Source organism: Rhodoferax sp., assembly GCF_025354435.1.
Lineage (GTDB): Bacteria > Pseudomonadota > Gammaproteobacteria > Burkholderiales > Burkholderiaceae_C > Rhodoferax_B.
Map to the genome: position 1 here is coordinate 1 of NZ_JANXMU010000083.1, position 57,671 is coordinate 57,671.

51 protein-coding genes and 1 pseudogene (1 of these 52 running past the window's edge) are annotated in these 57,671 nt (G+C 62.6%); 27 read left to right on the forward strand and 25 right to left on the reverse strand.

The features are described 5' to 3' along the window. A partial coding sequence (locus tag Q0T48_RS20770) for a PAS domain S-box protein (RefSeq protein WP_295960617.1) occupies positions 1-1,661 on the reverse strand: 1,661 nt, incomplete at its 3' end. Positions 1,662-1,979: 318 nt separating this feature from the next. Here Q0T48_RS20770 and Q0T48_RS20775 point away from each other — a divergent pair. The 3 genes from Q0T48_RS20775 to Q0T48_RS20785 are packed head-to-tail and all read left to right on the forward strand — an operon-like array spanning position 1,980 to position 4,443. Continuing rightward, positions 1,980-2,924 carry a carbohydrate kinase gene (locus Q0T48_RS20775; RefSeq protein WP_295960813.1) on the forward strand — a complete coding sequence of 315 codons (945 nt, stop codon included), beginning with the start codon at positions 1,980-1,982 and terminating at the stop codon, positions 2,922-2,924. A 4-nt stretch (positions 2,925-2,928) separates the two neighbouring features. Then, positions 2,929-3,594 carry a transaldolase family protein gene (locus Q0T48_RS20780; protein ID WP_295960620.1) on the forward strand — a complete coding sequence of 222 codons (666 nt, stop codon included), beginning with the start codon at positions 2,929-2,931 and terminating at the stop codon, positions 3,592-3,594. A 27-nt stretch (positions 3,595-3,621) separates the two neighbouring features. Further along, a complete protein-coding gene (locus tag Q0T48_RS20785; protein ID WP_295960622.1) occupies positions 3,622-4,443 on the forward strand; it encodes a pyruvate, water dikinase regulatory protein in 822 nt (273 codons plus the stop codon). A gap of 38 nt (positions 4,444-4,481) precedes the next feature. On the opposite strand, the gene Q0T48_RS20790 is transcribed toward Q0T48_RS20785, so the two are convergent. The 3 genes from Q0T48_RS20790 to Q0T48_RS20800 form a co-directional block, all read right to left on the reverse strand. After that, entirely contained in the window at positions 4,482-4,772 is a 291-nt protein-coding gene (locus Q0T48_RS20790; protein ID WP_295960625.1) for a hypothetical protein, read from the reverse strand. Positions 4,773-5,110: 338 nt separating this feature from the next. After that, positions 5,111-5,662 (reverse strand): hypothetical protein, encoded by a 552-nt coding sequence (locus Q0T48_RS20795; protein WP_295960627.1) that lies wholly within the window; start codon positions 5,660-5,662, stop codon positions 5,111-5,113. Positions 5,663-5,837: 175 nt separating this feature from the next. Next, on the reverse strand, positions 5,838-6,635 hold the full coding sequence (locus tag Q0T48_RS20800; RefSeq protein ID WP_295960629.1) for a beta/gamma crystallin-related protein: 798 nt from the start codon (positions 6,633-6,635) through the stop codon (positions 5,838-5,840). Between the two features lie 336 nt (positions 6,636-6,971). On the opposite strand from Q0T48_RS20800, the gene Q0T48_RS20805 reads away from it, so the two are divergent. Then, positions 6,972-7,382, forward strand: a complete 411-nt coding sequence (locus tag Q0T48_RS20805) for a response regulator (RefSeq protein ID WP_295960632.1) — start codon at positions 6,972-6,974, stop codon at positions 7,380-7,382. A 20-nt stretch (positions 7,383-7,402) separates the two neighbouring features. Here the strand turns inward: Q0T48_RS20805 and Q0T48_RS20810 are convergent, their stop codons facing one another. Then, a complete protein-coding gene (locus tag Q0T48_RS20810; protein ID WP_295960634.1) occupies positions 7,403-8,035 on the reverse strand; it encodes a response regulator transcription factor in 633 nt (210 codons plus the stop codon). Positions 8,036-8,159: 124 nt separating this feature from the next. Here Q0T48_RS20810 and Q0T48_RS20815 point away from each other — a divergent pair, with 124 nt between their 5' ends. The 8 genes from Q0T48_RS20815 to Q0T48_RS20850 all read left to right on the forward strand — a co-directional run bounded on the left by Q0T48_RS20815 (position 8,160) and on the right by Q0T48_RS20850 (position 16,049). Further along, a complete protein-coding gene (locus Q0T48_RS20815) occupies positions 8,160-9,524 on the forward strand; it encodes a CHASE3 domain-containing protein (protein WP_295960637.1) in 1,365 nt (454 codons plus the stop codon). Between the two features lie 199 nt (positions 9,525-9,723). After that, positions 9,724-9,888, forward strand: a complete 165-nt coding sequence (locus Q0T48_RS20820; protein WP_295960640.1) for a DUF1328 domain-containing protein — start codon at positions 9,724-9,726, stop codon at positions 9,886-9,888. A gap of 42 nt (positions 9,889-9,930) precedes the next feature. Then, complete coding sequence (locus Q0T48_RS20825; RefSeq protein WP_295960644.1) at positions 9,931-10,311, forward strand: hypothetical protein; 381 nt, start codon at positions 9,931-9,933, stop codon at positions 10,309-10,311. 42 nt (positions 10,312-10,353) lie between these two features. Then, a complete protein-coding gene (locus Q0T48_RS20830; protein WP_295960647.1) occupies positions 10,354-10,731 on the forward strand; it encodes a hypothetical protein in 378 nt (125 codons plus the stop codon). Then, positions 10,728-11,237 carry a hypothetical protein gene (locus Q0T48_RS20835; protein WP_295960650.1) on the forward strand — a complete coding sequence of 170 codons (510 nt, stop codon included), beginning with the start codon at positions 10,728-10,730 and terminating at the stop codon, positions 11,235-11,237. Before Q0T48_RS20830 ends, Q0T48_RS20835 begins: the two co-directional genes overlap by 4 nt. Positions 11,238-11,255: 18 nt before the next feature. Beyond that, positions 11,256-12,989, forward strand: coding sequence for a circadian clock protein KaiC (gene kaiC / locus Q0T48_RS20840; RefSeq protein WP_295960653.1), 1,734 nt, complete (start codon positions 11,256-11,258; stop codon positions 12,987-12,989). Positions 12,990-12,996: 7 nt separating this feature from the next. Further along, complete coding sequence (locus tag Q0T48_RS20845; protein WP_295960657.1) at positions 12,997-13,278, forward strand: circadian clock KaiB family protein; 282 nt, start codon at positions 12,997-12,999, stop codon at positions 13,276-13,278. A 5-nt stretch (positions 13,279-13,283) separates the two neighbouring features. Beyond that, positions 13,284-16,049, forward strand: coding sequence for an EAL domain-containing protein (locus tag Q0T48_RS20850; RefSeq protein WP_295960659.1), 2,766 nt, complete (start codon positions 13,284-13,286; stop codon positions 16,047-16,049). A gap of 21 nt (positions 16,050-16,070) precedes the next feature. Here the strand turns inward: Q0T48_RS20850 and Q0T48_RS20855 are convergent, their stop codons facing one another. From Q0T48_RS20855 to Q0T48_RS20875, 5 genes are all read right to left on the reverse strand, one after another. Next, a complete protein-coding gene (locus Q0T48_RS20855; protein ID WP_295960662.1) occupies positions 16,071-16,898 on the reverse strand; it encodes a universal stress protein in 828 nt (275 codons plus the stop codon). Between the two features lie 25 nt (positions 16,899-16,923). Further along, positions 16,924-17,322 carry a DUF2177 family protein gene (locus Q0T48_RS20860; protein WP_295960664.1) on the reverse strand — a complete coding sequence of 133 codons (399 nt, stop codon included), beginning with the start codon at positions 17,320-17,322 and terminating at the stop codon, positions 16,924-16,926. After that, positions 17,319-18,698: a cardiolipin synthase gene (gene cls, locus Q0T48_RS20865; RefSeq protein ID WP_295960667.1), complete on the reverse strand. Its 1,380-nt coding sequence runs from the start codon at positions 18,696-18,698 to the stop codon at positions 17,319-17,321. The genes Q0T48_RS20860 and cls overlap by 4 nt, the downstream gene beginning before the upstream one ends. Positions 18,699-18,723: 25 nt before the next feature. Continuing rightward, a complete protein-coding gene (locus Q0T48_RS20870) occupies positions 18,724-18,882 on the reverse strand; it encodes a DUF3309 family protein (RefSeq protein WP_295960671.1) in 159 nt (52 codons plus the stop codon). A gap of 81 nt (positions 18,883-18,963) precedes the next feature. Continuing rightward, complete coding sequence (locus Q0T48_RS20875; RefSeq protein ID WP_295960674.1) at positions 18,964-19,182, reverse strand: hypothetical protein; 219 nt, start codon at positions 19,180-19,182, stop codon at positions 18,964-18,966. A gap of 110 nt (positions 19,183-19,292) precedes the next feature. Between Q0T48_RS20875 and Q0T48_RS20880 the strand changes: the two genes are divergently transcribed. After that, positions 19,293-20,030: a Crp/Fnr family transcriptional regulator gene (locus tag Q0T48_RS20880; RefSeq protein ID WP_295960676.1), complete on the forward strand. Its 738-nt coding sequence runs from the start codon at positions 19,293-19,295 to the stop codon at positions 20,028-20,030. A 59-nt stretch (positions 20,031-20,089) separates the two neighbouring features. Here Q0T48_RS20880 and Q0T48_RS20885 read toward each other — a convergent pair whose 3' ends face one another. The 3 genes from Q0T48_RS20885 to Q0T48_RS20895 all read right to left on the reverse strand — a co-directional run bounded on the left by Q0T48_RS20885 (position 20,090) and on the right by Q0T48_RS20895 (position 23,234). Beyond that, a complete protein-coding gene (locus tag Q0T48_RS20885) occupies positions 20,090-22,126 on the reverse strand; it encodes an AsmA family protein (protein ID WP_295960678.1) in 2,037 nt (678 codons plus the stop codon). 22 nt (positions 22,127-22,148) lie between these two features. Continuing rightward, complete coding sequence (locus Q0T48_RS20890) at positions 22,149-22,646, reverse strand: pyridoxamine 5'-phosphate oxidase family protein (protein WP_295960681.1); 498 nt, start codon at positions 22,644-22,646, stop codon at positions 22,149-22,151. A 108-nt stretch (positions 22,647-22,754) separates the two neighbouring features. Beyond that, complete coding sequence (locus Q0T48_RS20895) at positions 22,755-23,234, reverse strand: antitoxin Xre/MbcA/ParS toxin-binding domain-containing protein (protein WP_295960683.1); 480 nt, start codon at positions 23,232-23,234, stop codon at positions 22,755-22,757. 252 nt (positions 23,235-23,486) lie between these two features. Here Q0T48_RS20895 and Q0T48_RS20900 point away from each other — a divergent pair, with 252 nt between their 5' ends. From Q0T48_RS20900 to Q0T48_RS20935, 8 genes and pseudogenes are all read left to right on the forward strand, one after another. Then, positions 23,487-23,729 carry a hypothetical protein gene (locus Q0T48_RS20900; RefSeq protein ID WP_295960686.1) on the forward strand — a complete coding sequence of 81 codons (243 nt, stop codon included), beginning with the start codon at positions 23,487-23,489 and terminating at the stop codon, positions 23,727-23,729. 22 nt (positions 23,730-23,751) lie between these two features. Beyond that, entirely contained in the window at positions 23,752-25,950 is a 2,199-nt protein-coding gene (locus Q0T48_RS20905; RefSeq protein ID WP_295960689.1) for a catalase, read from the forward strand. Positions 25,951-26,030: 80 nt separating this feature from the next. Beyond that, complete coding sequence (locus tag Q0T48_RS20910; RefSeq protein ID WP_295960692.1) at positions 26,031-26,852, forward strand: alpha/beta hydrolase; 822 nt, start codon at positions 26,031-26,033, stop codon at positions 26,850-26,852. Positions 26,853-27,149: 297 nt separating this feature from the next. Further along, positions 27,150-27,590, forward strand: coding sequence for a hypothetical protein (locus Q0T48_RS20915; RefSeq protein ID WP_295960694.1), 441 nt, complete (start codon positions 27,150-27,152; stop codon positions 27,588-27,590). A gap of 33 nt (positions 27,591-27,623) precedes the next feature. Beyond that, positions 27,624-28,466 carry a GGDEF domain-containing protein gene (locus Q0T48_RS20920; RefSeq protein WP_295960696.1) on the forward strand — a complete coding sequence of 281 codons (843 nt, stop codon included), beginning with the start codon at positions 27,624-27,626 and terminating at the stop codon, positions 28,464-28,466. A gap of 354 nt (positions 28,467-28,820) precedes the next feature. Next, positions 28,821-31,205 (forward strand): annotated as a pseudogene (locus Q0T48_RS20925) (CheR family methyltransferase); the annotation flags it as partial. Positions 31,206-31,268: 63 nt separating this feature from the next. Then, entirely contained in the window at positions 31,269-31,733 is a 465-nt protein-coding gene (locus tag Q0T48_RS20930; RefSeq protein ID WP_295960814.1) for a PAS domain S-box protein, read from the forward strand. A gap of 47 nt (positions 31,734-31,780) precedes the next feature. Beyond that, a complete protein-coding gene (locus tag Q0T48_RS20935; protein WP_295960698.1) occupies positions 31,781-32,317 on the forward strand; it encodes a PAS domain S-box protein in 537 nt (178 codons plus the stop codon). A gap of 11 nt (positions 32,318-32,328) precedes the next feature. Here the strand turns inward: Q0T48_RS20935 and Q0T48_RS20940 are convergent, their stop codons facing one another. Then, entirely contained in the window at positions 32,329-33,054 is a 726-nt protein-coding gene (locus tag Q0T48_RS20940; protein WP_295960700.1) for a Crp/Fnr family transcriptional regulator, read from the reverse strand. Positions 33,055-33,330: 276 nt separating this feature from the next. On the opposite strand from Q0T48_RS20940, the gene Q0T48_RS20945 reads away from it, so the two are divergent. The 6 genes from Q0T48_RS20945 to Q0T48_RS20970 all read left to right on the forward strand — a co-directional run bounded on the left by Q0T48_RS20945 (position 33,331) and on the right by Q0T48_RS20970 (position 44,249). Next, complete coding sequence (locus Q0T48_RS20945; protein ID WP_295960702.1) at positions 33,331-33,597, forward strand: hypothetical protein; 267 nt, start codon at positions 33,331-33,333, stop codon at positions 33,595-33,597. Between the two features lie 2 nt (positions 33,598-33,599). After that, positions 33,600-41,936: a glucoamylase family protein gene (locus Q0T48_RS20950; RefSeq protein WP_295960705.1), complete on the forward strand. Its 8,337-nt coding sequence runs from the start codon at positions 33,600-33,602 to the stop codon at positions 41,934-41,936. A gap of 244 nt (positions 41,937-42,180) precedes the next feature. Next, positions 42,181-42,693, forward strand: a complete 513-nt coding sequence (locus Q0T48_RS20955; protein WP_295960817.1) for a ferritin-like domain-containing protein — start codon at positions 42,181-42,183, stop codon at positions 42,691-42,693. A 70-nt stretch (positions 42,694-42,763) separates the two neighbouring features. Continuing rightward, a complete protein-coding gene (locus Q0T48_RS20960; protein WP_295960710.1) occupies positions 42,764-43,084 on the forward strand; it encodes a BON domain-containing protein in 321 nt (106 codons plus the stop codon). A gap of 42 nt (positions 43,085-43,126) precedes the next feature. Beyond that, positions 43,127-43,345 carry a CsbD family protein gene (locus Q0T48_RS20965; RefSeq protein ID WP_295960714.1) on the forward strand — a complete coding sequence of 73 codons (219 nt, stop codon included), beginning with the start codon at positions 43,127-43,129 and terminating at the stop codon, positions 43,343-43,345. A gap of 133 nt (positions 43,346-43,478) precedes the next feature. Next, positions 43,479-44,249 carry an exodeoxyribonuclease III gene (locus Q0T48_RS20970; protein WP_295960717.1) on the forward strand — a complete coding sequence of 257 codons (771 nt, stop codon included), beginning with the start codon at positions 43,479-43,481 and terminating at the stop codon, positions 44,247-44,249. 67 nt (positions 44,250-44,316) lie between these two features. Here the strand turns inward: Q0T48_RS20970 and Q0T48_RS20975 are convergent, their stop codons facing one another. The 11 genes from Q0T48_RS20975 to Q0T48_RS21025 form a co-directional block, all read right to left on the reverse strand. Beyond that, on the reverse strand, positions 44,317-46,953 hold the full coding sequence (locus Q0T48_RS20975) for an EAL domain-containing protein (RefSeq protein WP_295960720.1): 2,637 nt from the start codon (positions 46,951-46,953) through the stop codon (positions 44,317-44,319). A gap of 502 nt (positions 46,954-47,455) precedes the next feature. Further along, the gene (ntrC, locus tag Q0T48_RS20980) at positions 47,456-48,988 is read right to left on the reverse strand and encodes a nitrogen regulation protein NR(I) (protein WP_295960724.1); all 1,533 of its coding nucleotides are present in this window, start codon (positions 48,986-48,988) and stop codon (positions 47,456-47,458) included. Positions 48,989-49,026: 38 nt separating this feature from the next. Further along, positions 49,027-50,100: a nitrogen regulation protein NR(II) gene (gene glnL / locus Q0T48_RS20985; protein ID WP_295960727.1), complete on the reverse strand. Its 1,074-nt coding sequence runs from the start codon at positions 50,098-50,100 to the stop codon at positions 49,027-49,029. Continuing rightward, a complete protein-coding gene (locus Q0T48_RS20990) occupies positions 50,100-50,597 on the reverse strand; it encodes a hypothetical protein (protein ID WP_295960729.1) in 498 nt (165 codons plus the stop codon). The genes glnL and Q0T48_RS20990 overlap by 1 nt, the downstream gene beginning before the upstream one ends. Positions 50,598-50,758: 161 nt before the next feature. Next, positions 50,759-52,174, reverse strand: coding sequence for a type I glutamate--ammonia ligase (gene glnA / locus Q0T48_RS20995; RefSeq protein ID WP_295960732.1), 1,416 nt, complete (start codon positions 52,172-52,174; stop codon positions 50,759-50,761). A 225-nt stretch (positions 52,175-52,399) separates the two neighbouring features. Then, entirely contained in the window at positions 52,400-53,239 is an 840-nt protein-coding gene (locus Q0T48_RS21000) for a molybdopterin-binding protein (RefSeq protein ID WP_295960736.1), read from the reverse strand. Next, entirely contained in the window at positions 53,205-54,113 is a 909-nt protein-coding gene (locus tag Q0T48_RS21005) for an EI24 domain-containing protein (RefSeq protein WP_295960739.1), read from the reverse strand. The genes Q0T48_RS21000 and Q0T48_RS21005 overlap by 35 nt, the downstream gene beginning before the upstream one ends. Positions 54,114-54,137: 24 nt before the next feature. Next, positions 54,138-55,103 (reverse strand): sterol desaturase family protein, encoded by a 966-nt coding sequence (locus Q0T48_RS21010; RefSeq protein ID WP_295960741.1) that lies wholly within the window; start codon positions 55,101-55,103, stop codon positions 54,138-54,140. A gap of 8 nt (positions 55,104-55,111) precedes the next feature. Next, positions 55,112-55,933 (reverse strand): polysaccharide deacetylase family protein, encoded by an 822-nt coding sequence (locus tag Q0T48_RS21015; RefSeq protein WP_295960744.1) that lies wholly within the window; start codon positions 55,931-55,933, stop codon positions 55,112-55,114. Next, positions 55,899-56,924, reverse strand: coding sequence for a YncE family protein (locus tag Q0T48_RS21020; protein ID WP_366888326.1), 1,026 nt, complete (start codon positions 56,922-56,924; stop codon positions 55,899-55,901). The genes Q0T48_RS21015 and Q0T48_RS21020 overlap by 35 nt, the downstream gene beginning before the upstream one ends. A gap of 74 nt (positions 56,925-56,998) precedes the next feature. Next, positions 56,999-57,671: the 3' portion of a 16S rRNA pseudouridine(516) synthase gene (locus Q0T48_RS21025; RefSeq protein ID WP_295960749.1), read on the reverse strand. It continues 86 nt past the right edge of the window; the window shows 673 of its 759 coding nt (coding positions 87-759); its start codon lies beyond the right edge, outside the window; it ends in the stop codon at positions 56,999-57,001.

Below are 57,671 nucleotides of genomic sequence, written 5' to 3' on the forward strand. Positions count from 1 at the left end.
GCGCGCTGGGCCTGGGCGGCGGTTTCATCCAGGCTGCTGACCAGCAGCTCTTGCTTGCCTTGTTCCGCAAAGGCCTTGGCGGCGCTGGCGAAGTTGCTCAGCGCGGCCAGCGGCTGGTTCAGCTCGTGGGCCAGGGTGGAGGCCATTTCGCCCAGGCTGGCCAGGCGCTGGGCGTGCTGCAGTTGCTCCTCGTGCTGGCGCTGGCGCAGGGCGCTGCGTTTTTGCTCGGTGATGTCCACCACCGTGCTCATCCATCCGCTGTGCTGGCCCTGGGCATCGATGAGCCGGGCGGTGTAGACCATGGTCAGCACGTCGTGCCCGTCGCGGTGGCGTACGCGGGATTCAAAGCCCGACAGCGCGGCCTGCCCGCTCATGGTGGCGTCGTTGTTGTGCCAGTGCTGCTCTACGTCGTCCGGGTGCCAGTAGGGGTACGGCGGCAGGCGGCCCAGCAGCTCGTCGGCGCGGTAGCCGGTCATGGCGCACAGGGCGGGGTTGACGTAGATGATGTGGCCGTCTAGGTCGCGGGCGCGCATGCCCACCACCAGCGAGTCTTCCATGGCTTTGCGAAAGGCGTGGGCTTCGTCCAGCTCGGCGGTGCGCTCGCGCACCCGCACCTCCAGCTCGCGGCGGGCATCGCGCTGCTCGGCAAAGCGGCGCTCGCGCAGTTGCCAGTACAGGGCCCCCAGCAGCAGCAGGCCCGCACCCAGCAAGCCCAGCATCCAGGTGCGTTCGCGGGCGCGGGTGACTGCTGCGTAGTCGGCCATCACGGTGAGGGTCCAGCCCAGCTCTGGAAGGGCTTCGTCCACCGCCAGAAACTGGCGCGGCTTGCCGTCGATGCGGGTCTGGACCAGGTAGCCGGGGGCATCGGCCGTGCGGTCCAGCGTCCAGGGCAGCCGCGGGAAGCTGTGGTGCGCGCCGTACTGCTGGTGGCTGAGCACCCAGTCCAGATCGTCGCCCGCCACGGCCCGGGTGGCCTGGTACAGCCAGGGCAGCACCGAGCCCAAAAACACAATGCCGCGCGTATCGGCGAGCAAAATCGGGTCGCGCACAAAGCCCCAGGCCTCCTGGATCTGCCGCAGGCTGACCTTGACGGTGACCACGCCCAGCACCACGCTGCCCTGGCGCACCGGGGCCGACAAAAACAGCCCCGGCTCGCCAGTGGTCTGGCCCACGCCGTAAAACTGGCCGTTGCGGCCCGCCAGCGCGTCGCTGAAGTACGGGCGGTTGGCATACGACTGACCGACAAAGCTCTGCGCCGTGTTCCAGTTGCTGGCCGCAAGGGTGCTGCCCTGCGGGTTGATGAGGTACAGCGCATCCGAGCCCGCGCGGCGGTTCACCTCTTCGATGTAGTGGTTGGCGCGCAGCTGCACGGCGGAGTCGTGCGGCTGCGCCAGCGCGGCCAGCACGTCGGGGTGCTGCGCCACCGTAAAAGGCAGGTAGCTGTACTTGGCCGCCGCGCCGCGCAGGGCCAAGGCATGGACTTCGATGGCGCGGTGGATGCTGTCGGCCTGGAAGCTGGCCTCGCGCCGCGCCGACCACTGCCCGGCCGCCGCGATCAGCAGCAAAGCCAGCGCCACTACGCCCACCCACAGCCAGCGGGTACGGCGGCGGGCCCATGGCAATGGGGTAATGGGGAGTGACAACACGGAAAGGGTAGACACAGTGGTATGTCAAAGATTGTGCCCGAGGGGCTGCGCTGGGTAAAAGTACCAGCTTGGCGCTTTTGCGTACCAGTCTGCGCCGTGGTGCACACGACCGGCCCAAGCACCCTGTACCGGGGCGAAATTAACTTGTCCGCCAGGGCTTGTAAGTCACTACATTTTTAATAGCTGTATGCGAAGGCTATATATGCGCTAGATGCCTTAAATATCCTTAACCTTCAGGTAACCACAGTGTTACCCCCTGCGCCCTGCCCACAGTAAGATAGTTGCGCACTTCTCACACACACAACAACACCGCAGAGACTCACCATGCCCGACATCCGCATTGCCATCGTTGGCGAATCCCTGATCGACTTCACCGCCACCAGCGGCCTCAACTTTGAAGGCCACGAAGGCGGCGCTCCCACCAACAGCGCCATCGCCACCGCCCGCCTGGGCCAGGCCATCGGCTTCATCAGCCAGCTCTCAACCGACCTGTTTGGCGAACGCCTGCTGAAGCACCTGGAAGGCAACGGCGTGGACACGCGCTGGGTGCTGCGCAGCGACGCCCCCAGCACCCTGGCCTTCGTAGAGCGCACGCCGTTGACCAACCGCTATGCCTTCTACACCCAGGGCACGGCCGACACGCAGTGGAACCCCGCCACCCTGCCCGCCCTGCCCGAGAGCTGCCGCTTTTTGCAGTTTGGCTCCATCGCCCTGCTGCACGAGCCTGCAGCCAGCCGTATCATCGACCTGGTGCAAGCCCAGCAAGGCCAGCGCATCGTCTTGTTTGACCCCAATGTGCGCCTGAGCCTGATCAAGGATCTGCCCGCCTTCCGCGCCAACATCTACCGCTGGTCGGCCTACAGCAACCTGATGAAGTTCAGCGACGAAGATGCCGCCGCGCTGGCCCCCGGCCTGAGCCTGGCCGAGGCGGCCGCCAGCTTCATGCACAGCGACAGCGGCCCGCGCGCCGTGGTCATCACCCGCGGTGGCGACGGTGCCACGCTGTTCCGCCGCGGCCATGCGCCGCTGGAAATCCAGGCCCCCAAGATCACCGTGGCCGACACCATCGGCGCGGGCGATACCTTTGACGCGGGCCTGACTGTCGGCCTGCTGGAGCAAGGCGTGGAGCAGGTCGCCCAGCTCGACAGCCTGCCCGATGCCAAATGGCTGGCCGTGCTGCGCTTTGCCGCCAAGGCCGCCGCCATCAACTGCACCCGCGAAGGTGCCAACCCGCCCTCTCGCGCCGAGCTGCAGGTGGCGCTGGACGCACAGGCATAACACCATGGCTGCTTTCCACCTCTACCTCGACAGTGCCGATCTGGCCGACCTGAAAACCTGCCTGCCGCACCCTGCCGTGCATGGCATCACCACCAACCCCACGCTGCTGCGCCGGGCCGGCATCACCCGCAGCACGCTGCCCCAGTTGCTGCATACCGCCATCAAACTAGGGGCCAAACAAGTGCAGGCCCAGGTACATGCCGCAGACACCGACGGCATCCTGGCCGATGCCAAAGAGCTAGTGCGTGAATTCAACCCCGGTCAACTGGTCGTGAAAATCCCCGCTACCCGCGACGGCCTGCGCGCCGGGGCCGAGCTGAGTGCCGGGGGCATCCCCGTCACCTACACCGCGGTGTACGCGCCCGAGCAGGCCCACTTTGCCGGGCAACTGGGTGCTGCCTACGCCGCGCCCTACCTGGGTCGGCTGGAAGATTCCGGGGTGGACGGCCTGGCCCTGATCGGCCAAATGCAAAGCCTGTTGGCAGGCACCAGCACCCGCCTGCTGGTGGCCAGCATCCGCTCGCGCGCCGCCTACCTGGCGCTGCTGCACCTGGGCGTGGGCTCCATCACCATTCCGCCCAAGTTGTTCACCGAACTGTTTGACCACACGGCCACCTTGGATGCCGAGCGTGGTTTTTTGGCGGATGCGGCAGCGCTGGACGGGCTGTAAACCGTTGACATCCTGCAAAATGGAGGTATGACCGACCGCACCGTATTCTTTATCTCCGATGGCACCGGCATCACTGCCGAAACTTTTGGCAACGCCATCCTGGCGCAGTTTTCCATGGCCCCGCGCCATGTGCGGCTGCCGTTTACCGACACGGTAGACAAGGCCCACCAGGCGGTACGGCAGATCAACCACACGGCCGAGCTGGAGGGCAAACGGCCCATCGTCTTCACCACGCTGGTGAACATGGACGTGCTCAAGGTGATCACCGAAAACTGCAAGGGCATGCTGCTGGACATGTTTGGCACCTTTGTGAACCCGCTGGAGGCCGAGCTGGGCATCAAGTCCAACCACCGGATTGGCCGCTTCAGCGACGTCAGCAAAAGCCAGGCCTACACCGACCGCATCGAGGCCATCAACTTCAGCCTGGAGCATGACGACGGCCAGACCCACCGCGACCTGGGCAAGGCTGATGTGATCCTGGTGGGTGTGAGCCGCAGCGGCAAAACCCCCACCGCGCTGTACCTGGCTATGCAGTACGGCCTGAAGGCGGCCAACTACCCGCTGATTCCCGAAGACTTTGAGCGCCGCCAGTTGCCCCCCGCGCTGCTGGAGCACCGCAAAAAGATCTTCGGCCTGTCGATCCAGCCCGAGCGCCTGAGCGAGATCCGCAACGAGCGCCGCCCCAACTCGAAATACGCTGCGCTGGAGAACTGCCGCATGGAGGTGAGCGAGGCCGAAGCCATGATGCGCCGCAGCGGCATCCGCTGGCTGTCCAGCACCACCAAGTCGATTGAAGAGATTGCCACCACCATCCTGCAGGAAATCAAGCCCGAACGGCTGGTGTACTAAAACGGTAGGGAACGGATGCCGCAACGGCATCCGGGGGGTCAGATAGGCAGTGTGAAGACCAGCGCCGCCGCCCGCTCGGTGGCGTTGTGACCTTGTAAAGCCAGGTCCCATTCAGGGCCTGTAGCACCGGTCTCGGGCGTGAGGCCCTGGGTCATGACCGTGACCTCTTCCACCATAGCGTCGAACTCGGCGGCCAGTACACGCGTCGGCAAAAACAGCCGCGCCACCATCGACCCGCCCGAGTCAATCACCACCAGATAGCGTACCGGCAACCGATGGGCGGTCGGGTCGGTGCCGCGCGGCGTTTCCATCCCAAATGTTTGGCTCATGGGTTTATCTTGCCACACATACCAGGGCAGAGATAGAGGAAATTGCGTAGCAAGTAGAGGTCGATTTACAGCGTTTGGGTGTGTAGTCGAATCTGTTGCGCTCACCTTCTGGCGCTTGTGGTCCAAGGTCAATATGCTACATTTTTAGTAGCTACTAGCGTATATTCCACCTACGCTAGAGGCCTAAAATATCTAAAATTTATAGGTATCACCCCTGGCGAACACCGCAGAACTGGCCTTGCCAGAGTGCGGGTATTGCCTCGTGCAAAAGGAGATGGCCAAAACATGCGTTATCGGCCCTTTGGGCCGATAACGGACACTGTGCAGCCTGAGAGCAGTTAAGACTTTCCGAACTGGGCCTTGGCAGCGGCGATGCAGCTATCTTTGGCGTTGCCGGCCAACGCATCACACTTCTGGGCGGCCACCTTGTAGTCGGCATCGCGCTTATCTTCGGCAGCATCTTTTTTGGCTTCACCAATTTTCTCGCTGGTACGGGCATCGGCCTTGGCCTTTACTTCGACGGCCTTGGCCTCCTTCACGCAGACCGACTTGTCGTTACCGGCCTTGTCGTCGCACTTTTCCTTGGCCACAGCGTAGGCGGTTTCGGCCTTTACTTCCAGGGCGCTGATATGGTCTGCGGGCTTGCCGGAATAGGCGTACTTGAGTTCGGCACTAGCTACTTTTCCTTTGGCCTTGGCTTCTTCGAGACAAACGTCTTTGCCGTTACCGGCCAGCGATGCACAAGCGGCCTTGTCGGTCTTGTAGTCGGCGCTGATACGGGTCTTGCCCACCTCGTAGTCGTCCTTGCTCAGATTGGCCGCGTGGGCAGCCGACAACACCAGCATGGATGCGACGAGGACAGAGGCTTTGAAGTTGAAAAATGTACGCATAAAAACTCCTTGTTAAACAGGTTGGTAGAGAAGTTTCAGTGTCCGTGGCAGCGGGCATCTGGCCCAGCAGACAGCGCCGCAGATTGGCGTAGCGGATGTCCTACACGGTGGTGTATCGGCAGTTTTCGCCCACAAAAAACGGCCCCGAAGGGCCGTGTTGGGAGCAGACACAGGTTTAAACGCGTGGCTCACCCTGGCGGTTCACGGTGACGGTTCGGCCCGGCTGCGAGGTCATCTGGATACGGTGCTCCTGGCCACGGAAGTTGTAGGTCACATCCCAGTATGCGGGACGTGCCGCTGGCTCATTGGCGCAACGCTGTACGTTTTGTGCAGGCCGGCCGCCGTTACGGCCCACCTGGGAACCCACAGCGGCACCAGCGACTGCACCACCGGCGGTAGCGATGTCCTGGCCACGTCCACCACCCACCTGGTGCCCCAGGATGCCGCCCAGCAAGGCACCTACTACGGCACCGCCAATATTGGCACCGCCTTGTTGCTGCACTTCTTCCTTCTCCATCCAGCAGCGCTGTTGGGGTGGGCCGACCACGGCGCGCACCGAGGTTACGTCGGCCTCGTACAGACGCTCGTTGTTGCGGCGGCGGTTGTCATACACCGGCTCGGGCGGTGGAGCGTAACGCCCATCGTCCACCCGTGCATTGCCGCCCACCACGCGCACCGACGACACCCGGTCGTTCAGCCCCATGGCGGCCAGTGAAGGGTAGCGGCCGGGGCGTAGCACCACGCAGCGGCCGCTGAATTGCGCGTCTTCACAGACTTCCTGCCGTTGGCCCAATACCACCACGGAGGATGCGCGGTCGTTGAAGCCAAAACGCTGAAAATTTTCTACCCGGTTTTGGCTGGTGAAAGAGCGGCCCTGAAAACCTTCGTTTTCGTAAAATGTGGCCTGTGCGGCTGCGTGCCCGGCAATGGCCAGGGCGGCAATAGCCAAGGTGGTTTTGAAAGGGGTGTGCATGCAAGTCTCCTGTAGATCCTGGGAATCCCGGCGCGAAACGACCCGGGGCTTAAAATTAAGTGTCCACAGCCAAGGCCGTACTGCCAAGCAGACGGTGCCGCACCCAAGGGTAGTGTTTGTCCTACATCGGCAAGCCAGCACCCGGGTTTTGTAAGAATTGTCTTACACGCTGTAGCGTGTGTGCCCGATGGCTAGCGCCCGATTTCAAAGGCATACTGATTCAGTGTTTTTGTATTTGTAGTTCTCCTCTGGTGTGGATTGCTTCCACACCACAGAATTTGGTAACGTAGGACCAGCGTCTCCAGCGCTGGAACCCAGGAAGTAGTGTCAGAGTCCATGCCCCAACTCAAGACGTACATCGTCGAAGACAGCCCCGTCATCCGCGAAAGTCTGATCGCCACATTGGAAGAACTCGTTCCGGTGAAAGTGATTGGCACCGCAGAAGACGAAAGCACCGCGGTGCAATGGCTGACTGCGCCGCAAAACCATGCCGACCTGGTGATCGTCGATATTTTCTTGAAAGCGGGTTCTGGTCTGGGTGTGCTGCGCTCTGCACATGCAGTGCATGCACGGCGCAACTTGGTGGTGCTGAGCAATTACGCCACGGCCGACATGCGCCGTAAATGCCTGGAACTAGGTGCCGACCGGGTGTTTGACAAATCCAACGAAATTGATGCGTTGATCACCTACTGTGGCCGATTGGCCGAGGGTGGCACCGGAGATACCGACACCGCCACACTGGCATGAACCATGGCGTAGGCCGCGGCCTACTGGATCAAGCCGTTTTTCAGCGCGTAGTAGGTCAGGTCGCTGTTGGATTCCAGCAGCATTTTTTCCATCACCCTGGTGCGGTAGGTGCTGACAGTTTTCACGCTCAGCGACATGCTGACGGCCATATGGCCAATGGTTTCGCCCTTGGCCAACCGCAAAAAGACCTGCAATTCACGCTCGGACAGCTGTTCGTGCAAGGGTTTGTCGCCCCCACCGGTCAGGCCGTCGGCCAGCCGCTCGGCGACCCCGGCGGTGATGTATTTACGGCCCCGGCACACGGTGCGGATGGCTTTGACGATTTCTTCGGGGTCACAGTCTTTGTTCAGGTAGCCGCTGGCCCCCTGGCGCAGCAAGGTGGTGGCGTAATGCTCTTCGGCAAAGCCACTGAGAATGAGCACCGGCAGGTCGGGCGCACGGGCTTTGATGGCCACCAGCGCGTCGACGCCGCTGTGGTCGGGCATGGAGATGTCCATCACCACCACATCGACCTCGCCCTTGCGCACGATGTCCAGCGCCTCGCGGCCATTGGTGGCTTCGGCCACCACAGAAAAGTCGATCTGGTCGGCAAAAAACTGGCGCAATCCAGCGCGGACCATAGCGTGGTCGTCAACAATAGCAATTCGAATCATGGTGTGTAGGGTAACTTCTTTAAGGCATTTGCACTGCCCGCTCGCGAGGCTAAATGCCCCGGCCGGGCTCTGCGCACGCCGTACTTGTCCTACATGATCACACATTTTTGACTGAGCCCAAAACATGAGATTTATCAAAGTCGTTAGAGGCAATCGGATCGCGTTTTCACTGGCAGGTGGTTTTGCCCTGGCGATTCTGCTGATCAGTGAAGGATCGTATCAACGGTCCGTCGCCCGGTTGGACGCGGTGCCCGCCATGTCCCAGGCGCGCAACAGCATCCAGAGCCTGGTCGATGGCGTGGTAAATGCGGAAACCAGCGAACGCGGCTACCTGGTCACGGGCCGCGCGGAATACCGTGCGCCTTATGACGAGGCGATCAAAAAAGTCAGTACATCGCTGGAATACCTCGTGCCGTATTACAGCAACAAACCCGAGGCGGCCGTGATTTTGTCCCGGTTGCAAACCGCCACTGAAACCAAGCTATCCGAACTGGCACTGACCATCCAACTGATCGACGAAGGCAAGCCGGAAGCTGCCAAAGAGATCATGATGAGCGATATCGGCAAAGAGCAGATGGAGATCGTGCGCAAGACCACCAACGAGCTGCAGGACTATGAGTTGCGCAATATCACGCAAAACCGCCAGGGTATTTATGCCTCTTTGATGCTCAGCCATATCGGGGTGGCCGGTTTGATGGTGTTGGGTTTGCTGGCGCTGTTTATGTACTTACGGCAAATTTTTCTGTTTACGCAGCAGCAAATCGAACTGCAACGCATGCTGCAGGCCGAACGTAACCAGCTAGAGGCCGAGGTACTAGAGCGCACGGCGCAACTGACCCAACTGGCCCAGCATTTGCAAACCGCCCGCGAAGACGAACGCAACCGCCTGGCGCGTAACCTGCACGACGATCTGGGCTCGCTGCTGACCTCCGCCAAACTAGATGCTGCCCGCATAAAGTCGCGCCTGATGGCTACTGCCCCAGAGGCTTTGGACCTGCTGGCGCACTTGGTGAGCACGCTCAACAGCGGTATTGCCCTGGGGCGACGCATTATTGAAGACCTGCGCCCATCCGCCCTGAGCAACCTGGGGCTGGTGTCCACACTGGAGATTTTGGCGCGCGAGTTTGCCGACAGCACCGAGGTGCAGGTGCACACCACGCTGGCCCCAGTGGAGCTCAACCCCGCCGCCGAGCTGATGGTCTACCGGCTGGTGCAAGAGGCCATCACCAACATCACCAAATATGCCAAGGCGAAACAGGTGTGGATTGAATTGGGAACCCACAATAACGAGGTGGAAGTGTCGGTACGGGACGACGGGGTGGGCTTCAACACCAGCACCAAGCCCCAATCTGCCTACGGACTGGTAGGCATGCGCTTTCGGGTGGAAGCCGAGGGCGGAGTGCTGTCGCTGGCCTCGGCACCAGGGCAAGGTACGTTGATCCGCGCCAAGCTGCCGGCCGCAGTGCTCAAGGACACAGCGGCCTTGTAAACCTCCCCAGGACGCAGGCGTACGCGTCCTGTCAGCGGTGTCCTACACAGGCTTCCGCATTCTCCCCACAGGGCTACGGCAACGCTGCCTATCGCCCACAACAGCAGGTCGGCAGACACTTGGGACATCGCAGCAACATTGGCTGCGATGTCCCAAGAACCCGGACGCGCCTAGGCCGCCCACACTGCAAAGAACTGCCATGTTGCACTACGCTGTTATCTTCTTCGTGATCGCATTGATCGCGGCCCTGTTTGGCTTTACTGGCATTGCCGCCAGTGCCGTGGGCATTGCCAAAATTCTGTTCATTGTGTTTGCTGTACTGGCTGTGGCCAGCTTTTTGTTCGGACTGATCAAAAAGGGATAGCCGACTACACAGTCAATTTTTAACCACCTCAAAGAAAAAACCATGTTTAATACCAAAACTGTAGAACCCACTAACAACCTGGCTGACCAAGCTGCCGACACCGCAACCGATGCCATCAAGACAACCCAGCGCGCCGCCAACAGCACGCTGGACAGCCTGAACAGCACCGTGCAAGACCTGCGTCGGCAAGCCGCACCGCTGTTGAACCGTGCCGCCGAAAGTGCCAATGCCTACCTGCAACAAGGCCTGGACGCGGTACATGATGGCTCCGACAAAGTGCGCACCCAGGCCCGCAACGCCTCGGCCCGTACCGTCAACTACATCAAGGACGAACCGGTCAAATCCATCCTGATCGCCGCTGCTGCCGGTGCAGTGCTAACGGCCCTGGTGCAAATCGCCAGCCGCTCGCGCGACGACCGCTAAGCCCTCTGCCCGCCACGCCGCACCACGGAAGTCCAGCGCATGATGCATCCCCTGCTCCGCCTGATAGCGACCCAGCCCCAATTGCTGGTAGACCACGTCGAGGCCTACGCCGATTTGCTGGCCGAAGAAATCGGCCATGTATCCAGCGCCTGGAAGCTGCGTACCTTGCTGTATGCGGTCGCCTTGTGCAGTGTGGTGGTGGCAACGGTGTTGGCAGGCGTGGCACTGATACTGTGGGCCGTGGTGCCGTTTTCTGAAATGCACGCGCCTTGGGCCTTGGTGGCTGCGCCCCTACTGCCAATTGCCGGGGCCATTTGGTGCCTGGCCGCTGCGCGCAGGGAAACCAACCAGGGCTTCAATAACCTGCGCAAACAGATCAAAGCCGATATGGGGATGCTGCGCGAAGTGAGCGCACCGTGAGCGCAGAACTGGCCGTACCGGCTATGAAAGCCACCGAGCGCCTGGAAAAATCACGCGCATTGCTGCACCAGGCCATGCGTGGCAATCCCAAAAAACAGCCATCGCCGGGTTCGCGTACACCGGCTCCGGAGTGGCTGGGCAACCTTAAATCCATTCCCATGGTGAGCGTGCTGGTCGAAGCCATCAGCAGCTGGTGGATGCAGCATCCGCTGCGCGTCGCCAGTCTGCTGGCAGCAGACACCAGCCGTGCCATGGTGCAACCCCTGGCGCGACGTAACCCGCTCGGTTTGGCTTTGGGTGCACTGGCCCTGGGTGCTTTGGTGGCGTGGACACGCCCGTGGCGCTGGGTACTGAAACCCGCCATGTTTGCCGGCTTATGGCCCCAGTTGCTGTCCAAAGGGATTGCCCATTTGCCGCTGGAATCGTGGTTGGCGGCCTTGGGTTCGGTAGCGTGGCCAAAGCCTGCTGCGCACAGCAGCACCACCGACAGCCCACCACTTACTTAGCCCATTGAGGTCGCTCCCATGAAACCCGCCCGCATATCCCCTGGGACCGCACCGACCAAAACGCCAACCGGTATTGTGGGTTTCGATGAAATTACGCGTGGTGGCTTACCCCGTGGGCGCACGACCCTGCTAGTAGGTGGCCCAGGCTCAGGGAAAACCATTTTTGCGTTGCAGTTTTTGGTGCATGGCGCACAGGAATGTAAAGAGCCGGGCATCTTTGTCGCCTTTGAAGAGGCTTCCGACCGGATTGTGGTCAATGCGGCCAGCTTTGGCTGGAACCTGGGCGCGTTGCGCCGCCGCAAGATTTTATTCATGGATGCGCAACCGCAGCCAGACTTACTACAAGCCGGAGACTTTGACCTGCGCGGCATGATGGCGGCTATCGAAGCCCAAGCCCGGGCCATAGGTGCCAAACGCATCGTCTTTGATGCGCTGGACATTGTGCTGGCGCTGCTACCCGACGCGGCCGCCAAACGGCGCGAAATCTACCGCCTGCACCAATGGTTGTTAGAGCGCGAATTCACCTGGTTGATCACGGCCAAGGCGGGTAGCGATGAAATCAGTTCAATAGGACTGCAGCCCTTTGGCGTAATGCGATTCATGGTGGACTGCACTGTCATCTTGAACCACAGTGTGGCGTTTGGCGTGTCACAGCGCAATTTGCGGGTCCAAAAATACCGGGGTACGGCTTTTGATGAAAACGAATCCCCTTTCCTGATCGGAAAACATGGGCTGGAGGTGGCCGTGGAGCGCACCACCGGTCGTGCCGATGCCACCGTCACCAACGAACGGGTATCCAGCGGCGTAGAGCGGCTGGACACCATGCTGGGTGGCGGCTACTACAGGTGTGCCAGTGTGCTGATCAGTGGTTTTCCGGGTACGGCCAAAACCACGCTGAGCGGCGCGTTTGCCGAGGCTGCCTGCAAGCGCGGCGAGCGCACCCTGTTCATCAGTTTTGACTCCGACGGCACGGAAATCATCCGCAACCTGGCATCGGTAGGCATCCGGCTGGAACGTTACGTCAAAAACAAATGTCTGCGCATGGTGTCAGCGCGCACCATGACAGGCAGCGCTGAAACCTACCTCGGTCACATCCGAGCGCTGGCCACAGAGCACCGCGCCCGTTGCCTGGTCATAGACCCGGTGTCCGCCCTGTCCAAACCCGGCAATGAACTCACAGCGCGCAGTGTGGTGGAACGCCTGATTGCATGGTCCAAAGCCCAGGGCATTACCGTGCTGTGCACGAGTTTGCTGGATGAAATGTCGGACCGGATGGAAGGCGGTGCGCCACTGCAAATCTCTACCCTGGCCGACACCTGGATCCACCTGAACCATCTGGTGCAGGCGGGCGAGCGCAACCGGGGCATGTCCATCATCAAGTCCCGGGGCACGGCGCACTCGAACCAGGTGCGCGAACTGATCCTGAGCGACGCGGGGGTTACCCTAGCGGACACCTACACCGCAGGCGGCGAGGTGCTGATGGGCACGCTGCGCTGGAAGAAAGAAAGCGCTGACCGCGTGGCCAACGAAGTCAGCGAAGTCGCACGCAAGCTCAAAGGCGTACGGCTGGATGCCGAAGAAGCCGAACTGGAAGTACGCACCAAATCGCTGCAGGTGGAACTGGTGGCCAAACAGGTCGAAAAAGCGTTGTCGGCCCGCACCACCGAAAGCCGCGAGGGCGAACTGTCGCGCGGCCGCACCCGCATGCGTGAACTGCGCGGTGCCGATGCAGCAGTGCCTGCAAACAGGTAAGCCCACCATGACACGACACACACTCTTCAGATTTCGCTTGTATGTAGCAGGTGATGCACAGAACTCCATGCAGGCATTGGCCAACCTCAATGCCCTGTGCCGCGCTCATTTGCCAGACCGGCATGAAATCGAAATAATCGATATCTTGCAAGAACCCAAACGTGGGCTGGCAGATGGCATCTTTATGACACCCACACTTGTCAAACTGACCCCGCAACCGATACGGCATATCGTTGGCAGCTTGAACCAAACACAGACCATCCTGATGGCATTGGGGCTGAATAGCTAACCGTTATGGACTTCAAAAAGCGCACACCCATCGTCGACAGCTACCAAGAAGTCCAGGGGCTCATCGAGGTATTGCACGACACCGAGCAGCGTTTGGAAGAACTGACGGGGGGTGAGGTGGATGCGGTCACCAACCATATAGGCCGCACCATCATGCTGCGCCGTGCACAAGACAATTTGCGCCACTATGAGGCCAGTAAGCAAAGTGCCATCCTCAATGCCCTACCGGCCCACATTGCCCTGCTCGATGCGCAGGGAATCATCATTTCGGTCAACGATGCCTGGCAGCGGTTTGCCAGTGCCAATGTGCTGCACAGCGAAAATTTCGGGATGGGTCTGGACTACCTCGCGGTATGTGACGCAGCCGTAGGCGACGCAGCATTTGAGGGCCCTACCGTGGCCGAAGGTATCCGCTCGGTGTTGAAGGGCAAGACACAAAATTTCTCCATCGAATACCCCTGCCATACGCCGACCGAAATGCGCTGGTTTGCACTGACAGTGACCCCGCTAGCCGATGGCACCTGCAATGGTGTGGTGGTGATGCACAAGGATATCACGGCCAAGAAGCTCGACGAGATGGCCTTACTGCGTTTCAGCGCAGCCATGAACGCGATTGCCGATGCCATCTATCTGGTGGACCGCACCAGCATGCGCTTCTTGTATGTGAATGACGCGGCCTGCAGCATGCGCCAGCTGTCGCGTGAGGCTTTGCTGGCAATCACCCCCTGGGACACACTGGCCGTTTCGCGCGCAGAACTAGAGCAAACCTACGACGCTATTGTCGCCAGCGGCGTAGATGCAAAACCCCTGGAAATGCGGCAAACCCGCGACGACGGCAGCAAAATCTGGCTGGAGTTGCGCCGCCATGCCCAGTACTCCGGCGAGCGCTGGACGATTGTCACCCTGGTGCGCGACATCACTGCCCGCAAAAAGTCCGAAGACCGCATCCTCCGCCTCAACCGTGTGTACGCCATGCTCAGTGGCATCAACGCGCTGCAGGTGCGTGTCCGTAACCGCAATGTGTTGCTAAAGTACGCCTGCCTGATCGCGGTCGAAGACGGTGGTTTCTTTGCCAGCTGGATGGGTCTGGTAGACCACAGCACCATGAAGATCGTGCCCGTGGCCTCCCACGGCCTGGACAGCGAATTCCTGGTCATCCTCAAAGACCGCATGGCATCCGAGATCTTCGAGCCTAAGAGAAGATCCTTGGTCACCGCCATACTGGGTGGCAAGTCTGCCGTGGTATCCAACGATCTGCAAAATGATCCCAAGGCCTTTTTTCACCAATTTCACCAGAGCCAAGGGATACGCTCGGCCGTCCTGCTGCCGCTCATGATCGAGGATGAAATCGTCGGTGTATTTACGCTGTACGCCCGTGAACTGGATTTTTTTGGCCCGGAAGAAATGGCTTTGCTGAAAGAGCTGTCGGGGGACATTGCCTTTGCCATTGACCACATCGACAAACAAGACCGGCTCAATTATTTGGCCTACTTCGATGCACTCACCGGGCTGGCCAACCGGCATCTGTTTCTGGAGCGGGTCACGCAGCACATGCGCAGCGCCAGCACCAACAACCAAAAGCTAGCCGTCTTCCTGGTCGACCTGGAAGGCTTTAAAAATATCAATGACAGCTTTGGCCAAGCGGTAGGCGATGCGCTGCTAAAGCAGGTTGCTGGTTGGCTTACACGCAACGTGGGCGATGCCAACCTGGTGGCGCACATCGGGGCCGACCACTTTGCCGTGGTGATGCCTGAAGTCACACAGGTAGACGATGTCGCGCGGGCTCTGGAGAAGGCAAAAAACGAGTTTCTTGAGCACGCCTTCAACCTGAGTGGAGCTCTGTTTCGCATCGCCGCCAAAGTCGGTGTCGCGGTATTCCCGGACGACGGGGCCAGTGCCGACATCTTGCTAAAGTATGCCGAGGCAGCGCTGAAAAAAGCCAAGGTCCGGGGTGATCGCTACCTGTTTTACACCCAGAAAATGACCGAATCGGTGCTGGGCAAACTAACCCTGGAAAACCAGCTGCGCCAGGCCTTGGACAAAGAAGAGTTCGTGCTGTACTACCAGCCCAAAATCCAGCTGGGCAGCGGCAAGCTCACGGGCGTAGAGGCGCTGATCCGCTGGAACGACCCCCGTACCGGCCTCGTCCCGCCCGGGCAGTTCATTCCCATACTGGAAGAAACCGGCCTGATCTACGAGGTGGGGCGCTGGGCGCTGGACAAAGCCATTGCCGACCATCTGCGCTGGCGCAATGCAGGCCTACCGGCGGTGCGCATCGCCGTCAACGTGTCGCCACTGCAGCTGCGCCACCGGGGCTTTATTGCCGAGATACGGCGGGCGGTCGGCCATGACGGGCAGGCGGCGGCAGGGCTGGAGCTGGAAATCACCGAAAGCCTGTTGATGGAAGACATCAACCTGAGCATCGACAGCCTGCAAACCATCCGGGCCATGGGGGTCAGCATTGCCATTGATGATTTTGGCACCGGTTTTTCGTCGCTGAGCTACCTGTCCCGGCTGCCGGTGGACACCCTCAAGATTGACCGCTCTTTCGTGGTCGAAATGACCGCAGGGCGGCAAGGGCTGGCACTGGTATCCACCATCATCGACCTGGCGCACGCCATGCAGCTCAAGGTGGTGGCCGAAGGCGTGGAAACCGAAGAGCAATCGCGCCTGCTGCAAGCGCTGAACTGCGACGAACTGCAAGGTTTTTTGTTCAGCAAGCCGATCCCCGTGGACCTGTTCGAAACACGATTCCTCTCTTTGCCGCGGTAAGCGTACCGGTACCAACCCGGTTCAGTGCGACACCAGCAGGTAGCGGTCGGCATGCTGCAGCAGCTTGCGGGTCACGCCGCCCAGCGCCCATTCGCGCAGACGGCTGTGGCCATAGGCACCAGCCACAATGACCCCTGCGCCCTGCTCCTCGGCAATCGCATCCAGGCCTTTTGCATCGTCACCGGTAGACAGAACCACCAACGGTTGGGCCGCCACACCATGCCGCTGCAGCCACGCCACCACATCGTTCAGGCGTTTATGTGCGTTGGCAAACTCGGCATCGACCACCATTTCGGCCACCACCACGTGCGCGGCCTTTTGCAGCAAGGGCATGGCATCGACCACAGCGCGGCGGGCTTCGCGCGAATCGGTCCAGCCCACCACCACGCGGTCTAACGTGTTGTCTTCCAGCACCGGCGGTACTACAAAGATGGGCCGACCCGACTGCATGATGAGATCGCCCACATGCACCCCGCGCGAGGGGTCCAGGCTGTCCTTGGTACCACGGGCGGTGATGAGCAAGTCCACACTGCGGGCTTCATGCACCACAAAGTCGGCCATAGGCGCAAACATCACCATCGAGCGCCATTCCAGTCCTGTAGCGCGCGCTTGCAGTGCATTGCGGAACTCGGCCTCTGCAGCATCTACCTCGGCCTGCATCTGCTTCTTTTCCTGCTCGATCAGTTCGCCAGACACATAGGCCTCGCCGTACACCATCTGCATCGGTCGGCACACAGCGACACCGACTACGTGGGCGCGGAACCTCTCCGCCAGTTCTCCGGTGGCCTGCAGCACGGCTGTATTCGCGCGCCCCGCCTCCAGTTGCACCATCAACGTTGTGTAGGCCATGTTTAGCTCCTTGTGAAACCCGGTCTCAGAACCTGTCCATCGCCAGCTTGCCCGCGGTGGCGGCTACGGCACTCACGGCACTTCCCCACGCCATGTCTACCAACGACAGCCAAAGCGGCCAGTTCTTTAACGTGGCCAGGTTAGACAAATCATAGGTCGCATATGCCACAAAGCCAAATAGCCCCGCCATCAAAGCGGTGCCGTGCCAACCCGCCACCTCGGCCCGCGGTGCCACGGTAAACACCACCAGCCCCACGGCATACACACCGTAAAACGCCAGCGCCGCCAGGGCCTGGGGCCGCACGGCCATCAAATGCCCAATGCCATCCTGGTACAGCGATTTGGCGATAAAACCCAGCCACAGCACGTCCATCGCCACCATCACCACCGCCACGACCAAACCTGCGACAAAGTATTTATTCATAGCCAATATTCCCAGGCGCGGGCAAACCATTCTTTTAGCCGCAAGTCGATGGCGCGGCGCTGCCAGTCGGCCAGCAGCACCGGGTCGGACTCGGCCAGATCCTTTTCGAACATGGCCTGCACCTGGCTGCCGAAGTCGGCCCCCAGCACCACCGCGTTCAGCTCCTGGTTGTGCAAAAAACTACGCCAGTCCAGGTTGGTCGAGCCCACCGTGGCCCACACGCCGTCGATCAGCGCGGTTTTGGAATGCAGGATGACCCCGCGCCGCTGGTAGATCTTGACCCCCGCCTGCAGCAGCTGCTCGTAGTAGCGCCGCCCGGCGTGGAACACCAGCCACGAGTCGGTCTGGCTGGGCAGGATCAGCGTCACATCCACCCCGCGCGCGGCGGCGGCCTTTAGCGCCGCCAGCAGCTGCGGGTCGGGGGCAAAGTAGGCGTTGGTGAGGCGTACGCTGGTCTCGGCACTGCCTATGGCCGACAGCAGCGTCACATAGATATGGCTGTAGGGCTCATCGGGCGAGCTGCCAATGGCACGCACCACCTGCTGGCCCACCCGCTCGGGCGGTGGAAAGTAATTTTTAGCCGCCAACGGCGGGCCTTTTTGCGCCTCCCAGGTGGCGATGAACAGTTTTTGGAATTCGGCCACCACCGGCCCTTGCAGCTGCAAGTCGGTGTCGCGCCAGGCGAGCCTCTCATCGGTGGGGACGGCTTTGCTGGGCTTGCGCGAACCGCCCGAGTACACGCTGCTGATGTTGATGCCGCCCAGGAACGCGGTGCGGCCGTCCACCACCAGCAGTTTGCGGTGGTCGCGCTGGTTCAGCTCCCACGACTTGCGGGCCAGCAGCGGATTGACGGGGTTGAATTCCAGCACCTGGATGCCACTGTCGGTCAACTGCTGAAAAAACGCCGCCGGGGTGCCCAGCGTGCCCACGCTGTCGCGGATCAGATTCACCTGCACGCCCTGCCGCTGCTTGGCCACCAGCGCCTGGGCAAACTGCTGGCCCACCTCGTCGTCTTCCAGGATGTAGGTTTCCATGTTGATGTGGTCTTGCGCCGCCGCAATGGCCGCAAACATGGCCCGGTAGGTGGCGGGGCCGTCTTGCAGCAGCCGCACCTGGTTACCCGCCGTCAGCAGGCTGCCCACAATCGCCTCTTCCAGCGCCAGGTGGCGTTCAAAAATATCGGTGGGCGTGCTGCCTTGGCTCTGCAAGCGCGCCAGAATCGCCTTGCTTTGCTCCGCCGACAGCGCGCCGTGCGAACCCGCCAGGCGCACCGGCGTACCGCGTGGCTGGGCTATATCGGGGGTGATGGTGGGCAGGCTGCTACAGCCCGCCAAAGCCAGCACCATGGCTGCCACCGCACCACGCAAAAAGCCCATGCTCGGTACTCCGGTTGTATGAATGCTAGATCCTACCCATCAACAGCAGCACGATGACGATGACCACCACCAGCCCAAGGCCGCCGGTAGGGCCATAGCCCCAGTTACTGCTGTGCGACCAGGTCGGCAGCACGCCGATCAGCATCAAAATTAAAACGATCAGGATGATGGTGGTAATGCTCATGGAAATCCCCTTGGTTTGGATGGACAGCAGCAAATGCTGCATGCCGTCAATCTAGGGCTTGGCCCAGCGGTTTACCGTGCGCTAGCGCACATAACCCAGCACTGAGGGATGCAACTCGCGCAATTGCTCCAACGTGTCCAAACACTCTTGCAACATGGGAGACAAAGCATGGCCATTGGCATCGCGCACCACGGTGTCACGCAGACGCGTCATCACCGCCTCAAACAGAAGGTCCCAATCTTCAAGCGCCACCCGATAAGCCTCACCGGGCAGGGGATTCGGTGGATAAGATACGTGCATAAAAGCGTCGAATAAATGTAACGCTGCACTGTATGGGCGTTAGTTCCTAGACAAAGTGTCAAAAGACATGTTGATTTTACCTCCAGAACTCCCTCCCACGAAGGCCCCCCATGGATGAAGTTCGGTGCAGCGCTTGCCCCCTGCGGCCGCTGCCTTTGTTTATTGCGCAAACCGGCGAAGAGCTGGCCTTGGTGCAGTCGCTCAAGCGCCGCGAGGTCCATTTGCGCGCGGGCGAAACCCTGATCCACGAGGGCCAGACCGATGCCCCGCTGTACACCCTGCGTTCCGGCTGGGCCTTTCGCTACAAAACCCTGAGCGATGGGCGGCGGCAAATTTTGACGTTTCTGCTGGCGGGCGACTTCATTGGCGTGCAGCAAAAAATGGGCGATGCCTCGGCCCACGGCGTGCAGACCCTCACCGAAGCGCAGCTGTGTGTGTTCCAGCGCGATGCCCTGTGGGAGCTGCACCGCCAGTCGCCCAGCATGGGCTTCAACATCACCTGGCTGACCGCGCACGAGGAGTCTATGGTGGACGACACCCTGCTGTCGGTCGGGCGGCGCAGCGCCGAGGAGCGCATCGCCATGCTGCTGATCATCTTATTCAAGCGCGCCGCGGCCCTGCAGCCCGATGGTGGCAAGTCTGGCGTGCCGTTTCCGCTGACCCAGCAGCACATTGCCGATGGCCTGGGCCTGTCGCTGGTGCACACCAACAAAACCCTGCGCAAGCTGGAACGCCGGGGCCTGCACTGCATGCAAGACGGGCGTTTGGTGATGCGGGATGTGAAAGCCCTGGCGCGCCTGGCCGACCTCTACGGCGACGGCAAGCCCGCTTTGCGTCCGCTGATTTAGCTATTTATTTAATAGCTACTAGCGCATACTTCATATGCGCTAGATGCCTAAAACACTATTTATTTCTTGCCTGCTGAGCGCTGCGTCAGTGCAGCACACCCAGCCGCGCCGCGCTTGGCCGCGTCGGCATCGCCCAGATCCACCCACGGAATCACCGCCGCCAGCGGGTTCACCAGGGCCAGCAGCAGCGAAGCCGCGGCCTTTTTGGCCAACGGGGCTTTCTCCAGCGACACCTCGGGCTTGCTGAAGGTGCCCTGTACCTTGATCGGCGTGCGCACACTCAGCGGGCTGAAGTCTTTGGGCGCCACCACGGCGCGCAGGTCCAGGGCCTCGGTGGCCAGCGACAACGAACCGTCTATCCACACCGCCGAATCGGCGGTGTCCACCACCATCACCTTGGGGCGGAAGTTACCGTCTTTGGCCACCAGGTCGGCCACCGCGCACTGCACCGGCAGGGCATCGTCGCCCTTGACCAGCATGCCCAGGCCCTCGGCAATGTCCAGCCCGGCCAGCTCTACGCCCAGGTGCGACACGGTGCCGTTACGCAAGGTGGTGCGTGCCGTGCCTTGCAGGCTAGCCAAAATCTCGGCCGTCGACCGGCCCTGCCCCGCCAGCTTGGCCTCGCCAAACAGCTGGCCCGACACATAAGGCGGCGCCCCATCGGCGCGGGTGATTTTGAGCCAACGCTCCAGCCGCACCGCATCCCAGCGCAGGTCGGCTGTCCACAGCGCCGTCTCGGCCCGGCCGTCCAGCGCCAGATCGCCGCGCAACTGGCCCTGGGCCGTACGGGCGACCAGGTCGCGCAGGCTCAGCACCCCGCCCACCAGTTGCAGGTGCACCGACAAGGGCTGCAAGGGTTCCAGGTAGCTGGTGTTCAGGTTGACCTCAGCGATATTCACCAGCACGTTGGCATCCATGGCGCGCAGGGCGGCCAGGTCGAACGGACGGTCTGGCAGCACCCGGCCCTTGGCCTTGGCGTGGTTGGCCACGGGTACCGCCGCATCGGCCGTTTCGGTCGAAGTGGTACCCACCACTGGCCCCAGGTCGGCCAGCAGCAGGCGGCTACCGCCCAGCTTGCCCGACAGCACGGGCACTTTGCCCGCCGACTCGTAGCTGAACGCGCCATTCAGGCGGCTGGCACCCACGGTGGCATCGTTGACCACCACCTTCCAGCTACTGCCGGTTTTGGCCAGCGTGCCATCGGTTCTGAACGCCGCCGTGGTCGGCAGCGTCACCCCTAGCGGGTCGCCCACTGCGGCCAGCGACGGACCTTTGAGGCTGAAACGGCCACTAAAATTTTGTGGCTGCAGCGCATCGGGGGCCGTGCCTTTGAAATCCAGGTGCGCGCGGCCCACGGTGGCGTTAATGGCCACCGCCACCGGCAACACCGAAGGGTTGCTGCCCTCTGACGGCAACACGGCCGACGAGGCCAGCAGGATCTTCAGCGGCAGCTTGCGGTAGTGGCCGTTGGCTTCAATCTTGACCACGCTGGCAGGCCGTCCATCGGCCGACACGGTGCCCGGCACCAGCGACAAAGTGGCATCCATATTGGCCGACAGTGGTGCGTCCACATAGTGCACCAGGCCATCGGTGACCTGCAGCGTGCCAAATTGCGGCAGGCGGGTGGGTGTGTCGGGCTGGGTGGCGGGCGCAGGGCTGGCACCAAACTGCCAAGAGGCCCGGCCATCGGCCATACGCTCAATGTTGCCATCTAGCGTGCGGGCTACCAGGCTCTGGATGCGCACAGGCTCGCCCTGGTAAGCGCGCCACAGGTCGGTATAGCGCAGCTCCAGCGCCACATCTTCGGCCCGCAGCATGTGGGGCGTGGTGCTCCAGGCCGGCGCGGCAATCTCCAGCAGCTTGGTTTCCAGGCGGATGCCACCGACAAAGCGCACCGTAAAGCCGGTAGCGGGCTGGCCGTCGTCGGCAAAGCGCACTTTGCGGTCCAGCTTGTCAGAAAGAAAGTTTTGCAGCGGGGCCGCCAGAAACGGCCAACCCAGCCATTCACCTACAGCCACCCCACCTGCGGCGCACAGCAGCACCGCCACCAGCCCCACGCGCCATTTGCGGCCGCTTCGTATCACAGTTGTATTCATAGGGGCATGGTAACGGGCCAGGCTAAGACAAATCGGTCAGCGTTTCATGCGTACCCAGCGCCACCGGGCGGCCCACCACGGCCGATGCGGCCATGGCCACCATCCGCACCATGCGACCGTGCGGCACGTCCCAGTACTCGGCTTCGTGCGGCACAATTTTCAACAGCCCCAGGTGGGTGGACTCCACGCCGTCGGGAAACCAGGGCCGGGCCATGGGGGTCCACAGCCGTTCCAGTTCTTCGCGGTCGTCATGGATCTCGCCACGGCCGGAAATCGACACATAGGTCGCCCGCTCGGTATCGCTAAAACTGAGGTTGACCACCTGCAGATGCTCCATTTTTTCAGAGCGCAGATCGGTGAAGAACCACAGCGCGCCCTGGGCATCCATCTCCAGCGGCACCATGGGCTGGCTGACCAGCGCACCGTGGTGGTCAAAGGTGGTCAGCATGGCCACATGGATGGACTCAATCAAGCCGCAGATATGGCTGAGTTCGGGTTTGGTTTGGGGTTTGATGTGCATAGGTCTCTCCTGATGGGCAACGCATCCATCTTCGCGGCCAGGCCGCCCCCACGCCATCGGTCACAACCGGCTCTGCGTGTGGGTGCTCTCCTACACCTGCCGCTGCCGCTAGCCCTGGGCCACAAACCGGTCTGCCCGCGCCGCATTCAGCACATCGGCCGCGTCCGACACCAGCACATCGGCCGGGCGCTCGCCTTCCAGCCAGGGGTTGGGCTGGGCAAACCAGGCAGCCAGCGCCCAGGGGGGGTACACCGGATTCAGCTCGGCCAGCACCAGGGCCAGTTGCGGCAGCGGCACCATGTCCACCAGGTCAAACTGGAACACCGGCATCCAGCTTTGCGCATGCCAGTCCAGGCACAGCACCTCCCGCCCCGCCATCCAGCGCGCCACCGTCGCCAGGTCCGGCCCGCCGCGCCGCATGAACAGCTCCAGCGTCTCCTGCGTCCGCGCCAACCCGCCACTGGGCCGGTAAGCATCCAGCAAGGCGATGAACTGCATGTCCACCCCCAGCGCCACCGGCGCACGGCAGTCGCGGGACGCGAAATAGGGTGCAAACGGCATAGGCGAAGGCATGGCGAAGGGCTGCATGGGATCTCCATGGGGGTGGGTGAAAACAGCCCCCACGGTAAAAGCGCCCACCGGCCCGGTCTGTGCGTTGGCACACGTAAGCAAATAAATCTGCAGTGCAGACAAAATTCCTAAATCAATAGCGCCTGGCGTAGGTGGAATATGCGCTAGATGCCAATTTTCTTTCTAAAACACCTATGTGCTCTACCGCACGGACAGACTGCACGCTGCGGCCTAAGGTGGCGGCATTGCAACCCCAGCGAGGCAGCCACCATGCCCAAACGAACCACTACCGCCGTGCGCTCGGTCAACACCGCTACCCCGGCCCGGCGCAAGCCCAACATCCTCAGCTCCGCCACGCCCAAACTGCCGCATGAGCACGACCAGTCGGTCGGTATGACGGACGGAGCCCCCAGCAAAAAAGTGCAGCAGGCCTACCGCGATGTAACCCAGGGCCAGCAGGACACCGACCGCGGCCCCGAGGCCCACCGCGCCTACCAAAAGCTGAAGAAGTAAGCCCCCCGAACAAGGATTTCCCATGGCAAAAAAATCTGACACCACTGCCAAAAAGCAACTCGCCCAAGACAAAGTTAACTTCACCGCCGAAGGCGCGCCGCCACCCGGCAAGGTGGCCACGACGGCACCCGTGGCACACGCCCAGCCCCTGACCACCAACCAAGGCCTGGCCTTCCCCGACAACCACAACTCCCTGAAAGCCGGTGGCCGAGGCCCCACGCTGCTGGAAGACTTCATCCTGCGCGAGAAGATCACCCACTTCGACCACGAGCGCATCCCCGAGCGCGCGGTCCATGCCCGAGGCGCGGGCGCGCACGGCTTCTTCGAGGTGTATGAGGACATGGCCGAGCTGACCAAGGCGGGCTTTTTGTCCACCCCCGGTATGCAGACCCCGGTGTTCGCCCGCTTCTCCACCGTGGCCGGGTCGCGCGGCTCGGCGGATACGGCGCGCGATGCACGCGGCTTTGCCGTCAAGTTCTACACGGCCGAAGGCAACTACGACCTGGTGGGCAACAACATCCCGGTGTTCTTCATCCAGGACGCGATCAAGTTCCCCGACCTCATCCACGCCGTCAAACCCGAACCGCACAACGAGATCCCCCAGGCCGCCAGCGCGCACGACACCTTCTGGGATTTTGTGACGCTGATGCCCGAGTCCACCCACATGCTGATGTGGGTCATGTCCGACCGCGCCATTCCGCGCAGCCTGCGCATGATGGAGGGCTTTGGCGTGCACACCTTCAAATTGGTGAATGCGGCAGGCGTAGCCAGCTTTGTGAAGTTCCACTGGAAGCCCACACTGGGCGTGCACGCCCTGGCCTGGGACGAGGCGCAAAAGCTGGCCGGCAAGGATGCCGACTTCCACCGCCGCGACCTGTGGGAAGCCATCGAGGCCGGGCACTTCCCCGAATGGGAACTGGGCGTGCAGGTGGTGCCCGAAGAAGACGAGTTCCGTTTCAGCTTCGACCTGCTGGACCCCACCAAGCTGCTGCCCGAAGAGCTGGTGCCGGTGCGCCGCATTGGCCGCATGGTGCTGAACCGCAACCCCGACAACTACTTCGCCGAAACCGAACAGGTCGCCTTCCATCCCGGCCACCTGGTGCCGGGCATCGACTTCTCGAACGACCCGCTGCTGCAGGGGCGGCTGTTTTCGTACACCGACACCCAGCTCTCGCGCCTGGGCGGGGCCAACTTCCACGCGCTGCCGATCAACCAGCCCAAGTGCCCGATGCACAACTTCCAGCGCGACGGCATGCACCGCCAGCAGGTCAACACCGGGCGGGCGGCCTACGAGCCGAATACCCTGGCCGCGGGGGTGGAGTTCCGTGCCGATGGCAAGCAAGGGCCCGGCCAGGGCTTCACCAGCGTGCCCGAGCTGCTGGAATCGCCCAAGCTGCGCCAGCGCAGCCCCAGCTTTGACGACCACTTCTCGCAGGCCCGCATGTTCTGGATCAGCCAGAGCCCGGCCGAGCAAGACCACCTGGTGGCCGCCTTCCAGTTCGAGCTGTCCAAACTGGGCACGCCCGCCATCCGCCAGCGCATGGTGGACAACCTGGCCCATGTGGATGCCGAGCTGGCCGCCCGCGTGGCCGCGCCACTGGGCATTGGTGCACCCGATGCGCAGGCCGCCACCCAGTGGCCCGGCTTTCGGCACGCGCCGCACCCGGTGGACGTGGTGGCCTCGCCTGCCCTCAGCATGCTGCCCACCGGCCCCGGCAGCGTGGCCACCCGCCAGGTCGCCATTCTGGTGTGCAACGGCGTGGATGCCACTGCGGTGGCCGCCGTGCAGCAAGCCCTGGCGGCCGCCGGTGCCAGCAGCAAAATCATCTCCGCCGCGCTGGGCACGGTGGAGGTGGCCGATGGTGACCACCTGGCGGTGGACTGCACGCTGGTGACCACACCGTCTGTGGTGTTCGATGCCGTCTACCTGCCCTGCCTGGGTGTGCACGCCGCCGCGCTGATGGCCAATGGCGACGCGGTGCACTTTGTGCTGGAGGCCTACAAACACTGCAAGCCCATCGCCGCCTCGGGCTCCGGGGCCGGGCTGCTGGCCAGCCTGGGCATCACCATGCCGACCGACCCCGGCGTGGCCCAGCCGCAACCCGGCGTGGTACTTGCTACGGCAGGCGTGTTGCCGCCCGGCTTTGCGCCCGCGTTCCTGCAGGCCATCGCCCAGCACCGCCACTGGGACCGCCATGGGCTGGCGACGGTTCCGGCCTGAAATTCCTATATTGATAGCTACCAGCAAAGGCGGAATATGCGCTAGAAGCCGATTTGATACTTAATTTTTAGGAAGTAAGCATGCCCACCATCACCACCCAGGACAACACCCCGCTGTACGTCAAAGACTGGGGCACGGGCCGCCCGGTCATCCTGCTGCACGGTTGGCCGCTGTCGGCCGACAGCTGGGACGACCAGGCCATGGCGATGGCCGAGGCGGGCTACCGCGCCATTGCCTACGACCGGCGCGGCTTTGGCCGGTCAGGCCAGCCCTGGAGCGGCTACGACTACGACACCCTGGCCGACGACCTGGCCGCAGTGGTTGACTACGCCGGCGCAGCCAACACCACCCTGGTCGGCTTCTCGATGGGCGGCGGTGAGGTGGCGCGCTACATGTCGCGCCACGGCGGCAAGGGCGTGGTGCAGGCGGCCCTGGTCTCGTCCGTGCTGCCGTTTCGACTGCAAACGGCCGACAACCCCGAAGGTGCGCCACAGGCCGGGTTTACGTCCATCGCCGAGGCGCTGCGCGAAGACCGGGCCGCCTTTTTTACCGACTTCTTCAACGATTTCTTTGGCGTGGGCCTGCTGAGCCAGCCGGTCAGCAACGAGCTGCTGGCCTGGGCCGGCAACACCGCCCTGCAGGCCAGCCTGCGCGCCACGCTGGAATGCCTGAAGTCTTTCAGCAGCACCGACTTTCGCCCCGACCTGGCCGCCTTCAAGGTACCCACGCTGGTCATCCACGGCACCGAAGACCGCACCGTACCCATCGAAAGCTCCGCCCGGCCCACGGCGCAAGAGGTGGGTATGTCCACCCTGCTGGAGTACGAAGGTGCACCGCACGGCCTGTTTGCCACCCACAAAGAGCGCCTGACGCACGATCTGCTGGCGTTTTTGGGCAAATAGGCCCACCACTACCGCGTAACGGCCAGTACCAAAAATACAAGCCAAATCGGCCTCTAGCGCATATACCGCCTACGCTAGTCGCTATCAAAACTGAGTTTTTCGTAGAAACCGCTGCGGGATGCACAGATATTGCTTTCGCCCTATGTGGTCCACCGCACATACAAACTGCACCGCCATCGGCAAACTCAGACAAGGGCTGCACTTACCGTGGCTTTGTCCCCTCCCCCGCAGCACGCTGCATGCGCACGGCAGGGCCTGCGTTTTTCACCTTGCGCTATTGCAGCGCTGGAGATGTTTATGCCCTTTTCAGCCCACTCCACCGTGAGCGAGTCGATCCAGGGAACACTGGTACAGCACGCAGGGCAAGCACCCGATGCCGACGCGGTGGTGGACGCGGTCACGCGCACCTGGCAGTTCATGGCGGCCCAGCTGGAGCCGGTGATAGGCGCACGCGGCACCAGCGTGCTGCTGGACCGAGCGCTGCATTTGACCGCCAAAAACTTCCCCTGGCTGGCGCAAACCGATCCACCGGACAGCGCAGGCGACCCGCTAGCCCGCCTGCAGGTCCGTTTTGCCCGCCGTGATGCGCAAGAGGCGGCCCAGGCAGGCTGTGCCTTGCTGGTGACCTTTACCGAGCAACTGGCCAGCCTGATTGGCGAGCCTTTGACCGAACGCCTGCTGGCTTCGGTATGGGTGGATTCCGCTTCGCCCTACGAGACGCACACGCCCCATGGCTAAGCCGGCGGCGGCTTGCACACTGCGGGGCACTGTATGACCCCCCCCGCACCGTTTCTGGAACAAAAGCATGCCGCCACCGGGCCAGACCAGCCCCCCACTTTGGAACAACAGGCCCACGCCCTGGGCCAGCGCGAAGCCGCCGTCGACACCCGTGAAGCCCTGGTGGAGCAGCGCGAAAAGGCCGTGCTGTTGCAAGAAGATGCGGCCCGCGCCAAAGAAGCCCAAGAGCTGCAGAACGCAGCCCAGCTGCGCGAGGCCAACGAGCGCCTGGTGGTGGCCACCGTGCAGGCGCAAACCATGAAGGAAGCGGCTGAAAATTCGGCCGCACAAATGTCCTACATGGCCCAGCACGACATCCTGACCGGCCTGCCCAACCGCGCTTTGCTCACCGACCGGCTGGCCCAGGCTATGGCCCTGGCACAGCGCCACGACCAAAAAATCGTGTTGCTCTACCTGGACCTAGACAACTTCAAGCACATCAACGACTCGCTGGGCCACTCCGTGGGCGACGAACTACTGCAGGCGGTGGCCCGGCGCTTGAGCGGCAGCGTGCGCCAGTCGGATACGGTTTGCCGCCAGGGTGGCGACGAATTTGTGCTGCTGCTGACCGAGGTGGACACCGTGCAACATGCCACCCACACCGCCGCCATGCTGATCGAAACCACCGCCCAGCCCTACCAGGTGGGCAGCCACACGCTGCAGGTGTCGGCCAGCATCGGCCTGAGCATCTACCCAGACGACGGCAACGACGTGGAAACCCTGCTGCACAACGCCGATACCGCCATGTACCACGCCAAGAAAAGCGGGCGCAACAACTTCCAACTGTTCTCGCCCGACATGGATATGCACGCTATGGTCCAACGGTCCAAGGGATAAAACTGCTCGCGCAAGGCCACCACCCGTGGCCGCGCGATTAGGTTCGACTTGGAATAGTGCAAATTCAAGTATCAAATCGGCCTCTAGCGCATATAGAACCTACGCAAGTAGCTATATTTTTAGGAGTTTTGTACTTTCTATTACACAGCGACTACACTTTAAGCCGCTGAAGTGCCCGCATGACCCTTCTTCGTAACCGGAGAACCCCATGGCACCCCAGGCAAAAAGCCCCCAGCCCCCGCGGCTACCACGCCAACGGTGGTGGATATCCCTCTTATCGAGCCCAGTTTCCCCATCGTCGGCATTGGTGCATCGGCCGGTGGACTGGCGGCGTTTGAAGCCTTCTTTTTGGGCATGCCCGCCGATACCGACCCCGGCATGGCCTTTGTGCTGGTGCAGCACCTGGCCCCCGACCACAGCAGCTTGCTGACTGCGCTGGTGCAGCGCCACACCCGCATGCCGGTGCTGGAGGTGCAAGACGGCATGGTGGTGCAGATCAACTGCGTCTACATCATCCCGCCGAACTGCGATATGGCGTTTTTGAACGGAGCGCTGTACCTGCAGGAACCCACCGCGCCGCGCGGCCACCGGCTGCCCATCGACCATCTGTTCCGCTCCCTGGCGCAAGACCTGCGCGAGCGGGCCATTGGCATCGTGCTGTCGGGCACCGGCAGCGACGGCACGCTGGGCGTGCGCGCCATCAAGGGCGAAGGCGGCATGGTGATGGTGCAACACCCCGGTTCGGCCGAATTTGACGGCATGCCGCGCAGCACCCTGGCCACTGGCCTGGTCGACTTTGAACTGCCCCCGGCCGAAATGCCCGCGCAGCTGGTGGCCTACGCCGCCCATGCCTTTGGCCACCCGCCCCGTACCACCATCGGCGCGCCGCAGGCAGAAAACGCCCTGAAACAAATCTTCCTGCTGCTGCGCAGCCACACGGGCCACGACTTTTCGCGGTACAAGCCCAACACCATCCACCGGCGTATCGAGCGGCGCATGGCGGTGCACCAGATCGACGCGCTGGACGGCTATGTCAAGTACCTGCAGCAAGCCCCCACCGAGGTGGACGCACTGTTCCACGACCTGCTGATCGGCGTAACCAACTTCTTCCGCGACCCCGAAGCCTTTGCGCTGCTGGAGGCCGAGGTGATTCCCAAGCTGTTCGCCAACAAACCTGCTGGGGCAGTGGTGCGCGCCTGGTCGGCGGGCTGCTCCACCGGCGAAGAGTCCTATTCGCTGGCCATCCTGCTGTAAGAGCGGCTGGATGTACTCAAGCTCAGCTACAAGGTGCAGGTGTTTGCCACCGACATCGACAGCCGCGCCATCGCCACCGCCCGCGCCGGGCTGTACCCGGCCAGCATTGCCGACGACATCACGCCCGAGCGGCTGGCCCGCTTTTTTACCGCCGAGCCCGGTGGCAGCGCCTACCGGGTGCACAAAAGCATCCGCGACATGATGGTGTTCTCGGAGCACGACCTGGTCAAAGACCCGTCGTTTTCCAAGCTCGACCTGGTGAGCTGCCGCAACCTGCTGATCTACATGGGCGCGGAGCTGCAGAAAAAGGTGATCTCGCTGTTCCACTACGCACTGCTGCCCGGCGGCATGCTGTTTTTGGGCAGCTCGGAAACCGTGGGCGAGCTGTCTGACGTGTTTGCCGTGGTAGACCGCAAATCCAAGGCCTACCAGCGCAAGGAAGACTTCCAGGGCGCGCAGCGTGCCGCGCTGGGCCGGTTTTTGCCGCCGCTGACGATGAAACACGTGGCGCTGCCGCCGATTGCCGACAAGGTGCAGCCACAGAAGCTGTCGTTGCGCAGCCTGACCGAGCAAACCCTGCTGCACCACATGGCCCCGGCGGGTGCGCTGGTCAACGGCCAGGGCGATATCTTGTACCTGCATGGCCGCACCGGCATGTTTCTGGAGCCTGCGGCGGGCGAGGCCGGTATCAACAACATTGTGAAGATGGCCCGCGAAGGCCTGCGCCGCGAGCTGACCATTGCCCTGCACAAGGCGGCGGTGACCCACCAGCGGGTGCAGGCGCTGAATCTGCGGGTCAAAACCAACGGCCATTTCAGCTTGGTGAACCTGGCGGTCTGCCCCGCCGCCACCGGCACGGCATCGGCGCTGGAATCACCGCTGTACCTGGTGGTGCTGGAGTTGGCCAAGGTGCAAGATATACCCGCCGATGCGCGGCCCGCGCTGGCCGCCAGCGGCGACACCCAGGCCCACATCGCCGAGCTGACCGAAGAACTGCAGGCCAAAGAAGAGTACCTGCACGCGGCCAACGAGGAACTGGAAACCTCCAACGAAGAACTCAAGTCGTCGAACGAAGAAATGCAATCGGTGAACGGAGAGCTGCAGTCCACCAACGAAGAGCTGGAAACCTCGAAGGAGGAGCTGCAGTCCATCAACGAAGAGCTGGCCACCGTCAATACCGAGCTGCAAACCAAGGTGGCCGACCTGTCCCGCGCCAACAACGACATGAACAACCTGCTGGCGAACACCGGCATTGGCACCATTTTTGTAGACCACGGCCTGCGCATCCTGCGCTTTACCCCGGCGGCTACGCTGATCATCAACCTGATTTTGAGCGACGTGGGCCGCCCGGTGGGCCATATCGCATCCAACCTGCTGGGCTACGACCGGCTGGTAGCCGATGTGCAGGCAGTTCTGCGAGACCTGCAGCCAATCGAGGCCGATGTCGAAACGCTGGAGCACCGCCACTACACCATGCGCATCCTGCCCTACCGCACGCTGGACAACGTGATCGAGGGCGTGGTGCTCACCTTTGTGGAGATCACCGAGATGGTGCGCACCCGCGTTGCCCTGCGCAAGGCCAACGAACTACTGCGCCTGGCGGTGGTGGTGCGCGATGCCTTCGATGCCATCACCGTGCAAGATCTGGACGGCCGCATCCTGGCCTGGAACCCCGGTGCCGAACGCATGTACGGCTGGACCGAGGCCGAGGCCCTGCAAATGAACGTGCGCAAGCGCCTGCCGCCCGGTGCACCGGTCTTGCCGGGGCTATCGGCCCACACGCTAGAGCCCAGCGCCACCCAACGGCTGGCCAAAGACGGCACACTGATCGATATTATCTACCGAGCTACTGGACGCGCACGGACTGGTCTACGCTATAGCCACCACCGAACGTATCCAAACCCTTCCACACCATACCCCTGTCAAGGCTCGCCATGGATAAACACAATAGCAGCACCGCGCAAGCCCTGCGCCAACAGGCCGAAGCCATCATGCGCGACAAGGCATCGCTGACCACCCGCCCTGCCGACACATTGACGCTGGCCAGCATGTAGCGCGCGATGCACGAACTGCAAGTGCACCAGATCGAGCTGGAAATGCAAAACGATGAATTGCACCGCACCCAGGCACTGCTGGAAACCGCCCGGGCCCGCTACTTTGACCTGTACGACCTGGCCCCGGTGGGCTATTGCACGGTGGACGAAAGCGGGCTGGTCGTAGAGGCCAATCTGGCCGCCGCAGCGCTCTTGGGCATGGCGCGCAGTGCGCTGATTGGGCAGCGCATCAGTCGCTTCATTGGCAGAGACCACCAGGATACGTATTACCGCCTGCGCAGCCAATTGCTGGACACCCGTGCGCCGCAAAACTGCGAACTGGAAATAGCACCGCACGACGGCGCCGCGTGCTGGGTGCAGATGACCACCAGTGCCGCCAAAGACGAATCTGGCGCGCCGCATCAGCACCTGGTGCTGGCCGACATCAGCGAATCCAAGGTCATGGCCGCGGCTATGCAGGCCAGCGAAGCCCACTACCGGGCGCTGGTAGACGGCTCGCCCGATGCCACCAGCGAACGCAAGCGGCAAGACGCAGTCAAGTAAACCCGAACAGCCTAGGCGGCCATCGTCATCAACGAACGCGCGCGGGCCTTGCTGGACGCATCGAACTCGCAGGCACCCTGCTCCAGCCGATGGCGGTTCAGCACCTCGATGTGGCCGCGCCGGTAGGCAATCACGCCCGCCAGTTGCAGCTTGCGGGCGGCCGCAGTGACCCCTTCGCGGCGCACCCCCAGCAGGTTGGCGGCCAGCTCTTGGGTCATGGCCATTTTGTTGCTGGGCAACCGGTCCAGCCCCTGCAATAGACGGCGGCAAAACTGCTGGTCGATGGAGTGGTGGCGGATGTAGGCCGCCGTTTGCGTCACCTGGGCGATCAATGCCTGGGTGTAGCGCAGCAGCATGCGCATCACCGGGCCACCCGACTCGGCCTCGGCATTCACGCGGTGCGCGCTCAGCCGGTAGCCTTGCCCAGCGCTTTGCACCACCGCTTCGTGTGGGCTCACATCACCGCCCATGAATAGCGACAGGCCGACCACGCCGTCCAGCCCTACCACCGCCACTTCTGACGACGCGCCGTCCTCGGCCAGGTACATCAGCGAGACGATGGCAGTGGTGGGAAACACTACATAGCCGGGCGTGCTACCCGAGCGGCACAGCACCTTGCCCAGGGGCAAGTCCACCCATTCCAGGTAAGGCTCCCAGCGCTTCCAGTCAGCGTCTGACAAGGAAGCCAGCAACTGGTTCTGGCGCGGATGGGAAACGGTTTGTAGAGCGGTGGGCATGGAAATCCTCGGGCAAAAAAATGGTATGTCCCATCATTGCCGTCTGTACGGGCAGCGGCTATCGGCGGTGGTCGGTAATGCGCGTCAGCATCGTCCTACAAGCCGCAAAACGTGTAGCTGCCGTCCTACCCACAGCGGCGCACTGTCCGACAGACAGCAGACACCCCCCTTCCTACCATGAAGTCACCGGATGGCCATGGCACTCAGCCCTGGTCAAACTGGACCCCGAGTTGTTCCGTGTTCAACCTTTCCCGCACCGAGCGGATGGAGATTTTCATGCGTGCTTTTGCTACCGCTTCCATTGCATCCCCCCAGTACACCGGCCCCAACTGGAGCACCTCTTCGTACGGTGATGCCACCGCCAGCCAACCCATGGAACTGGCCGCCCTGGGCGAGCACCTGAGCCTGTGCCAAGGCAGCAACAAGCGCTGGTCTACCCTGCGCTACCTGGGTGGCACGCTGCACCGGTTTGCCGCATCGCGCATCGTTACCACCCTGGCCGTAGCCGCTTTGCTGATCGGTGCCACTTTGCTGGTCCTCTGACGATGGCGACCGAGCTGCTGCGCCTGGTGCCCAGTGCACCCCCCGCCCTGTGCCAGATGTTGGACGGGGTGCGTGGCCCGGTGCAGCCGCCGATACGGTCCGAAATTTTTGGCCTGCAGCGCTTTGCGCAACACGGCCGCAGCCTGGGAGAGACGCACCGGGCCGAACGGCCCAGCCTGCGGGCTGCCAGCTTTTTTCCGCGCCTGCGGGAAAACATCCACACACTGGATGAGGCCCACCGCTACATCGGTGTACAGGCCGCCACCGGCTACGACGTGAGCCCGGCAGCCGAGTGGCTGCTGGACAACTTCCATCTGATCGAAGCCCAGCTGGAAGAAATCCACGCCGGGCTGCCCCGCAGCTACTTCCGCGCCCTGCCGGTGCTACAAGACGAACCGCTGGCCGGGCTGCCACGGGTCTACGGTGTGGCCTGGGCCTTTGTGGCGCACACCGACGGCGCGTTTGACGAGGCGCTGCTGGTGCAGTTCCTCAGCGCTTACCAGGAAACCCGCGAGCTGAACCTTGCCGAGATGTGGGCCCTGCCCACCACCTTGCGCGTGGTGCTGGTGGAAAACCTGCGCCGCCTGGCCGAACGCGTAGCCACCAACAAGGCAGCCCGCGAAGTGGCCAACCTGTGCTGCGACCACCTGGACACCACCACCATTGCCGACCTGGACGAACTGCTGGCGCTGCTGAACGCGCGCGGCGTAGGGCGGATGTTCCTGACCCAGATGGGGCTGCGCCTGCAGGACAGCCATACGAATGCAGATGCCCGTTTCAACGACTGGCTGCAGGCCGCCCTGCCCGACTTTGCCGCGGCCCAAACCCAGCACAACGTAGACCAGGCCGCCGACAACCTGAGCGTGAGCAACGCCGTAAAGTCGCTGCGCGCGATTGGCGATGCCGACTGGCCCGACATCGTGGCACGCACCAGCCTGCTGATGCAGCGCATGCTGGCCTCGCCCATTTTTGAAGCCGAACACCCCCACACCCGCGATGCCACCCTGCACGGTATCGAGCGCCTAGCCAAACGCAGTGGCCACAGCGAAGCTTCGGTCACCCAAACCCTGCTGGGGTTGATGCAAACGCCCACCGCGGACAACGCCACCGGTGTACCGAGTTACTGGCTGGAAGGCGCGGGCCGCCCGGTGCTGGTCAAATCCTTGGGTCTGCAGGAAAACGCCGCCGTGCTGTGGCGTTCCATCACCCGCCGCGCCGCCCTGCCGGCCTACCTGGGCGCTTTGGGCGTGGGCAGCGTAGGCCTGGTGGCTTGGATGCTGCACCACCACGCTGGCGGGCTGGGCTTGCTGCTGTTGACCGCCGCGTTGATGTTGTTCCCGGCATCGGAAGCCATCGTGGCCATCATCAACCGCCTGATCAGTGAATCGGTGCGGCCGCAGCACCTGCCGCGCCTGGGCCTGCTGGACGGCATACCGCCCGCGCACCGGGTGCTGGTGGTGATACCGGCCATGCTGGACAGCGCGGCATCGGCCCGCGCGCTGGTGCACCGGCTGCATCTGCACTACATTGCCAACCCCGAGCCCTGCGCCCAGTTCGGCCTGCTGTCCGATTGGGTGGACGCCGATACCGAACGCACCCCTGCCGATGCCGACCTGCTGTCTGCCGCCACCCAGGCCATCAGCGCACTCAACCAACGTTACCCCAGCCTGAACGGTGCCGCCCCGCGCTTTATCCTGCTGCACCGCGAGCGCACCTTCAGCACCACCGAACAGCGCTGGATCGGCTGGGAGCGCAAGCGCGGCAAGCTGGAGCAGTTGGTAGAAGCCCTGGCGACCGATTCCAGCGCCGCCTTCATGTACCTGGGCAACACCTCGCGCATTGCATCGCACACGCCCTACATCGTGACCCTGGACAGTGACACCCAGTTGCCACCCGGCCGCCTGCGCGAACTGGTGGGCGTGGCCGCGCACCCGCACAACCAGCCCCAGCTGGATGCCAGCGGGCGCAGCGTGGTGCAGGGCTACGGCATCTTGCAGCCGCGCGTAGCCACACCGCTGCCCGCGCGCAAAGACTTCACGCTCTACCACTGGCTGTTTGCCGGACAGTGCGGCATTGACCCCTATAGCGCCGCCACTTCCGAGGTCTACCAGGACGTGTTTGGCGAAGGCAGCTTCACCGGCAAAGGCTTGCTGCATGTGCAAGCCCTGCACGCCGTGCTGTCGGGCCGACTCCCTGAAGGCCAGGTACTCAGCCACGACCTGCTGGAGGGTTCGCTGGCGCGCTGCGCTGCGGTAACCGACATCAGCGTGATCGAAGACGCCCCCTTCCACGCCGACGTGGCTGCGTCCCGGGTGCACCGCTGGACGCGTGGTGACTGGCAACTGCTGGCGATTTTGCTGAACTCCGGGCGCTACCCGCTGCGGGGCATTAACGTCTGGAAGATGTTTGACAACCTGCGCCGCTCCCTGGTGGCCCCGGCTTCGCTGCTCTTGCTGCTGCTGGCGCTGTGCACCCCGGCACTGTCGCCCTGGGCGGCGCTGGCCCTGGTGGCCGCGGCTTTTTCTGCCGGGCCGCTGATGGGTGCAGTGGCGGGTTTTTCGCCCAGCCGCGACGACCTGGCCAAGCGCCACTTCTACCGCCAGGCCGGGTCTGACCTAGCCCGCACACTGTGGGGCGGGCTGTGGCACGTGGCCCAGTTGCTGATGCACGCGCTGCTGGCGGTGGACGCGATTGCCCGGGCGCTGTACCGCATGTTCGTCAGCCACCGGCATCTGCTGCAATGGACTACAGCCGCCGCGGCACAGGCCCAGGCGCGGACCCATTTGCCAGCGCTGGTGCGCGCGCACTGGAGCCTGCCGGTGGTAGCCCTGCTGCTGCTGGCCGGGCTACTGGCCGTGGGCACGGCACATCCGGCATTGGCCACCGTGCTGTGCCTGCTGTGGGCCGCGTCGCCGGTGTGGATCTGGTGGACCAGCCGCCCCCGCGCAAGCAGCGAAGATGCCCGCCTACCCACCGCCGACCTGGCGCGGCTGCACGGCATTGCCCGCGACACCTGGCGCTGGTTTGAGCGCTGCATTGGCCCTGAAGATAACTACCTGCCGCCCGACAACCTGCAAACCCTGCCAGTGGACATGCTGGCGCACCGCACCTCTCCTACCAACATCGGCCTGTACCTGCTGAGCGTGGCCTGTGCCCGCCAGTTTGGCTGGATCGGCACGCAAGACCTGCTGGAGCGGCTGGAGACCACCCTGGCCACGCTGGGCCGCATGCAACGCCACCGGGGCCACTTCTACAACTGGTATGACACGCAAACCTGCGCGCCGCTGCTGCCGCTGTATGTGTCCACCGTGGACAGTGGCAACCTCAGCGGGCACCTGCTGGCCGTGGCCCAAGCCTGCCGGGAAATGGCAGTGATGCCTTACGACACCCAGGCCGCCCACCGTGCACTGCTGGCATCCCGCAACCGCATCGCCCCACTGCTGGCCAACCGTAACCGCCTGGCACCAGCCCAGCGCGAGCAACTGCGCTGGATGCTGGCCGACCACCGTGCCACCCGCCAAAGTGCCGAGAAAGACCTGGAAAACCATCCCCAGGCCGATGCGGAACGCTTGTTGGCCCTGGCGCACAGCATGGAAGACATGGCCTGGGCGGCCGACTACCGCTTCCTGTACCACCGCAAGCGGCACCTGCTGCACATTGGCTACCGGGTGGCCGAGCAGCAACTGGATGCGGGCTTTTACGACCTGCTGGCTTCCGAGTCGCGCCTGACCAGCCTGCTGGCCATTGCCAAGGGCGACGTGCCGGTGCGCCACTGGGCATCGCTAGGGCGGCCGTTTTACGCCATCGGGGCCGACGCGGGCCTGCGCTCGTGGTCGGGGTCGATGTTCGAGTACCTGATGCCAACCCTGGTGCTGGTCGAGCCCCCCGGCAGCGTTCTGCAAGAGGCCTGCCACGCTGCGCTGCAAGAGCAAATAGCCTATGCCCAGGCACGCAAGGTGCCGTGGGGCATTTCAGAATCTGCCTATGCCGGGCAAGACCACACCTTGGCCTACCAGTACGCGCCACAGGGTGTACCCCGGCTGGCGCTGCGCCGAACGCCGATCGACGAGCTGGTCATCGCCCCCTATGCTACCGGGCTTGCAGTGCAGGTAGCGCCTGCATTAGCAGCTGCGAATTTTGTAGCACTGGAGAATTTGGGTGCGCACGGGCGCTACGGCTTTATTGAGGCACTGGACTTCACCCCGGCACGCCAAACCGATGGCGAAGCCTTCACCCCCGTCAGCACCTTCATGGCCCACCACCAGGGCATGACCCTGGTAGCCCTGGCCAATGTCCTGCTGGACGGCCCGGCCCAGCGCTGGGGCATGGCCAACCCCTCGATTGAGGCAGTAACCTCGCTGCTGCACGAACGTGCACCGCGCGAGGTCTCGCTGCTGAACGCCCCCCCGGCCGGGCCACCGACCCAGTTGATGCAGCAGCGCGCCCCTGGCCTGCTGCGCGAAGTAGTGCCCGGCGGCACCGCGCTGGAGCCCACGCACCTGCTGTCCAACGGGCGCTACCACGTGGTGCTGCGGGCCAATGGCGCGGGCTGGAGCCGCCACGGCAGCACCGGCATCACCCGCTGGCGCGACGACGCATTGCGCGATGCCTATGGCAGCTTCTTTTACCTGCGCTGGAGCGCGGAGCAGCCGCTGGTGTCAATCACCCAGCACCCGGCCCCCGACCCGGCTGCCGAATACCACAGCACCTACCATGCCGACCGGGTCTGTTTCGATGCCGAATGGCCCGGCGTGCAAGCCCACACCACGGTGTGGGTCAGCCCCGAGGACGACATCGAGTTCCGCCAGGTAGAGCTACGCAACCTGGGCGACCAGCCATTGGAGATCGAACTGGTGTCAGCCTTTGAAGTCACGCTTTCCGATGCGCGGGCCGACGAAGCCCACCCAGCCTTCACCAACCTGTTTGTACGCGCGCAGTGGCAAGCGGAAGACCAGGCGCTGGTGTTCGAGCGCACCCCGCGCCTGCCTACCGAGCAGGCCCTGCAGGCAGCGCATTTCATGGTCGATACCGACCCGCAGGTACGGGGCGTAAGCATCCAGACCGACCGGCAACACTGGCTGGGCCGCAACCGCGATGCCAGCCAGCCACAGGCCCTGTTTGCGGCTCCGCCCGCATCGGGTGCGCTCGATACCGGGCTTGACCCGGTCTGCGCCATGGCCTTCAAGCTGCGCATTGCCGCGCATGGCAAGGCCCGCCTGACCTTTGCCACGGCAGCCAGCGACAACGCCGACACCCTGCAGGCCGTGATCGACAAGTACCGGCAGCACAGCAATGTGAAGCGCTCGTCGCTGATGTCGGCCACGCTGACCGGCATCCGCCTGCGCACCTGGGGTTTGGCCCCCGACAACCTGGTGGCTATCCAGACCCTGACCAGCGCCCTGGCGCTGAGCCTGTCGCGCCCGAATGTGCGCACTGCACCCGACGGCATGGCCCCGGTGAGCGACCGGCGGCTGCTGTGGCGCTTTGGCATCTCGGGCGACCGGCCCATCTTGCTGGTATCTGCCAGCGCCATGGAAGGCCTGGGCCTGCTGCGTGCCCTGGCCCAGTCGCTGAAGCTGTGGTCCTGGGGCGGCCTGGGGTGTGACCTGGTGGTGGTGAACGCCGAGCCCGCCTCCTACCTGATGGCGCTGCACCGTGAGATCGGCATCCTGCGTGACCGCCATGCGGCCGACCGGGGCGGCGAATCCGCGCCCACCACCATGTACCTGTTGCGGGCCGATGAGCTGAGCGCCGACGAGTTCAGCACCCTGCACGCCCAAGCCCGTGTGCGCCTGCTGGCCGATGGCCGTCCGCTGCTGCACCACGTGCAGGCCTGGACCGCTCTGCACGAGGAGGCACTGGAAAACCGGCAAACCGTTTCGACCCTGGCCGTACCTCTGGTGCCCTTGCGCTATGCAGCCGTACCGGCTCCTGCCGGGGTGTTTACCGCCGAGGGCGAGTTCCGCTTCGATATCAGCCCCACGCTGCGCACCGTGCGGCCGTGGACCAATGTGCTGGCGAACCCGGGCTTTGGCGCGCACATTACCGAAGCCGGTGGTGGCTACAGCTGGGGCATGAACAGCCGCCTGAACCAGCTCACCACCTGGTCCAACGATCCGGTGGGCGACACACCCTCGGAATGGTTTTTGCTGCAAGACCGCAAGACGCTGGAGGTGTGGAGCATTGCCCCCAATGCCTGGAGCGACCCGCAGGCGGTCTACCACGTGGCGCACGGCCAGGGCAGCACCACCATCCGCCACCGCCGCGGCGACATCGACGTAGCCGCCACCTGGTGCGTAGCCCCCGACACGGCTGTGAAGCACGTGCGGCTACACATCATCAACCGGGGCCACCGCAGCCTGCAACTGCGCATCATCGGTATAGCCGAATGGCTGATGGGGGCCAACCGCAGCGACCGCGGCACCGTGCACACAGGTATGTTCCAGCACACGGACACCACGGCGCTACTGTGTACCCAACGTGAACGCAGTGCAGGTTTTGGCGAAGGCACGGCCTTCCTGGCCCTGACCGGCGACGACCAGCATGCGGTGGACGACTGGACCTGTGACCGCCGTGAATGCTTTGATGCGCGCGGTCGCCTGGTGTTGCCCGACCATTTTGGCCACGTTACTGGTGCCGGGCTGGACCCCTGCGCCGCCCTGTCCACCACGCTGCAACTGGCCGCAGGCGACACCGCCGACCGGGTGTTTTTGCTGGGCTATGCGGCCAACCCGCTGCTGGCCCGCGAGACAGTGCTGCAGGCCGCTGCGGTCAACGCCACCCAGCGCCTGGAGTCGTCCCGCGCGCATTGGTACGCGCTGCTGGGGGCCACCGTGGTGGCCACACCCGACCCGCTGTTCGATGCCATGGTGAACCACTGGCTGCTGTACCAAACCGTGGCCTGCCGCCTGTGGGCCAAGTCCGGCTTTTACCAGGCCGGTGGGGCCACGGGTTTCCGCGACCAGTTGCAAGACGCGATGGCACTGGCCTGGGCCGCACCCGGCATGCTGCGCGAGCAGATCACCATGTGCGCGGCGCGGCAGTTCCCCGAGGGCGACGTGCAGCACTGGTGGCATGCACCCACCGGCGCGGGCGTGCGCACGCACTTTTCAGACGACCTGCTGTGGCTGCCGCACGCCTGCGCCCATTACCTGCGCAGCACGGGCGATGCAACGCTGCTGGAGGTCCAGGTGCCTTTCCTGGAAGGCGCGGCCATTCCCGCGGGTGCCGAAGACGCGTACTACACACCCGAGACCGGCATGGACGGCGCCACGGTGTACGAGCATGCGGCGCGCACCATCGACCGCAGCCTGGCGGTGGGCACGCACGGCCTGCCCTTGATGGGCAGCGGCGACTGGAACGATGGCATGAACCGCGTCGGCATCGAAGGCCAGGGCGAATCGGTGTGGCTGGGCTGGTTCCTGTGCCAGGTGGTGGCCGAATTTGCGCCGCTAGCCCACGCCCGCGGCGACACCGCCCGCGCGGGGCGCTGGGAACAGGCCGCCGAAGGCTGGAAAACTGCGCTGGTGGGCTCTGCCTGGGACGGCCAGTGGTTCAAACGCGCGTTTTTTGACAACGGTGAAGCCCTGGGCTCGCACTTCAATCCCGAGGCCCAGATCGACCTGATCGCCCAGGCCTGGGCCGTGCTGTCGCAAGCCGCACCCGTGGCCCTGCAACGCATTGCGCTGACGGCCATGGAGCAGCATTTGGTAGACCCGCAGGCCGGGCTTATCAAGCTGCTGGACCCGCCGCTGGCACACGCTGTGCCCAGCGCCGGTTATATCCAGGCCTACCCGCCGGGCGTGCGTGAAAACGGCGGCCAGTACTCGCATGCGGGGGTCTGGGCGATGATGGCGCAGGCGGCCTTTGTGCAGGGCCAGCCCAACAGCAGCGTGGCCGAGCGGGACACTGCCTACCGCTACTTCACCTACCTGAACCCGGCCCACCGGGCCAGCAACCCGGCGCAGAACGCCGCCTACGGCATCGAACCCTATGTGATGGCCGGTGACGTATATACCCAGCCACCCTACGTGGGGCGTGGTGGCTGGAGCTGGTACACCGGGTCGGCGGGTTGGATGCACCGTGCAGCCATCGCGTCCATCTTTGGCCTGGAACAGGGTGCAGATACGCTGCGCTTCACCCCCTGCCTGCCCTCGCACTGGCCGCAAGCAGAACTAACGCTGCGCCGGGGGGAACGCAGCATGCGCTTCATCTTTACCCGCAATACACCGGATGCCGTGCTGGTTGCCAATGGACCGGACGCCCAGCTGCTGCGCGTGGGCGAAGCATTGCCATGGAGCGACCTGGCTGCGCAGACCTGCTTCGTGGTTCCGCTTTAAGTTTCGAAACTACGCGCTCAGGCCGAAGGCCGGACTGCCGCAGGCTAGCCGACAAGGCCATGCGGCATCCTCCTACACGGCCTAGCGGCACACGCCGATAGGGCGCAACAGACCTCGCTTTTAAAGTTCAGTCATTGGTTGGGTAGCACCCAATCCCCCTCAACCGAGTAACCAAGGAACCACGATGTCCGCCAAGAATGAACCCACGAATGTCACGCAGCTGCAGACCACTAACGTGGATCGCATGGTGTTGAATGAAGCGGCCCTCGGTGCCGCCCGCCGCAGCCTGGACCAGGGTGCCGTCACCCCCAGCTATGGCCCCTGGCGCGAAGACATCATCAAGCTGCTGAACGACTCCTTGGCCACCGAGCTGGTCTGCGTGCTGCGCTACAAGCGCCACCACTTCACCGCCGATGGCCTGGCCTCTTCTGCGATTGCTGCCGAATTTCTGGTGCATGCCACCGAAGAGTCCAGCCACGCCGACCGCCTGGCCCAGCGCATCGTGCAGCTTGGCGGAGAGCCCGACTTTTCGCCGGATTCGCTGACCAAACGCAGCCATGCCGCCTACGACGACTCGAAAGAGCTGAAAGAAATGATCAAAGCCAATTTGGTCGCTGAGCGTGTGGCGATTGAAGCCTACAGCCAGATGATTGCCATGATTGGCGACAAGGATTCGACCACCCGCCGCTTGCTGGAAGACATCTTGAGCGACGAGCAAGAGCATGCCGAAGAGCTCAAGGACTGGCTGGCCGTTTAGTGTTTTTGCCCTGGCTGGTGAGGCCATTCACCATGCCAAACCAACTTTTCAATCAACTGGAATATTCAAAATGAAACTGACCATCCGTACCACCCTCGCCGCTTCCATCACCGCTATCGTTTTGCTGACGACCGCAGGCTGCGCCGTCACCCGCGGCCAGGAACCTGTCGGTGCCTACATTGATGACTCCGCCGTGACCACCAGCGTCAAAGCCCGCTTTGTGGAAAACAAGGAAGTGGACGCGTCGGCCATCAGCGTGGAAACCCTGAACGGTACCGTGATGCTGTCTGGCTTTGCCAAGAACATGACGGAAAAAACCACGGCTGAAAGCATTGCCCGCAACGTCAAGGGCGTGAAGGCTGTGAAGAACGCCATCGCCATCCGCCCTTAATCGCAGCACCATTTTTTAACCCGCAACTGCAAGGAGACAGCTATGAATTGGGACACTATCCAAGGTAACTGGAAACAAGCTACCGGTAAAGTCAAAGAGCAATGGGGCAAACTGACCGACGACGACCTCGATGTGGTTGCCGGTAAGCGCGACCAGCTCGCTGGCAAAATCCAGGAACGCTATGGCATTGCCAAGGACGAGGCTGAAAAGCAATTGTCTGAATGGGAAAAGAAGTCCAAAGACGACTCCTGGTCTAAATAAGCCAGCCGTCTGACGGTTAAAACGCCCCGAGATCGGACCCGATCTCGGGGCGTTTGCACGTGTGCTGCACAGAGGTTGTGGGAGCGCCATCAACAGGCTCGGTAACATCTCCCATTTTTCTGCGGATTCCCCCATGCAACTCGCCACCTGGAACGTCAACTCCCTCACCGTGCGCCTGCCCCAAGTTCTGGACTGGCTGGCTGCCAACCCGGTCGAGGTGCTGGCGTTGCAAGAAACCAAAATGACCGACGACAAGTTCCCGCACGCGGCTTTTGCCGAAGCCGGGTACCAGGCGCAGTGGTTTGGCCAAAAGACCTACAACGGGGTAGCCCTGCTCAGCAAGACTGCCGCCACCGATGTGGTGAAAAACATCCCCGGTTTCAGCGACGACCTGGCCCGCGTGGTCACCGGCACGGTCCAGGGCGTGCGCGTCATCGGGGCCTATTTCCCCAATGGCCAGGAACCCGGCAGCGAAAAATTCGACTACAAGGTGCACTGGCTCAAAGCCCTGCGCGACTGGGTCAAGGCCGAGCTACTGGTATATCCGCAGCTGGTGCTGATGGGCGACTACAACATTACCTTTGACGATGCCGACGTGTGGGACCCGATCGGCCTGAAAGACACCATCCATTGCACCGACGAGGAGCGCTATCACCTGCAGGCCCTGGTGGGCCTGGGCCTGACCGACAGCCACCGCCTGTTTCCCCAGCCCGATAAATGCTATTCATGGTGGGATTACCGCGACTTTGGCTTTCGCCGTAACCGGGGCATGCGCATCGACCACATCCTGGTCAGCCCGGCGCTCAAGCCCTTGGTCACGGCCTGCGTGATCGACAAAGTGCCACGCAAAAACGAGCGGCCCAGCGACCACGCGCCGGTGGTGGTTACGCTGAACCTGGCCTGAAAAGCCGCTGCCCCGATTTACTATAGTTTTAAGAGCTACTTGCGTAGGTCTTATATGGGCTAGAGCCCTATTTGGCTGCTGAATTCTGCACAAACTCCGCAAATTGTGCTGCGGGCAAGGCCCGACTGAACAGAAAGCCCTGGTAGGCATGGCAGCCGCACTGGGCCAGAAATTCCTTTTGCTCTAGGGTTTCTACGCCTTCGGCCATCACGCCCAAGCCCAGGTTGTGGGCCAGGGCCACCACGGTGCGGGCGATGGCGGCATCGCTGGGGTCGGTGAGCACATCGCGCACAAACGACTGGTCGATCTTGAGCTGGTCCAGCGGCAGGCGTTTCAGATACGACAGCGACGAATAGCCGGTACCAAAGTCGTCCAGCGATAGGCCGATGCCCCGGGCCTGCAAGGCGGTCATCTTGCCCACCATCTCTTCCAGGTTGTCGATCAGCATGCTCTCGGTCAGCTCCAGCTTGAGGCGCTGCGGGTTTGCGCCGGTGGCGGCCAGCAGGGCCAGCACACCATCGACAAAGTTGGCCTCGCGGAACTGCCGGGCGCTGACGTTCACGGCCAACATCAGCCCCTCCAGCTGCGGCTGCTGCGCCCAAACCACCAGTTGCTTGCAGGCCGTCTCCAGTACCCAGTGGCCCAGCGGCAAGATGTGGCCGGTATCCTCGGCCAGCGGAATAAAGCTGGCGGGCGACACCATGCCGCGCACCGGGTGCGGCCAGCGCAGCAGGGCCTCGGCCCCGATCACCCGCCCCTCTTCGTCCACCTGGGGCTGGTAGTGCAGCTCGAAGTGCTGTTGGGCAATGGCCAGGCGCAGATCCGCTTCCAGTGCGGCTCGGGCGTTGACCACGGCTTGCATGGCGGGATCAAAAAACCGCAAACCATTGCGTCCGGCGGCTTTGGCCTGGTACATGGCCAGGTCGGCCTGCTTGAGCAGTTCGTCCATGGACAGGCTCAGCCCGCTGTACAGCGCCACGCCCACGCTGGCAGTGCTGTTGAAGTCAAAGTCGCCCAACTCGTAGGGCTGGTTCAGGGCGGCAACGATTTTTTCACCCACAGCCCGCACATCGGCAGCCGCCACCGCCAAATTACCGTCCAGGTTCTCCAGCACCACCAAAAACTCGTCCCCCCCCAGGCGGGCCACGGTGTCGCAGTCGCGGATGCAGCCCGATAGGCGTTTGGCGGCCTGGCGCAGCAGTTGGTCGCCCTGGTCGTGGCCGCGGGTGTCGTTCAGGGTTTTGAAGTTGTCTAGGTCGATGAACAGCAAAGCCCCGGTGCGCTTGTTGCGCTCGCTGGACGTGAGCGCGCGCTGCAGCCGGTCCATCAGCAGCCGCCGGTTGGGCAGCTCGGTCAGAGGGTCAAAAAACGCCAGTTGGCGGATCTGGTCTTCGGCGGCCTTGCGCAAGGTGATGTCGGACAGCGTGGCCACAAAGTAGCTGACCTCGCCCGCCACGTCGTACACCGCGTTGATGTTGACCCACTGCGGAAACACCTCGCCGTTTTTGCGCCGGCTCCAGATCTCGCCCGCCCATTTGCCCGTGCGCCGCAATGCCCGCTGGATCGCGGAAAAATACACATCGGTATCACGTTCGGACTTGAGCAGGGACAAGGTCTTACCCAGTGCTTCGGCATCGCTGTAGCCCAGGCTTTGGGTAAAGGCCCTGTTGACACGCAGGATGCGCTGCTCTGGGTCGGTGACCAGCACGCCCTCCTGGGCCTCAAAGGCCGTGGCGGCAATACTGAGCTCGGCCTCGGCGCGGTAGCGGGCCGACAGGTCGATGTCCACGCAGAACATTTCTGGTGGACGCCCCGGTGCCTGCACAAACGCGTGGCTGGAGAACACTGGCACGCGGCTACCGTCCTTGTGCTGCAGCACCAGTTCGCCCGCAGGAATCGCCTCGCGGGTGGCAAACATGTGTTCCATCGCCTGGCGCACGCCCTCGCGCATGGGCGACGGAATGATCAGGTCGCGCAAATTGCGGCCAATGGCCTCCTCGGCGGTAAAGCCGTAGAGGCGCTCGGAGGCCTTGTTCCAGTAACGGGTGGTGCCGTCGGGCGCATAGGCCTGCACCGACACGCCGGGAATATCCTTGATCAGGGTGCGGAACCGGGACTCAGACTCGCGCAGCGCCATATCCAATGCATCACGCCGCTGCCCTTCCTGCAGCACCATAGCCAGCAGCAAAGTGGCGGGTGTAAACACCAGAATCAACGCAGCGGAGATCGACAGCAGTTCATGCCCGGCTATCGGCGACAAGGCCAAAAAGCCAATCCGGCACAGCTGCAACACCAGGCCAAACACCAGCAGTGACGGCACATCGGTGCGCACCCGGCCACGCGTCACCGCAAAACGGTACAGCAAGCCCAAGCCCACGCTGCCCAGTAACACGGCCAGCACCGGCACGATGTGCGGGGAACCCAGCCAGACGTGGTAGCTCCCCACCACCGCCAACGCCACAACCGAAGGCAACACACCACCAAACAGCCCGAGGATGCCCATCACCACCGAGCCACCATCCACGGCAATGCCAGGCAGAGGCAGGTACGGTTCGGTCATACCCAGCACGCACACCACACCAAACAGCAGGCCTGTGGCCACTTGGCCCGCCCGGAGCTGGTCGTGCCACAAACGCACATGCAAGCACTGCATCACACCCAACACCAACATCCAGGCCACGTCCTGGGCCAGATAAACAACCATGGATACGCTCTCCAAACCTAAAGCACATGCAGAGATGCCACAGGCGATCAGGACAACGCGGCGGCCACCATAAAGGCGCGCAGGAGCGCGCCACTAACGGGCATATTGTTACAAATTAGCCCGCCGTTAGTATGCTTTAAGTGAGCCTGCTAGAAAATTTAGACAGCGCAACGTCCAGCTGAATTGCTATATAAAAAGTAGCTACCAGCGTAGGCAGAACATACGTCAAAAGCCTATTTTTAGTAAAAAAAATAGGCCACTTACTGTTCACCAAAGTTGCTACAGCAAGACGCTGGGGCCGGCGATTCCAGGCGGGTGGAGCCCACCAAGCGATGGAAACCCTACCTATCCGCTATGCATTGGATTGCTTTTACCGCCCGCCCCATAAGCGCCAGCCGCCCAAAAAGCATAAACCGGCGCAGTTACAGCGCTTCCAAAAGCACCCCAGAACTGGCTCTGCCAAGTTGCTGGTGCGCCGCCCTCAGCCAGGGGTAAGCCAGAGCTATTCCAGCCCCAGCTCCTGGATCTTGCGGGTGATGGTGTTGCGGCCAATACCGAGCTTTTGCGCGGCCTCAATGCGGCGCCCGCGGGTGTTGTGCAGGGCAGTGAGGATCAGCTTGGATTCGAACCGGCGCGACAGCACGTCCCACACGTCGTGCCGGTCATTGGCCAGCAGCTCCAACGCCTCGGCCTCCAGACCCAGCTCCCAGCCGGTCTGCGCGCTAGGGGCATCCAGCGGCCGCACCGGCTCTGTACTGGCGGGTCGGAGGGCAGACTCTGCATCCATATCAGGGCCGATGTCCACATGCACCAGCGGCACGCCGACGATGCGTGTCGCCGTGGTATGGCCCAGGCTGGACGGCGGTACGGTGACACCCAGCACGTCAGGCGGCAGGTCTTTGGGCTCGATGGTTTGGGCCGGGGCCATCACGGTGAGCCAGTGGCACAGATTTTCCAGCTGCCGCACGTTGCCGGGAAACGGAAACAGCGCAACCTGCGCCAGCGCCGCATCCGAGATACGTTTGGGTTCCACGCCAAGCTGTTTGGCGCTTTGCTGCAAAAAATGCCGGGTCAGCATGGGTACGTCTTCAACTCGCTCGCGCAACGCAGGCAAGCGCAGACGGATGACATTCAGGCGGTGGAACAAATCTTCGCGGAACACGCCGTCGCGCACGCGCTGCTCCAGATCTTGGTGGGTGGCGGCGATCACGCGCACCTGGGCCTTGACGGCGTTGTGCCCGCCCACGCGGTAGAAGTGCCCATCGCTCAGCACCCGCAGCAAGCGGGTTTGCAGGTCAAACGGCATATCGCCAATTTCGTCGAGGAACAGCGTGCCGCCATCGGCCTGTTCGAAGCGGCCACGGCGCATGGTTTGTGCGCCAGTGAAGGCACCGCGCTCATGGCCAAACAGCTCGGACTCCAGCAAATCTTTTGGAATTGCTGCGGTATTGATAGCTACAAATGGCCCATTGGCGCGCGGCGAGTGCTTGTGGAGTGCTCGGGCCACGAGCTCTTTGCCGGAGCCGGATTCGCCGGTGATCATCACCGTGACGTTGCTCTGGCTGAGGCGGCCGATGGCGCGGAACACGTCCTGCATGGCGGGCGCCTGGCCCAGCATCTCGGGCGCGGCGGCCATGCGCTCTTCGGCCACTTCTTCGCGCTGGCTTTCTTCCACCGCGCGGCGGATCAACTCCACCGCCTTGGGCAGGTCAAACGGCTTGGGTAGGTACTCGAAAGCGCCGCCCTGGAAGGCCGACACGGCGCTGTCCAGGTCGGAGAAGGCGGTCATGATGATCACCGGCAGGCCGGGGTGCATGAGCTTGACCTTCTCCAGCAGATCCAGGCCCGAGCCGCCGGGCATACGGATATCGCTGACCAGGATTTGCGGGCCGTCCTCATCGGTGGCGGATTCCAGCGCGGTCAATACGTCGCGCGGATTGGTAAAGCTGCGGGTCGGCAGGTCTTCGCGCAGGAGCGCTTTCTCCAGAACAAAGCGGATGGATTGGTCGTCGTCTACTATCCAGATCGGCTTCATAGTGGGGGGTACCTTGGGTCAGGCTGCCTTGGCTTGTATCAAGGCAGCGGTATGAGTAATTTGAAATCCGTGCGGCCCGGAACACTGTCACATTCGATCAAGCCATGGTGTTGCTGAACGAAGGTTTGTGCCAACGTCAGCCCCAGCCCAGACCCGCCTTCCCTGCCCGACACCAGCGGGTAAAAAATACGGTCCTTGATCGACTCGGGAACACCCGGGCCGTTGTCGATGACATGCAATTCCAGTGCCAATCGGTAGCGCTGCTTGCCAAATGTGACCTGGCGCGCAATTCGGCTGCGGAAAGTGATTTCGGCATCGCCCTCGGCAATGCGCTCGGCCAGGGCCTGGGTGGCGTTGTGGGCCACGTTGAGCACCGCCTGGATGAGCTGTTCGCGGTCACCACGGAACTCGGGAATGGACACGTCATATTCGCGCTCAATCTTCAGTCCGCGCGGAAACTCGGCCAGGATGAGGGAGCGCACGCGCTCGCAGATTTCGTGGATGTTCACGTCGCCCACCACGTGCGGGCGCCGGTGCGGGGCCAGCAGGCGGTCCACCAGGCTTTGCAGCCGGTCGGCCTCGTGGATGATGACCTGGGTGTACTCGATGAGCTCACGCGACTCGATCTCCATCTCCAGCAGTTGCGCCGCGCCACGGATGCCACCCAGCGGGTTCTTGATCTCGTGGGCCAGGTTGCGGATCAGCTCCTTGTTGGCCTGGGCCTGGTCGATCAGGCGCTCTTCGCGGTCTTGCTTAGCTTGCTGCTCCTGTGGCAACAGCTCGATGATGATCTCGCCAGGGCGCTCGGTCTGCGCCAGGATCACGTGTACCGGCACCGGATCGTGGTTCAGGCGCTTGAGCCAGGCATCGTAGCGTAGCGCGGCAAATTCATTGCTGCCCGCGCCTTCCAGCGCGTTTTGCAGGATGTGCGGCTCGGTGAAGCAGTCGGGGAAGTGCGAGCCTTCGATGATGCGGCGCGAGGTACCCAGCGCGTCTTCCAGGGCCGCGTTGGCAAACAGCACCGCGCCATCGCTAGCCAGCACTGCCACCAGGGTAGCCAGCAGGTCAAACGCGTGAAAGCGCGTGATGTAGGGGTGGGTGGGGTTGGTCATCAGGGCAAGTTGCGGGATGGGGGCAGGCGCGACAGCTCGCGCTTCAGGCCTGCGATGTCGCTGTCGTTGCGGGCGATGCTGGCTTTCAGTTCGGCCACGCGGTCGATGTATTTTTGGTAGTTGCGGGCCTCGCCGCCTTGCTTGTCAGGCTCACCGCCGTTGTATTCCTTGAGCAGATCGGCCTGGCGGGCTTCGGCTTTTTTCAGCTCGGACTCGAGAATCATTCGGGCATCGGAGTCACGGGCGCGTTGCTCGGCACCGTCGTTGCGCGGGCTGCCGGAAGCCGGGGCGCGTACCGGAGCGGGCGCAGTACCGGACGGGTTGCTGTGGACGATGGTGACGTTGCCGCCCTCAACCAGCTTGCAGCCCCGGGCCTTGGCATCTTTGGCATCCTTGACGGCATTGGTGTACTCGTTGCCGCAGCGGTAGACAGCCGTATCCTGCGCCCACACGGTGGCCGATGCACATACCAAAATCAGACCAAAAAAGTGTTTCATGCGTAAAAGGTAAAGCCCAGCCGGGCTTGAACTAAGGAGAAGTGCGCAACAGTACTCTGTTTATCGGGAGGCCACGGGCCGTAACGAAAAAAGGACGGCTTGCGCCGTCCTTTTGAGAGCCCGGGTGTCGCAATAAGTTGCGCCTCCGAAGGCCGTCGCTCTTAGAGCGAGTAGTACATGTCGAATTCCACCGGGTGGGTGGCCATGCGCATGCGGGTGACTTCGGTCATTTTCAGCTCGATGTACGCATCAATGTACGCGTCGGTGAACACGCCACCCTTGGTCAAGAACGCACGGTCTCTGTCCAGACATTCAAGCGCTTGGTCCAGGCTGTGGCAGACGGTAGGGATCAGCTTGTCTTCTTCAGGAGGCAAATGGTACAGATCCTTGGTGGCAGCTTCGCCAGGATGGATCTTGTTTTCCACGCCGTCCAGACCCGCCATCAACAGGGCTGCGAAGCCGAGGTAAGGGTTCATCAGGGGATCGGGGAAACGTGCTTCCACGCGGCGGCCCTTGGGGTTAGCCACGAAAGGAATACGGATCGAGGCCGAACGGTTCTTGGCCGAGTACGCCAACTTCACCGGGGCTTCGTAGCCAGGAACCAGGCGCTTGTAGCTGTTAGTGCCGGGGTTGGTGATGGCGTTCAGGGCACGTGCGTGCTTGATGATGCCGCCGATGTAGTACAGAGCGTATTCGCTCAAACCTGCATAGCTGTCGCCAGCAAACAGGTTTTTGCCGTCTTTCCAGACAGACTGGTGCACATGCATGCCAGAGCCGTTGTCACCCACGATGGGCTTGGGCATGAAGGTAGCGGTTTTGCCGTAGGAGTGCGCAACGTTTTGGATCACGTACTTTTGCAGTTGGACCCAATCGGCGCGCTCGATCAGCGTGCTGAACCGTGTGCCCAGTTCCATTTGGCCAGCGTTTGCCACTTCGTGGTGGTGTACTTCGACCGGGATGCCCAGGGATTCGAGCACCAGGCACATTTCGGAGCGCATGTCCTGGAAGCTGTCCACGGGTGGAACTGGGAAGTAGCCGCCCTTGACGGAAGGACGGTGGCCGGTATTGCCGTGTTCGTATTCCTTACCGGTGTTCCAAGAGGCTTCTTCGGAGTCGATCTTGAAGAAGCAACCGGACATGTCGTTGGCCCAACGCACGCTGTCGAAGACGAAGAATTCTGGCTCGGGTCCGAAGTAGGCGGTGTCGCCCAGGCCAGAGGCCTTCATGTAGGCTTCAGCGCGCTTGGCCAGCGAACGGGGATCGCGCTCGTACGGCTTGCCGTCGGCGGGGTCGATCACGTCGCAGGTCAGGATCATCGTCGTTTCTTCGAAGAACGGGTCGATGTTGGCGGTGTTGGCATCGGGCATGAGTTGCATGTCCGAAGCTTCAATGCCCTTCCAGCCGGCGATGGAAGAACCGTCGAACGCATGGCCCGAAATGAACTTGTCTTCGTCGAAATGGGACACCGGCACGGTCACGTGGTGCTCTTTGCCACGGGTATCGGTGAAGCGGAAGTCAACAAACTTGACTTCGTTCTCTTTCACCATCTTCATCACGTCAGCGACGGTCTTTGCCATCAAGAATCTCCTGGTAGGGGTTGGGTTTAAGTGGGACAACAGATTTCGGCACATCTGCCAATGCAGTTTTTATGCCACCGCACAGTGCATTCACAATTTGTAACTACGCCCACATTTGTGACTTTGCGCCCAGGCATTTTGCGCTAGAAAGCCAGGGCAAAGCCTCCGATCAGACGCAAATTGCACCAATTAAGAGCATCCATTGAGCGCACCAATATTGTGCGACTAACTTCGCACCAGTTCGGGGCCAAGCCGGGCATCGAAACCGTGCAGTCCCGCCAGTAGCGCCGGGTAAGCATGCGCCACCAGCTCCGGCGTGCCCTTTACGCCCAGTTCGATATGGCGGCCGTATTCAGGGTGGTCCACGCTGGGCAGGCTAAATACCTTGACCCCTTCAAACTGGCGCTCCAGCGCCTCCATCAGGGGGGTCAATGTAGCCTCCATGCTGCCAAACACGATCACTGACTTCTCGGCCCAGGCCGCTTTTTGGAACCACGGGCTGTAGTGCTGGTCCAGCACCCACTCCACCATCGGCCAGGCCATCACCGGAAAGCCGGGCACAAAATGCACGCGGCCCATGCTGAAGCCAGGGATTTTGTTGTACGGATTGGGAATGATCTGAGCGCCCTGCGCAAACATGCCCATGTTCAGACGGTGGATGTTGTCCGGGTGGGTGGGCTCGTAGGGCAAGCCCTGGTCACGGGCAGTGTCCTGCATGCGCTCGCGGATCAGGGCTTCGGCCTGCGGGTGCAGCGCCAGCGGCAGGCCCAGGGCCTTGGCGGCGCACTGGCGGGTGTGGTCGTCGGGCGTAGCACCGATGCCGCCGGTGGAAAACACCACATCACCCGAGGCAAACGCCCGTTGTAAGGTGCTGGTAATACGCGCAGGGTCGTCGCCCACGTAGTCGGCGTAGCTGAGCTGCAGACCGCGTGCGGCCAGCAGTTCGATCACCTTGGGCAGGTGTTTGTCAGAGCGTTTGCCAGACAAAATTTCATCGCCCACGATGACCAGCCCAAAGGTGGGCGCAGATTCAAGGGGGCGGAAGGTAGGAAGATCCAGCGTCATAAGTTGGCTTTTGTTGAACAGGTTCCAAAATTTCCATCGGGGTGGCAGCCGGTACCCCCACCGGGGCGACCTGTACCGCCGTTTCGGCCCGCAGGGCTTCCAGCGCGGACAAAACGTAATGGGCAAACCACAGCGAAGAAAAGGCAAATACCAGGGTATAGATCCAGATGGCCAGCGGCACCAGCACCACAAAGGCGGCTGCAAATAAAGCCCCCGAAGCCCACACCAAGCTAGGTGCAGCCCCCAGATAGCCGGTCAACACGCCCATACCCAACAGGGTCATGCGGTGGCGGCGGTAAATTTCACGTCGTTCTTCCTTGCTGGCGTGCAGGGCCAATGTGTCGTAGGACATGACACGGTAGGTCAACCAGCCCCATATCAGCGGTGGCAGCACCAAAATCAAGGGCGGCACCAGCCACAGCGGAATCGACACCACTAGCGCCACCAAGGCCAGCAAAATCGAGCCCAGCGACCAGAACAGGCCGCCGATGAACGTGCCGCCCTTCTTCTTTTCCAGTTGGGGAAAGCGCCGCTCGGACACCAGGGCCACCAGGGCGGGAGTCATCATCATGGCCACGGCCAACAGGGACAGCACCACGATGAATGGTGTTACCGCAAAAATCACCAGCAAGGGTGCCAGCGCCACCTTGAGTTGCCCCACGCCCGCGCTTTCCAGCCAAGTCCATATGCGGGCCACCCACTCCGACGCGTCCAGCATGCCGCGCACCATGTCCAGCGCTGGCTCCCAGTAAAAATACCCCAGGCCCAGAGACAAGGCCACCAGTATTAGCAAAGGTAAAAACGACAACGCGATTACGCGGTGGTGCATGCAATAGGCCGCAGCGCGCCAAAAGGAATCTAAAAGCAGTTTCATGGGGGTGAGGATACCCGCATCAAATTAGCGCAACACTGTCCACAGTCGCCGCAGGCCCAACCACTGCTGTTGCCAGAAACCCTGGCCGTAGTCACGCCCCCCCTCCTCCGCCAGTTGGTCCCGGATGCCGGTGGGGTCGTAGCGCAAGTCGAAATTAGCGGTGCCAAAGAACATGTCCCACCAGGGCAACAAGACCCCAAAGTTGTGCCCGCCCAGTGTATTTTTACCCGCCGATTCGTGACCGATACCGATGCTGTGGTGCCGCCGGTGGAAGCGTGGGCTGACCCACAGTCGCTCGCCCACCCGGCCAAACCAGACCCGCAGATTGGCGTGCTGCAAGCTTTCGCTAAGCTGGGTAAAAGCCACGATAGCAATGAACTGCCCAGGGGCCACGCCCACCAACTGGGCTACCAGGGCCACGATGATGTCGCCGATCACGTCGTCCAGCAGGTGGTTGCGGTTGTCGCTCCACAGGGTCATTTGGCGCTGCGAATGGTGCAGGGAATGCAGGCTCCACCACCAGGCAAACTGGTGCTGGCCCCGGTGCACCCAGTAGCCCAAAAAGTCAAAGGCCACCAAGTACAAGGCAAAGCTAAACACCGCCTGGTCGGTCACGCCGGGCCACAGAGCATCCAGGTGAAAAGTCGCCATACCCGCCACCCGCATCTCGCCAAACAGGCCATCCATCAGCGGATCGAGGGTAAAAAACAGCAGCAACCGGAACGCACCCAAGCGGTGCAACAGTGTGTAAATGATGTCAATGCGCACGGCTGAACGGTCCTGCAGCGACTCCACCGGCCGCCAGCGCTGCAGCGGCCCCAGCACCGCGACCAGCACCAGTAGCTGCAGCAAACCCACTAATAGCCAGCCGGTGGCGGTGTAGGCATCTTCCACCCAGCCACCGAAGCCCAGGTCAAACACCACGGGCTGGACGACCGCTTCAAACAGCCACTGCTGCGCGTCGGAAAACAGGTTAGTCAATAAATCCATGGGCCCGATTATTGGGGATGCGCGCTTATCCACGCGGTGTAGTCGGGATGTTCACGCAGGGTGCGAAAGCAAAAGCCCCGCTCTTTCAGGCCGACCATCAGCGGCTCCAGCACCGCGGGGGCCCAGGGGTCTTTGCGCGACCAGATGCCCAGGTGGGCTAGCAAAATATCGCCACTGCGGATGGTGCGCAGGGCCTGGGCCAGCAACGCGGGGTTACTGGTTTTTTCACTCGACAGCTCATCGCCCAAGAATCCGGCCGGGGCCCAGCCCACGTGCGCATAACCGCAGGATTTGGCCGCAGCCAGCAGCGCGGGCGAAGTCTTGCCGCCGGGCGCGCGGAACAGCGGCAACGGGGCCTGGCCGGTCATGGTCTGCATACGCTGGCTGGCGCGGTGGATTTCTTCGCAGTACTGGGCCGCGGTCCAGGTGAACTCGCGGTCGGTGTCCGGCCCGGCCGAGGGTTTGACGCGGAAACGGACCGGCGTGCCGGGCACATCAGCCTTCCAGTACACGTGGTCAAACGTGTGGGATGCAAAGGCGTGGCCCTCGGCGGCACGGGCCTTCCACCAGGGAGCCCAGTGATCGCCCAGGCTGCCATCACCTTCCTGGGTGCGCTCTTGGGCTCCAAAGAAAGTCACCTTGACCTGTTGGCGATTCAGCACCTCGGCCACCAGCGGGGCGATACCCATGTGGCCAGTGTCGAAGGTCAGGTAGACTGGTTTTTCACAAGGTTTTTCGGTTGTAGCGCATATAGCGCATGCGCTAGTAGCTATCAATACCGCAGCAAAAACAGATTTAGCGCGCTGCGTGGTCCAGAGTCCAAACGCCATGGGGAGACCTTCCAACATTGATTTGACGCACGACTTTTTTGGACTCCAGGTCGATCACCGTGAGCTTGCGGGCCCAACGCGACGACACCAACAGCAGCTTGCCATCGGCCGACACATCCATGCAGTCAGGCCCGCCGGGTGCCGGATAGGTGGCCACCGACTCCAGGGTTTGCAGGTCAATCTTGCTGATGCTGTTGGCTACCCGGTTGCTGACGAACACATGGCGCTTGTCGCCCGCCGCGCGGAACGCGTGCGAGCCCTTGCCGGTGGCGATGACCTTGGTACGCACGGGGGCCTTGCCGGACACGTCATACACCTCCACGCCCTCCCCGCCCGTCAGGCCGACCAGCAGGGTTTTGTCGTCGGCTGTGCCGTACACATCGGCGGGCATGGCCCCCGTAGGCGTGCGCCATTTGATGGTTTGGGTAGCCAGGTCCACAGCGACCAGCTCGTCGCTGTCTTGCATGGTGGAGTAAATGGTGGTGCTTTTGCTGTCGATCCACAGGTGGCTGGGCGTTTTGCCCGTGGCCACGCGCTTGGCCAACACGATATCTTTGCCATCCCAGCGGTAGATGTCAATGTGGTTTAGTCGGTTGGCCGCGGTAACAAACCACTTCATGTTGGGCGAGAAGCGCAACTGGTATGGGTCCAGCACGTCGCGCACCACCCGCTGGATCTCGGCTGTCTTGGGGTCGATGAAGGTCAGCGTGTCGGACAGTGCATTGGCTATCACCAGCGACTTCTCGTCGGGGGTGAGGTACATGTGGTGCGGCTCTTTGCCCGTGGGGATGCGCCGGGTTTCGGTCCAGCTACCGGGGTCGATCACGCTCACGCTCGCATCCAACGAATTGAGGACAAAAATCGGAGAGGAAAGCGGAGCGGAAACCGAGGTGGAAATGGGGGTTAATTGGGCCCAAGCGGCAAGCGGGGTGGCTACGGCAAAAGCAAGAACAGAGGCCAAAAAGGCAAAACTTCGGACAAACAACTTCACAGGGCACCACTAATAAGAGACAGCTTGGCAGTGTAGCCGCCGGGCATGGCCCCTCTGGGCCACGGATGTAACAACTAAGAACTTGTCTGCGCAGCGCAGAGTTGGGCCAGATCCTCTGCACTCAGCCAGCGCCACTGCCCTGGCAGCAGGTCAGCAGGCAGCGCAAAACTGCCCATTTGCGAACGGTGCAGACCCTCTACCCGGTTGCTTACTGCCGCCAGCATGCGTTTGACCTGGTGGTATTTGCCTTCGGTCAACGTCAGGCGCAGGTGATGGCTGCTGACAGCCTCGCACGCAGCGGCCCGGACCGGCTTGGGGTCATCGTCCAGTACCACACCGGCCAACAGCTTGCTGACTTGCTGTTCGTCCAATGGATGCTTGGTGGTTACCTCGTAGACCTTGGGCACATGCTTTTTGGGCGAAGTCATGCGGTGGATGAACTGGCCGTCGTCGCTGAGCAGCAGCAGGCCCGTGGTGTCCTGGTCCAGCCGCCCCACGGCCTGTACGCCTTGCAACGCGCCTTTTTGCGGTCGCAACCGCAAAGGCGACGGCAGCAGTGTGTAGATGCTGGGATAGGTGGACGGCTTTTGCGAGCACTCAGTGCCCGCCGGTTTGTTCAGCAGCACATAGGCCTGGCGGTGGTAGGGCCAGTCTACGCCCTGAACCCGAAAGCGCAGGCCTTCTGGATCAAAATCCATAGCTGAATCTGCACATAGGACGGGTGCTAGAGCCGAATTTTCCGTATAA

Bases quoted from the DNA above. Each gene is read 5' to 3' on its own strand.
- Q0T48_RS20910 (WP_295960692.1), top strand. From the start codon at position 26,031: ATGCCCACCATCACCACCCAGGACAACACCCCGCTGTACGTCAAAGAC.
- Q0T48_RS20930 (WP_295960814.1), top strand. From the start codon at position 31,269: ATGGTGCGCACCCGCGTTGCCCTGCGCAAGGCCAACGAACTACTGCGC.
- Q0T48_RS21015 (WP_295960744.1), bottom strand. From the start codon at position 55,933: ATGGCGTTTGGACTCTGGACCACGCAGCGCGCTAAATCTGTTTTTGCT.
- Q0T48_RS20935 (WP_295960698.1), top strand. From the start codon at position 31,781: ATGCACGAACTGCAAGTGCACCAGATCGAGCTGGAAATGCAAAACGAT.
- Q0T48_RS20950 (WP_295960705.1), top strand. From the start codon at position 33,600: ATGGCGACCGAGCTGCTGCGCCTGGTGCCCAGTGCACCCCCCGCCCTG.
- Q0T48_RS20845 (WP_295960657.1), top strand. From the start codon at position 12,997: ATGACACGACACACACTCTTCAGATTTCGCTTGTATGTAGCAGGTGAT.
- Q0T48_RS20795 (WP_295960627.1), bottom strand. From the start codon at position 5,662: ATGCGTACATTTTTCAACTTCAAAGCCTCTGTCCTCGTCGCATCCATG.
- Q0T48_RS21005 (WP_295960739.1), bottom strand. From the start codon at position 54,113: ATGAAACTGCTTTTAGATTCCTTTTGGCGCGCTGCGGCCTATTGCATG.
- Q0T48_RS20920 (WP_295960696.1), top strand. From the start codon at position 27,624: ATGACCCCCCCCGCACCGTTTCTGGAACAAAAGCATGCCGCCACCGGG.
- Q0T48_RS20970 (WP_295960717.1), top strand. From the start codon at position 43,479: ATGCAACTCGCCACCTGGAACGTCAACTCCCTCACCGTGCGCCTGCCC.
- Q0T48_RS20955 (WP_295960817.1), top strand. From the start codon at position 42,181: ATGGTGTTGAATGAAGCGGCCCTCGGTGCCGCCCGCCGCAGCCTGGAC.
- Q0T48_RS20965 (WP_295960714.1), top strand. From the start codon at position 43,127: ATGAATTGGGACACTATCCAAGGTAACTGGAAACAAGCTACCGGTAAA.
- Q0T48_RS20960 (WP_295960710.1), top strand. From the start codon at position 42,764: ATGAAACTGACCATCCGTACCACCCTCGCCGCTTCCATCACCGCTATC.
- Q0T48_RS20940 (WP_295960700.1), bottom strand. From the start codon at position 33,054: ATGCCCACCGCTCTACAAACCGTTTCCCATCCGCGCCAGAACCAGTTG.
- Q0T48_RS20915 (WP_295960694.1), top strand. From the start codon at position 27,150: ATGCCCTTTTCAGCCCACTCCACCGTGAGCGAGTCGATCCAGGGAACA.
- Q0T48_RS20810 (WP_295960634.1), bottom strand. From the start codon at position 8,035: ATGATTCGAATTGCTATTGTTGACGACCACGCTATGGTCCGCGCTGGA.
- Q0T48_RS20990 (WP_295960729.1), bottom strand. From the start codon at position 50,597: ATGAAACACTTTTTTGGTCTGATTTTGGTATGTGCATCGGCCACCGTG.
- Q0T48_RS20885 (WP_295960678.1), bottom strand. From the start codon at position 22,126: ATGAATACAACTGTGATACGAAGCGGCCGCAAATGGCGCGTGGGGCTG.
- Q0T48_RS20825 (WP_295960644.1), top strand. From the start codon at position 9,931: ATGTTTAATACCAAAACTGTAGAACCCACTAACAACCTGGCTGACCAA.
- Q0T48_RS20890 (WP_295960681.1), bottom strand. From the start codon at position 22,646: ATGCACATCAAACCCCAAACCAAACCCGAACTCAGCCATATCTGCGGC.
- Q0T48_RS21010 (WP_295960741.1), bottom strand. From the start codon at position 55,103: ATGGATTTATTGACTAACCTGTTTTCCGACGCGCAGCAGTGGCTGTTT.
- Q0T48_RS20815 (WP_295960637.1), top strand. From the start codon at position 8,160: ATGAGATTTATCAAAGTCGTTAGAGGCAATCGGATCGCGTTTTCACTG.
- glnA (WP_295960732.1), bottom strand. From the start codon at position 52,174: ATGGCAAAGACCGTCGCTGACGTGATGAAGATGGTGAAAGAGAACGAA.
- Q0T48_RS20975 (WP_295960720.1), bottom strand. From the start codon at position 46,953: ATGGTTGTTTATCTGGCCCAGGACGTGGCCTGGATGTTGGTGTTGGGT.
- Q0T48_RS20880 (WP_295960676.1), top strand. From the start codon at position 19,293: ATGGATGAAGTTCGGTGCAGCGCTTGCCCCCTGCGGCCGCTGCCTTTG.
- Q0T48_RS20875 (WP_295960674.1), bottom strand. From the start codon at position 19,182: ATGCACGTATCTTATCCACCGAATCCCCTGCCCGGTGAGGCTTATCGG.
- Q0T48_RS20905 (WP_295960689.1), top strand. From the start codon at position 23,752: ATGGCAAAAAAATCTGACACCACTGCCAAAAAGCAACTCGCCCAAGAC.
- Q0T48_RS20785 (WP_295960622.1), top strand. From the start codon at position 3,622: ATGACCGACCGCACCGTATTCTTTATCTCCGATGGCACCGGCATCACT.
- Q0T48_RS20820 (WP_295960640.1), top strand. From the start codon at position 9,724: ATGTTGCACTACGCTGTTATCTTCTTCGTGATCGCATTGATCGCGGCC.
- Q0T48_RS20800 (WP_295960629.1), bottom strand. From the start codon at position 6,635: ATGCACACCCCTTTCAAAACCACCTTGGCTATTGCCGCCCTGGCCATT.
- Q0T48_RS20805 (WP_295960632.1), top strand. From the start codon at position 6,972: ATGCCCCAACTCAAGACGTACATCGTCGAAGACAGCCCCGTCATCCGC.
- Q0T48_RS20850 (WP_295960659.1), top strand. From the start codon at position 13,284: ATGGACTTCAAAAAGCGCACACCCATCGTCGACAGCTACCAAGAAGTC.
- Q0T48_RS20780 (WP_295960620.1), top strand. From the start codon at position 2,929: ATGGCTGCTTTCCACCTCTACCTCGACAGTGCCGATCTGGCCGACCTG.
- Q0T48_RS20790 (WP_295960625.1), bottom strand. From the start codon at position 4,772: ATGAGCCAAACATTTGGGATGGAAACGCCGCGCGGCACCGACCCGACC.
- Q0T48_RS20860 (WP_295960664.1), bottom strand. From the start codon at position 17,322: ATGAATAAATACTTTGTCGCAGGTTTGGTCGTGGCGGTGGTGATGGTG.
- Q0T48_RS20855 (WP_295960662.1), bottom strand. From the start codon at position 16,898: ATGGCCTACACAACGTTGATGGTGCAACTGGAGGCGGGGCGCGCGAAT.
- kaiC (WP_295960653.1), top strand. From the start codon at position 11,256: ATGAAACCCGCCCGCATATCCCCTGGGACCGCACCGACCAAAACGCCA.
- glnL (WP_295960727.1), bottom strand. From the start codon at position 50,100: ATGACCAACCCCACCCACCCCTACATCACGCGCTTTCACGCGTTTGAC.
- Q0T48_RS20830 (WP_295960647.1), top strand. From the start codon at position 10,354: ATGCATCCCCTGCTCCGCCTGATAGCGACCCAGCCCCAATTGCTGGTA.
- cls (WP_295960667.1), bottom strand. From the start codon at position 18,698: ATGGGCTTTTTGCGTGGTGCGGTGGCAGCCATGGTGCTGGCTTTGGCG.
- Q0T48_RS20895 (WP_295960683.1), bottom strand. From the start codon at position 23,234: ATGCAGCCCTTCGCCATGCCTTCGCCTATGCCGTTTGCACCCTATTTC.
- ntrC (WP_295960724.1), bottom strand. From the start codon at position 48,988: ATGAAGCCGATCTGGATAGTAGACGACGACCAATCCATCCGCTTTGTT.
- Q0T48_RS21000 (WP_295960736.1), bottom strand. From the start codon at position 53,239: ATGACGCTGGATCTTCCTACCTTCCGCCCCCTTGAATCTGCGCCCACC.
- Q0T48_RS20870 (WP_295960671.1), bottom strand. From the start codon at position 18,882: ATGAGCATTACCACCATCATCCTGATCGTTTTAATTTTGATGCTGATC.
- Q0T48_RS20900 (WP_295960686.1), top strand. From the start codon at position 23,487: ATGCCCAAACGAACCACTACCGCCGTGCGCTCGGTCAACACCGCTACC.
- Q0T48_RS20945 (WP_295960702.1), top strand. From the start codon at position 33,331: ATGCGTGCTTTTGCTACCGCTTCCATTGCATCCCCCCAGTACACCGGC.